The sequence below is a fragment of the Streptomyces sp. A5-4 genome, assembly GCF_051131715.1.
Classification (GTDB): Bacteria; Actinomycetota; Actinomycetes; order Streptomycetales; family Streptomycetaceae; genus Streptomyces.
In genome coordinates this window covers 3,164,836-3,222,506 of the sequence record NZ_CP178591.1, presented here as the reverse complement: position 1 = coordinate 3,222,506, position 57,671 = coordinate 3,164,836, and the positions used below count along the sequence as shown (strand labels likewise).

The window sequence follows — 57,671 nt, the reverse complement described above, 5'->3', positions numbered from 1 at the left end:
CTGGCAGGAGCCCGACGAGGGGTTCACCGCGTCCGGGCGGACCGACCTGCATCGCACCATCGACACCGAGGGCCGTACCGGCGACCGGCGCGACGACTTCGACGAGGTGTACGGCGACTGGGAGGCGCTGCGCGAGGCCGCCGTGCCCGGCATGGTGCCGTCCCGCATCGACGGCGACGTACGGCAGGCGCTGTCCCAGGCCGCCGCCGACCCCACCAAGCTCACCGACGAAGAGGCGCTGGCCCTGCTGCACGCCGACGGGTCCGCGCTCGACGCGCTGTGCCGGATCGCGGACGAGCTGCGCCGGGACGTGGTGGGCGACGACGTGTCGTACATCGTCACGCGCAACATCAACTTCACCAACGTCTGCTACACCGGCTGCCGTTTCTGCGCCTTCGCGCAGCGGCGCACCGACGCCGACGCGTACACGCTCTCGCTCAGCCAGGTCGCCGACCGGGCCGAGCAGGCGTGGGACGTCGGCGCGGTCGAGGTGTGCATGCAGGGCGGCATCCACCCCGACCTGCCCGGCACGGCGTACTTCGACATCGCGCGGGCGGTCAAGGAGCGCGTGCCAGGTATGCATGTGCACGCCTTCTCGCCGATGGAGGTCGTCAACGGCGCGACGCGCACCGGCATGTCCATCCGGGAGTGGCTGTCGGCGGCCCAGGAGGCGGGCCTCGACTCGATCCCGGGCACGGCCGCCGAGATCCTCGACGACGAGGTGCGCTGGATCCTCACCAAGGGCAAGCTGCCCACGGCCACGTGGATCGAGGTCGTGCAGACGGCGCACGAGCTGGGCATCCGCTCCAGCTCCACCATGATGTACGGGCACGTGGACCAACCCAGGCACTGGCTCGGTCACTTCCGCACGCTGGCGCGGATGCAGCAGGAGGCCGAGGCGAAGAACGTGGCGGGGTTCACGGAGTTCGTGACGTTGCCCTTCATCCACACCAACGCACCCGTCTACCTCGCCGGGATCGCTCGGCCGGGCCCGACGGCCCGCGACAACCGGGCCGTCACCGCGATGGCCCGACTGCTGCTGCACCCGCACATCACCAACATCCAGACCAGCTGGGTGAAGCTGGGTGCGGAGGGCGCGGCGGAGATGTTGCGCTCCGGGGCCAACGACCTCGGCGGCACGCTGATGGAGGAGACCATCTCCCGGATGGCGGGCTCCAGCTACGGCTCGTACCGCTCGGTGCAGGACCTGGTCGCGATCGCGGACCTGGCCGGGCGCCCGTCCCGGGCCCGGACCACGCTGTACGGCGAGGTGCCCGAGGAGCGCCGGCGGTCCGCCGCCGCGTCCGACGGTCACCTTCCGGAGCTGCTGCCCGTCCTGGAGTGAGGACGGCTGCGGGGTCGGAGTGAAGCGGCATGAGGAACGCTAAACATTGCCGGAAACCGGCAATGTTTCCGACCGGTCTGCGTGAGACGATCCTTCTTGTTCAATGATTGCTCCAGAGATCGGCGAACACGGGGGAGTGTGAGCGGATGACGGTTTTTCTCGGTCTCGGCATTGCGGGGATCGCGCTGCTTGCCTTCGCGCTGATCTTCGACGGCATCTTCGAGGGGCTCTTCGGCGGAGTGCTCGACGGGTTCTTCGACGGCCTGCTGTCGCTCCCGGTGGTCGCCGGCTTCGTGTCGATGTTCGGCTTCGGCAGCGCGATCGTGCTGGGCAGTACGGGCCTGGGGACCGGGGTGGCCGCCGGGGTCGGCGCGGCGGCGGGCATCGCCACGGCCTGGCTCGCCTGGCGGTTCAGCCGGGCCCTGATGCGTGACCAGACCGATGCGACGCCGCGCGGCGACGACCTGATCGGAACCCCCGGGTCAGTCGTGACGGCCATTCCCGCCGACGGGTACGGCGAGGTACTGCTGCGGCTCGGCGGCCATCTGGTGAAACTGTCGGCGAAGAGCGCGGAGCCAGTGGCGCGGGGCGCGGAGATCTGGGTGGAGGCGGCCCTGACGAGTACCTCGGTGGCCGTCCGGCCGGTCGAGCGCTGACTCCGTACCTGCCCCTGCCGGCCCACCCTCCCGACCCACCCTCCCGACCCACCCTCCCGACCCACCCTTCCTGATCAATTCGACTGACCAATAAGACCAATTCGAACTGCCGTCCCCCGGGAAGGCAGGGGGGACATGTTCATGAGCCCAGTTGTCATCGCTGTTGCGGGAGTCGTCGTTCTCCTGGCCCTGCTGGCCCTCGCCGTAGTGACGCGCTACAAGGTCGCGGGCCCCAGCCAGGCCTTCATCATCACCGGCCGGCGCGGCAAGAAGTCCGTCGACCCGGTCACCGGCAAGACCTCGACCGACCAGAGCGGCCAGAAGGTCGTCGTCGGCGGCGGCGTCTTCGTCGTGCCGTTCGTCCAGCAGAAGTTCACCCTCGACCTGTCCAGCCGGCACATCCCGATCGCCGTCCGCGGCGCCGTCACGCTGCGCGGGGTGAAGGCCAACCTCGAAGGCGTCGCGATCGTCAAGGTCGGCGGCAGCGAGGACTCGATCCGGGCGGCGGCCCAGCGATTCCTCCAGCAGCAGGGCAGCATCGTCAGCTTCACCCAGGAAGTGCTGTCGGGCGCCCTGCGCGCCATCGTCGGCCGGATGTCGGTCGAGGACATCATCCGCGACCGGGCCGCGTTCGCCGGGCAGGTCGCCGAGGAGGCCGAGGCCAGCCTCTCCGGGCAGGGCCTGGTGCTCGACGCGTTCCAGATCCACGACATCACCACCGAGGGCTCCTACCTGGAGGACCTGGGCCGGCCCGAGGCCGCCCGCGCCAAGCAGGAGGCCGACATCGCCGAGGCGATCGCCAAGCGCGCCTCGGAGCAGGCCCGGCTGAAGGCGGCCGAGGAGATCGCCATCGCCGAGCGGACGTACTACCTCAAGCAGGCCGAGATCCGCGTCGAGACCGAGGCCGCGGCCGCCCAGGCCAACGCGGCGGGCCCGCTCGCCGAGGCCGCGCGCCAGCAGGAGGTCCTCGCCGAGCAGGAGAAGGTCGCCGAGCGCCAGGCGGCGCTGACCGACCGCGAGCTGGACACGAAGGTCCGCAAGCCGGCCGACGCGGCCCGCTACCAGGCGGAGCAGGAGGCGGAGGCCCGACGCGTCTCGCAGGTCAAGGCGGCCGAGGCCGACGCCGAGCGGTCCCGGCTGACCGGTGAGGGCGAGAAGCTGCACCGCTCCGCGCTCGCCGCGGCCGTACGGATCGAGGGTGACGCCAACGCGGCGGCCATCGCGGCGAAGGGCTCGGCGGAGGCCGAGGCGATGCGGAAGAAGGCCGACGCGTTCGCCCAGTACGGCGACGCCGCCGTCCTCCAGATGCTCGTCGAGGTGCTGCCGCAGGTCGTCGCCAAGGCGGCCGAGCCGCTGAGCGCCATCGACAAGCTGACCGTGATCTCCACGGACGGCGCGAGCCAGCTGTCCCGTACGGTCGCGGACAACGTCGCGCAGGGCATCGAACTGCTCAACTCCACCACGGGAGTCGACCTCGCCGAGATGCTCAAGGGCATCACGCAGCGCGGCACGCTCCCCAAGGCCGCGGCGCCCGCCACGGATTCGGCGTCCGACAGCCGGAAGATCCCGATCAACGACTGAGCGCGGTGGGCGAAAGGGCCCGGGGGAATACGCCCCCGGGCCCTTTCGCCGGTGTCAGACTGCTCGTCATGACTCAAGCGCGACCGTCGATGCAGGAGCTGATACGCCGTCGCAGGCGCGCCGGGTTCGTCGGACGCCGCGACGAACTCGCCTCGTACCGCGCCAACTTCGGCACCACGCCGGACGACGAACGGCACCGGTTCATTTTCCACGTCCACGGCAACGCGGGCGTCGGCAAGACCTCACTGGTGCGCGAACTGGAGCACACCGCGCGCGAGCGCGAGGCGCTGACGGCGTACGTCGACGAGAACGTGAACAGTGTGCCCGAGGCGATGGCCGCCATCAGCGCCCAGTTCGCGCAGCAGGGAAGCGTGTTCAAGACCCTGGACCGGCTCCTCGCGACATACCGCCAGCGCCGCCACGAGGCGGAGTCCGCGTCGATGGCGGTGCCCGACCCGCAGCAGGACGCAGGGGCCTGTGCCGGGAACCCGCCCCCGTCGGCGGGCAGCCTGGCCGTCGCGCAGGCGGGGCTGGTCGGTCTCGGCATGGTGCCGGGCATCGGCGCTTTCACCGGGGCCGTCGATCCGGCCCAAGTGGCGCAGGGCACCGACCGGTTGCGGGCGGCGCTCAGTGCGCGCTTCGGTAAACAGGAGGACGTCGCGCTGGTCCTCGACCCGCTCCAGGTCCTCACCCCCGTGCTGGTGGCGGAGGTGGAGCGGGCCGCCGCCGACGCGCCGTGGATCGCCCTCTTCTTCGACACGTACGAGCGGACCGGCCCCTTCCTCGACACCTGGCTCCGCGATCTGCTCACCACGGAGCGGTACGGCGCCCTGCCCGCCCACACGGTCGTCACCCTGGCCGGGCAGCCACGCCTGGACCCGCGCTGCTGGGCGGATTACATCGACTTCGTGGAGGACCTCCCGCTGGAGCCCTTCACGGAGTCCGAGGCCCGCCAACTCCTGTCCGCGAAAGGGGTGGTGGAGGAGGCCGTGGTCCAGGACGTGCTGCGCCTCTCGGGGCGGCTGCCGGTGCTCGTCTCGACCCTCGCGGAGAACCCGGGCGAGGTGAACGCCCCCAGCGCGACCGCCGTGGACCGGTTCCTGAAGTGGGAGCAGGACCCGGTGCGTCGGGCCGCGGCGCTGGCGTGCGCGCTGCCCCGGCGGCTGAACGAGGACATCTTCGCCGAGGCCGTGGAGGAGGAGGCGGCCGGGCTGTTCGGCTGGCTGGGGTCGCTGCCGTTCGTGACCGACCGCGGGGGCGGCGCGCAGTACCACGACGTGGTGCGCGCCCCGATGCTCAGACTCCAGCGCACCAGTTCACCGCAGCGCTGGACCGCACGGCACACCCGGCTCGCGGAGGCGTTCGCACGGTGGCGTGCGGCGGCGGCGCAGGGCGTGGAGCCCGACGAGCTGTGGGAGCACGAGGGCTGGCGCGAGCTGCGCCTCCAGGAGGTCTACCACCTGCTGTGCGCCCAGCCGCAGTCCGCGTTGCCCGGTGTCCTGCGGGACGGCGTGGATGCCTGCGACGAGGGCCAGGCGGTGGCCCGCCGGTGGGCGCGCACGGTCGCGGAGGCGGGCGAGGACGCGGACGCCCAGATACTGCGGAAGTGGGGCCAGGACTGCCTGGACGCCCTGTCCGACGAACAGGGCGGCTCGATCAGGGTGCTGGGCCTGCTGCTCGACCGCGCGGGATTCGACAGCGAGAGGTCGGCGAGGGCGCTGGTGGTCCGGGGCCACGACCACTGGCGGGCCAAGCAGTTCCCGGCGTCGATGGCGGACTACGACCGGGCCGTCACCCTCGATCCGGCCAACGCGCGGGCCTACTTCGGGCGTGGGCTCACCCACCGGGCGGCCGAGGACTACGGCCGGGCGCTGGCCGACCTCGACCGGGCCGACGCGCTGGAGCCGGATACCTCATGGATCATCGAGCAGCGTGGGGAGACCCTCCGGCACGCCGAGCGGTTCGAGGAGGCCGTCGTGGAATTCGACCGGGCGGTCGAGCTGGACCCGGCCAACTCCCGGGCCCTCGCCAGCCGAGGCCAGTGCCATCACCAGCGCGGCCGGTACGCGCGGGCGCTGGCCGACTTCGACCGGGCGATAGAGCTGGACCCGGAGTACGTGTGGGCACTGGTGAGGCGTGCGCATGTGCGGCGTGAGCACGGGGACGTCGCCGGGGCGCTCGCCGACCTGGAACTGGCGACCGCCGTAAGCCCGGAGGACGCCTGGGTGTGCGGCGAGCGCGCCGTGGTGCACGAGCTGGCGGGCCACACCGACGAGGCGCTGGCGGCGTACGGCCGCGCGATCGAGCTGGACCCCGAATACGACTGGGCCTACGCCGGCAGGGGCCTGATCCTGCACGGGCAGGGCCGGTCGGCGGAGGCGCTCGCGGACCTGGACCGGGCGATCGAGCTGGACGCCGACTACGTCTGGGCGCTGATCCGCAGGTCCGAGGTCCGGCGCGCCCTCGGGGACGAGGAGGGCGGGCGCGCCGACATGGACCGATCCATGCGGGTCGAGCCGCCGAACGGCTGGGTGTACGCGCTGCGCGGCGAAGAGCTGAGGCTCACCGGCCGGAACGAGGAGGCCCTCGTCGACTTCGACCGGGCCGTCGCGCTCAAGGCCGACTACGGGTGGGCGGTCGGCAGCCGAGGGCAGGCGCTGTACGCCCTCGGCCGCTACCCGGAGGCGCTGGCCGACCTCGACCGGGCCGCCGAACTGCTGCCGTCCGACGCGTGGGTCCTCGCCTTCCGGGGCGCGCTGCACCTGGTCGAGGGGCGCCAGGACCTGGCGGTACGGGACCTGGACCGGGCGATCGCCCTCGACCCCGAGTACGGCTGGGCCCTGGAACGGCGGGCGCGGGCAGCGCTGACCACCGGACGCCCCGAAGCCGCGCTCGGCTACCTGGAGCGGTGCCTGGAGCTGGAGTGCGACGCCCTCGGGACGCACACCCGCCGCGCGGAGGCGTACCTGTACCTCCGCCGGCCCGCTGAGGCGCTGGAGGCGCTCGCCGCCGCGGAGCGTGCCGGGCCGCTCCGGATACTCGGCCTGCACCTGTTGGCCGAGGCCCACCGGGCAGCCGGCCACTTCGCCGCCGCCGCCGGGGTGGCGGAGCGTCTGCGCGCCGAGGACCCGGGGACCGCGGCGTTCCACGACGCCGTGCTGGCCTCCCGCATCGAGGGCCTGGAGCGCGCCCGGGACGCATGGCGGGCCGCGGAACGCCTCTACCCGTACGAGGTCCCGGGCACCCCGACCCGCGCCGAGACCGGTGAGCTCGCCATGGTGGCCTGCGCGCTGGGCGAGTGGCGGCGGGCGGCCGAGCTCCTGGACGCGTTCCTGGCGGGGTGTCCGCCCTGGGACGAGCTGGCGGACACCGAGGGCGATCTGGCCGAGCTGCTGCTGTGCCCCGGCGCAGACACCGCCCGTCTGGAGCCGATGCGTGGTCGTCTCGCCGCCGCCATGGAGGCCCGTGCGGCCGGCTAGTCCACACGGCGGTCCGCCGTCGTACGTCCGCTGGACACTGCGCAAAGCGGACTCGGAGTGCGACTGTTCACATACCGTTCTCGCCCCCTGAACAGCGCGTTCCGGGTCGATTACAGTGCTGCGCCAGACGTCGTACGCGAAGGGCAGAAGCGGTGAGCGCAGCAGTCACAGCCGTGTGGGGCCGCACGGAGCAGCAGGACTTCCGCAGCAGGGTCCGCGGCTGTCTGCTCGGCGGCGCCGTCGGTGACGCGCTCGGTGCGGGCGTGGCCGCGCTCTCCCTCGACGAGATCAGGGCGGTCCACGGCTCCGACGCCGTCACCGGCCTCGTGCCCGCGTACGGCAGACGCGGCGCGGTCACCGCGGGCACCCAGCTGACCCTGTTCACCGTGGACGGGCTCATACGGGCGCAGGTGCGCCGCGATACCGGTGCCTGGCACCCGCCCACCGACGTGCACCGCGCGCACCTGCGCTGGGCGGCCACCCAGAGCGACTGGGGCCCCGACGAGCGGCGCAAGGACAACGGGTGGCTCGCGTGCGAGGAGTGGCTGTACGTACGCCGTGACCCCTCCCGCGAGTGCCTCACCGGCCTCGCCGACGACGTCATGGGGACGCTGGAGAAGCCCAAGAACCCGACCGCCCGTGATTCGGGCGCCCTCACCCGCTCGGCGCCGTTCGGGCTCCTGGTGGGCTGGGAGCCGCAGCTGGTCTTCCAGCTCGCCGTCGAATGCGCGGCGCAGACCCACGGCCACCCCACGGCCTATCTCTCGGCCGGGGCACTGGCCGTCATCGTGCACGGCCTGGCGCGCGGCGAGTCCCTCGACGCGTCCGTGCAGCGCTCGCTCGCCCAGCTGGCCGCGCGCCCCGGCCACCAGCCCGTCACCGACGCCCTCAAGCACGCGCTGGGCGCCGTACGCCAGGGCCTGCCCGCGCCGGCCCGCGTCGAGTCGCTGGGGGACGGCCGGACGGCCGAGGACGTCCTGGCGGTCGCCGTGTACTGCGCGCTCGTCGGCGAGGACATCCGCCACGGCCTGCGCCTGGCCGTCAACCACGGCGGCGCCTCCGCGGAGACCGGCGCGCTGTGCGGCAGCCTGCTCGGGGCGCTGCACGGGGAGACGGCGCTGCCGCCCGCCTGGCTCGCGGAGATCGAGGGGCGCGGTACGGCGCTGGAACTCGCCGACGACTTCGCGATGGAGATGACCCAGGGCCCGGCGCTGCACGGCCCGGCGATCGCGAACCCGGGCTGGCTGACGCGGTACCCGCGGGGCTGACCCGGGTCGGCCGACGCGCTGTCCGCGGGGCTGCAGAGCCCGATCGCCGGGCCCGCTCAAGGATCGGGCGGGCCCGGCGGTCGTGGCCGTGCGTTCTTCGGCGTGGGCCGGGTGTCAGTCCTTGGCGCCCTCGCGCCCCAGCACCTTCGCGTCACCCGCCCCCGCCGGTGCGGGCACCGTGGCGGCGGCGCCGGCCGAGTCCGGGCCGTCTCCGTCACCATCGGTGTTGATCATGAGGAGTACCGCGTCGCGCTCCGGGGGCCACACCAGCCACAGGGCCGCGGAGAGGCGGGCCGAGCGGGTGGCTTCGCGTGCGTTCTTCGTGGCCATGTAGCGCTGGGCCTGGTTCCACATGCCGCCGGAGTACTCGAACGTCTTGATGAACAGATACGCCAGCAGGAACATCATGGTGAAATCGCCGGTCAGCGGGTCGTTGTGGTTCTCCGGGAGCTTGTCCCAGACGGTCCACAGCGAGCTGAAGCCGCCCAGTTCGCCCATCACGGCGATCAGCGTCGCGCTACCGGCGAAGAGCTGGATGATGAACTGCCCCAGCTCGGTGAGGGCATCCGCCCACAGCCCGCCGACCGTGCAGTAGACGCCGGTGATCAGGATGCCCTGGTTGAGCGACATGCCGGTGAAGACGGACAGCAGGGTGGCGATGGCGGCCCATGTGGCGCCGACGTCGACGATCTTCAGCAGGACGCCGGACCAGGCGAGTGCCTGCTGTGTCTGGATGTTGTAGCGGTTTTTCAGGTACTCCAGCGGCGAGGAGACGTGCAGCCGCGAGCGGAGCCGGTTGAGCCGGGGTGCGAAGAGATTTCCGCCGATCATGATGCCGATGCCGATGCCGATCGGCGCCTTCGGCGGTCACGAATGTGAACGCAGGTCAGAAAGAGGAACGTCTTTACTCTTCCTTGACCCGCCTGGACATTGTCGTGAACGTGACGACGGCCACACGATGGGCGGGCGCTTCGTCAGACGCCGAGCACGCAGAAAGGCCGCACGGGATGCGGGTCCCGTGCGGCCGAGAAGAGGAGAGAGAGCTGCCTTGACCACTTCACATGTCAGCGCATGAGTTCACCGGCGTTGACGAGCAGCGACTGACCGGTGATGGAACGGGCGCGGTCGCAGGCCAGGAAGATCGCGGCCTGCGCCACATCCCCGTCCGTGGCAAGCTCGGGCAGCGCCATGCGTTCGGTCAGCCGGCCGAGTACCTCCGGCTCCGGCACCCCCTCGGTGTGCGCGGCGAACTGGACGTACGCCTGCACCGGCGGGCCCCACATCCAGCCGGGCAGCACCGTGTTCACCCGGATCCGGTGCGGCCCGAGCTCGCGGGCCATCGAGTACATCGCCGAGGTGAGCGCGCCCTTCGACGCCGCGTACGCCGCCTGCTCCACCTGGGACGGTGCGGAGATCGCGGACTGCGTCCCGATGATGACGACCGACCCGCCGTGCGCCTTGAGGCCGGGCAGGCAGGCGCGGGTCATGCGCAGGGTGCCGAGCAGGTTGACGTCGATGACCTGCTGCCAGGTCGCGAAGTCCGCGTCCTGGAGGCCGCCGAAGTAGCCGTCCCAGGCGGCGACATGGACCACCGCGTCGATGCCGCCGAACCTCTCGTGGGCGAGCGCGGCAAGCGCCTCGCACTGCGCCTCGTCGGTGATGTCCGTCGAGCGCCAGGCGGTGTGGCCGCCGTCCGGGTCGATCTCGGCGGCGGACTTGGCGAGGCTCGCCTCGGTGCGGGCCCCGAGCACGGCGTTGCCCCCGTCCCGGACGACAGCGGCGGCGACCTGATGGCCGAGCCCGGCGCCGACCCCCGACACGATGACGGTCTTCCCCTGAAGCAACATGCTCGCCTCCGGCCCCTGGCAGTTTGTCTGGCGGGCCGTCAGGGTAGGTGCGTCCGTCGCCGGAAGGAAGGGAAGGGGAGCCGCGATGAGTGAGCAGACCCGCAGTGAGGTGTACGCCGAACTGGCCTCGGTCGGCCCGTACGGCGTCCACCCCGGCCATGCGCTGATCACCATGGTCGAGCCGCATCCGGGCCACGAGCACGCGTACAACCGCTGGTACGAGGACGACCACTTCATCGCGGGTGCGATGGCCATGCCCTGGATGTACGCGGGCCGCCGCTGGGTCGCCACCCGCGACCTCCAACTCCTCCGCCACCCGGCGGAGTCGGCGGTGGCCGACCCGGTGACCGCCGGGTGCTACCTCTCCACGTACTGGATCACCGAGGGCCGCTACGACGAGCACATGAAGTGGACCGTCGGCATCAACAAGCGGCTGAACAGGGACGGGCGGGTCCACCAGGACCGTACGCACATCTTCACGGCCTTCCAGGACCGCGAGGTCACGGTCTACCGCGACGGAGCCGACGGCCCCCGCGACTTCCACGCCCTCGACCACCCCTACCGGGGCCTGGTCCTTGAGGTCATCGACACGGAGAGCCCCGAACAGCGGGCGGAGCTGCTCGACTGGCTGCGCTCGAAGCACCTGCCGGAGCGGCTGGCGGGCTCACCGACGGCACTGGTGACGGTCTTCCGCCCGACGCCGCTGCCGGGCGACCGGATGACGTACGTGAAGCAGGTCGAGGGCGTCGACACCCGGCTGACCCTGCTCTGGTTCCTGGAGGCGGACCCGCGCGAGGAATGGGAGGAGCGCTTCGGCGGCCTCGGCGACGAGGTGGCGGCGGCGGGGCTCGGGCGGGTGGAACTGGTGGCGCCGTTCATTCCGACCCTGGTGGGGACGGACCGGTACGTCGACCAGTTGCGCTGATGCGCCGGCTGCATCCGGGTAATTCGGTGCGGTCGGCAGGTGGCCAGGACCACCTGACAGCGACCTCCCCCGCACTTAGTGTGGTCGTTCGGCCCGGCTGTCGACGGGTACCGACTGAGTGGGGGATGTAGATGGAAGCGCAGCTGATCGACCTTGCGCGCGCTGCGGGTGCCGCAGTGGTCACGCTCATGGCCACGGACGCATGGGAGAGGACACGGGACGGGGTTGTCGCGCTGTGGCGCAGGGCAAGTCCAGCACGCGCAGACGGAGTTCGGATCGAACTTGACGCGGCTCGGGACGATCTGCTCGCCTCCGGCGAGGACGGCGCCGACGATTTGACCGAACAGGAGCTTTGCGCGGAGTGGACCGGTCGCGTGCGACGACTCCTCGGTGAACGTCCCGAAGTCGCCGCGGAGCTGCGTGCACTCCTCGCGGATCTGGATACCGAGGTTCGGGACAACGCCCCCCACAGTGTGCAGATGCGTGCAGAGGCATCCGGCAGCGGTCGTGTCTACCAAGCGGGTCGAGACCAGAAGATCAACGAGCGGTGAGTGGGTACGAACGCGACGCGGAGCATCAGGTGCATGGCCGTGCCTCGGGGCATGGCCGCGTGTATCAGGCCACCGGTGACCAGTACCTGACGGAGCACCATCATCACTACCCGGCGGAAGAGCCCTCTTCCCTCTTCGGGCCGTCCATGCAGCGAACGGTGGTACGGGCCTCACGCAACCAGCGTTACGACTGGCCGGCGCCGGACTCCGTCCGTACCGCACTGGTCGGTCGAACGCCCCTGGTCCTACGGGACCGGGAGGGCCTCACCCGGAGGCTGCTGTGTGCTGCACAGGACGAACGGGGCGGAATCCATGTGCTCCACGGACTCGGCGGCTGCGGCAAGACGGCCGTTGCTCAAGCGGTGTTCAACTCGGCCACGCGCCAGAGCGGTCGTATCGGGCTGTGGGTCAACGCGTCCGAACGAGCCACGCTGAGGTCGGGAATGCTGGCGGTCGCCGCCGACCGGGGCGCGGAGGCGGGCGAGCTGGCAGCTGCCTACGACGGTCATCGTGCCTCGGCCGACCTTGTCTGGCACCACCTGCACTACTCGTCCCAGCCTTGGGTTCTAGTTCTGGACAATGCGGATGATCCCGAGGCCCTTGGGGAAGGCGCGTGGCTCAGGGCGAGTCCCCAAGGCACGGTCATCGTTACCACGAGACACGCCAGTTCGCAGGTATGGAGTGGAGCTGAGCTCCACAGGGTGGGAGTACTTCCTGTGGAGGACGCCGCGCTGCTGCTGCGTGACCTCGCACCACGGGCCGGTACGGCCAACGAGGCGGCGAAAGTAGCCAGCAGGCTTGACTGTCTGCCTCTTGCGTTGACCTTGGCCGGATCATTCCTGTCCAGTCAACTACTGGAGAGTTGGACCATGAACGACTATCGACGGCGCTTGGACGACGACCCCATTGAATTGCTCGACCGGGGCGCGGTTCCGGGCAGTTCGGAGAGGAATGCCCGGCAACTCGTCGGCCGAACCTGGGGAATTTCGCTCGATGCTCTCGACAGAGAGGGCATCCCTGAGTGCGTGACGTTGCTGCGCCTGATCTCCTGCTGGAGTTCGGACCCGCTGCCGCTCTCCTTGCTGCTTCCCGCGGAGGTCGAAACATCGGGATTGGGCGCGGCCGATCCGCCCTTGCCGGGGCAGAGAGTGGAGGCCGCTCTTCGGGGGTTGCTGGAGCATTCGATGGTTTCGATCGTCGAATCCGAGGAGAGCGGCGAGGTGGTTCGCTGCGTCAAGGCGCACGGAGTAGTGCTGGACAGCGTGGCAGCCGCAGTCCCGGCCGCTCAGCGGCCGCTTCTTCTTGACGCGGCCGTACTGTTGATCGGTCGTGAAGTCCCGGCCGACAGCCGCGGAGAGCAGGCGGCGGGTCGCATTCGGCGGCTCGTACCGCATGTGGCCAACATGCTTCGCCGCGTGGAGGACCCAGCCCCTGCCCCTGGCGTCATCGATGTCGCGACCCGGGTATCGCGAATGGTTTTTGACAGCGGCGACTATCAGGCATCCCTGTCACTCGCTCAGGCAGCCGCGGAAGCGGCGGAGCGCATTCTGGGCGCACTGCACCCTGCGACCCTGCGAGCCGGCCATCGTTCGGCGAAGGCACTGTTCAGGCTGGGTCGTTTCGAAGAGTCTGAGGCCTTGCACCGAGAAGTTCTCAATCGTCGGGAGAGCGTGCTGGGTTCGGAGGACCCGGAGACGTTGGAGAGTTTTCTGGACATTCATGAGCCACTGGCTCAGCTGGGCAGGCTCGATGAGTGCCTGGCGTCTCTTCGGCGAACAGAGCAGCTGCACAGCCGAGTTCTGGGGCGCGCCCACCCGGACACCCTGCATGTCCAGGCGCTGCTCATAGAGTATGTGGCTGAGGTCAACGACATTGAGGAATTCGACAGAATCGCGTCGGCCACTGTCGCCACCTGCGAGGAGATGCTTGGCGCCGAGTCATTGGCCACTGTGACTGCTCGTCACAATATGGCGTACGGCCTCTACCGATTCGAACGATGGGAGCAGGCCGAGGTATTGGCTCGGCAGGTGCTGTCGGACCGTGAGCGTCTGCAGGGCTCGGATCACGCGTTGACTCTGTCCGCGACAGTCTTGTTGAGCTGGGTCCTTGCCGAGCGCGGTGCGCTGGCGGAAGCCATCTCCCTTGGGCGACTTGTGGTTGTGGGACAGGAGCGGGTACTGGGAACCGAGCACCCGTATCTGCTCGCGAATCGCACGAGGCTGGCAGGTTTTCTGGCGACTGCCGGGGAGCGGGCCGAGGCGCGAGCTTTGGCAGAACAGAATCTGCCGCTGTGCGAGCGCGTGCTGGGGGCGGACGACTCCGTAACGGTGGAGACCCGCAGCCTGCTGGTTGGCCGGTAGAGCGGCGTCCAGCCCCCTCGGCCAGGACGGCGGGCCGGTCGAGAGGGAGTGCTTCAGGCTGCGGTTCAGACTGGTAGGTCGGTAGATGCCTCTCCGGTCAGGCGCGCCGCTGTGTGGATCGGCCGACATCCAGGATGAACGCCGACCACGTCCCCTCCGTGAAGCCGAGGGTTCCGCAGTCGGGGGCCTTCGAGTCGCGGACGGCAACGGCGCCTCGGCTCGCTGTCTTGATCTCCACGCAATCCCCATTGACGGCGGAGTAGGACGACTTGGTCCATTCCGTCAGCTCGTCATGCCGAATTCGCATAGTGACTCCGATGGTTGTGCCAGTTGTAGCGCCTGGTTCGCGCCCAGCCGCTGAGGGTCAGCGGCTCTACGGGCGACGCTACGCCGCAACATCACTGGAGGTAGGCGACGTTCACCCGTCCGGATGGCATATCCCCTTGAGATCTTCTCCGCGGAGGGGTCGCAGGTGTAGGGTGCGCGACCCAACGAATTCGTTCTATCGCGAGGTGGTATTTCCCGCGACCTTGAGAATGAACTCGCGAGATTGCTCGGCACTGAGCGCCTTGGCGCGCAGGTGCTCGTACATCACGCTGTAGCTCTGCACGTCGGCTGTCTTCTCGAGGTACAGGTCGCTGGTAACACCCTCCAGGTAGACAACGCTGGCATCCATGGTCTCCTGGAACTCAAGGATGGCGAACTTTCCGTACATGCCGGGATGTGCCCCGACGTCGTACGGCAGGACTTGCAGAGTGACGTGCGGCTGTTCGCTCAACTCGGCGAGGTGGTTGAGCTGATCAGCCATGACCTGGTGGTTCCCGACAACGCGTCGCAGCAGTGCCTCGTCGATCACTGCCCAGAACCGGAGGGGATTCGCCGGGTCGGTGAGGCGGTCCTGGCGCTTGAGGCGGATCTGAATGCGTTTGTCGATCTCGTTCTGTGTGGCCTCGGGCCACATCCCTTCGATTACCGCTTGCGCGTACTCCCGCGTCTGCAGCAGGCCGGGAACAATCAACGATTCGTACACGCGCAGTGAGGCCGCGTCCGTCTCCAGGCCGATGTAGACGCTGTACGGGATGTCGCCGAAGGCGTGCCACCAGCCCTGCTGGCGGGAGTCCTTGGCCATTTGCATCAGCGAGTCGACGATCCGGTGGTCCTCGACGTCGTACACACCGCAGAGATCGCGTACGTCGCGCTGGCTGATGGAACGCCGGCCGTTCTCCAGGCGGCTGATCTTCGACTGGGACACGAGCAGGCGCTCGGCCACTTCCTCGGCCGTCATGCCCTTGAGTTCGCGCAGCCGGCGCAACTCCTGGCCCAATCGACGTCGCCTGACAGTGGGGTTGACGTTGGCCGCCACGGAAACTGCACCTCCGGCTGAGTGCGCTTGTGCGTTTGTCCTGCTTGCACGCTCTAATGCTCAGCAGACTGCCACCATTGTTCCTGGCCGCGCTGGAAAATGGCCACACGCGGTGCCTACGCGAACGCGCGGGGTGGCGGCCAGGCCCTCGTCCAGACGGGCCGGTCCACTACCCCGCGCGTTTAGGTGCGGCTCCCGAACCGGGTCATGGGGACGTCGGTGCGGCGGTGGTTCATGGGTGTTGTGTGGTGGGTGTCGGGTGTTGGTTTCGCTGTCCTCAGTGGGCTGCGACGTGCGCCATGCCACCGTGGCGTGACTGTGCGTGCGGTTGCATCGGTACGGCCGGTTGTGGCCGGCCGCCCGTTGCCGGAGCACGGCGCGGCTGTGCGGCCACACCGTTCTGGACGTCCATCACGGCGTGCGCCACGAGACCGCCCATCGGGTCGTGCCTGATCAGGTCCCGGAGACGGGAGCGCGATGAACGCCCCTCGTTGCCGGGATACAGGTGCTTGCCGAGTCCGACCGCGTGGGCCAGCGCGGCAAGCGCCGCGGTCCGCGGGTCCGGCGGTACGCCGGTGCGGATCGCACTGTCCAGCCGAGACCTGATCTCCCGGCTGATCGCTGACTGCGTCGCCTGGTAGCGAGTCGTCGGCAGCACTCCGCACATCTGTCCCGCCACGGCATGCACCATGCCGCACCGCTCCAGATGCGAGAGGTAAGTCTGGCGAAGCCCCAGTCGGGGTCCGCCGATCCAGTGGACAGCCCGAACCGGGCTGCCACGCCTGCGCAGCAGCTCCAGTGCGGAGTCCAAGGTCGGATCTCCTGTCGGCCGTGCCATCACCACGGCGATACGATCCCCATCTGGGGCTATCCGTCCTGCCAGGGCCAGCTCTACTAGCTGGGCCCCGGCGAGGCCGAGGTCGAGCGACTGCGGCTGCGCTGTGGTACCCGTGGTCGGGTCCAGAGCGAGCAGCAAAAGCTCTTCCGGAAGTGATCTGCGGCTCTTGCCCATCCATGCCTCCCCGCGTGGATGATTGACAGGGTGACCCCTCTCACATTCATCTGTCGAGGGCGCGTGGGTGCTTTGTGATGGAACCAGAAGGTATGTCGTTCTCGTCTAGCGAGGCGGCCGGGGGTTCAGACAGGACACTGGTACATGGTTCGGACAGTGTCCGTATGCGCGGGCGCGTAATGAGGAGGCATCGGTGGCGGGCGAGTCCCCCGACAAGTCGGAGCAGCGGAAGTCGTCGGGGGAGACGGCTGGAAGCGAGCGCGACCCGAGGCTTGCAGTTTTCCGGGAACCGGCCCCTCGGCCGAAGCCGGAAGACCGCGTTGATCAGCCGACGGCGATTTTCAAGATGCCATCGATTCCCGAGGAGCCCGAGAGCTCCCCTGGCGGCGACGCACGGCTGCGAGCCGCGGTGGCGGCCTGGGTCGCCACCGCGGACGAGCCGGCCGGGCCGGACGAGCGGGTGGGTGACGTGGACGGTGACGGTGACGGTGCGGAGGCGGGTGCGGAGGCCGAGGGCGGCTCCGCGGGCGGTCGCGGGGATGCCGGTGGCGATGAGCCGCCGGCCGCCGACGCGGCCGTCGAGCCCGACGACGAGCCGGCCGATGCCGACCCGGCCCAGGTCGCGGACGTCGACTCCGGCCCGGTCGTGAGCTCGGACGTCGACGCCGACTCCGGAACCGACTTGGCCTCCGAAGCGGACTCCGACGCGGACTCGGAGGTCGCGTCGGAGGCAGTGCCGGATGCGGATGCCGGTGCCGGTGCCGACGCGGATGCGGACGGAGCACCGAAGACGGACGGCGACGGGACGGCTGGTCCTGGCGCGGGTCCGGACGCCGAACAGGCCGGTAACGACGTTGCCGATGGCCCCGATGGCCCCGATGGCCCCGAGGGTGCCGCCGGCGCCGCCGAGGGCGACCCCGGGAGCAGCCCGGCGGCTGCCGATGCCGACGGGCCGAAGGCCGCCGCTGTGACGGCCGCCGGGACGGCTGTTGAGCCCAACGGGTCCGGTGGGTCCGGTGAGTCGGCCGGTGCCGACTCGGCCCCGGTCGCCGAGGGCGAGGGCGGCCGGGCTGCGGCCGACGCCGACGCGCCGTCCGACGCGCCGTCCGGCTCGGGTGCCGACGCGACTCCGGATCCCGAAGCCGAAGCCGACGAAGCGCCGAAGGCCGGTTCGGACTCCGGTGCCGGATCCGAGCGCCCCGAGCCGGGCGTGGATCAGCACACCGCCGTGTTCCGGGCCGTGCGGCCGGGCAGGACGGTGGATCAGCCGACCACCTCGCTGACCGTCAGGCCCGCCGCGCCCGTGGAGCCGCCGGAGTCCGCCGTCGAGCGCACCAGCACCTTCGTACCGCTGAGGCCCGATGGCGTACGACCGGCTCCGGTGAGGAAGCCCGAGCAGAAGCCGGCGGGGTCCGCCCCGGCGGCCCCCTCGGCTCGGCCCGCGCCTCCGGCGGCTCCGCCCGCGCGACCCGCCTCCGTGCCCGTCGCAGCCGCGCCCGCCGCGTCCCAGGCGATCCCGGAGGCCGAGCGGACCCGGCAGCAGCCGATGCCGCCCAGGCCGCCGCTCGACATGCTCGCCGAGCTCACGAACAAGCCCGCGCCGCCGGAGACGCCGACGCGGACCGCTGTGCGGCGGGTCAAGATCTGGACGCCGCTGCTGCTGCTCGTCGTGGTTCTCTTTGCGGTCGCACAGTTCCTGCGACCGCTGCCCGCACCCGCGCTCGCACTGACCGCGGACCCGTCGTACACCTTCAAGGGCGGCTCGCTCGACATGCCGTGGCCCGAGACCGGCCAGTCGGCCGTCGAGGTGCAGGGCGTCGGGAGCATTGGTACGCACGGGGCGCAGGAATCCTCCCCGATCGCCAGTGTCGCCAAGGTCATGACGGCGTACGTGATCCTCAAGGAGCACCCGCTCAAGGGCAGGGAAGTCGGCCCGAAGATCACGGTGGACGCGCTCGCCGAGGAGCAGTCGAAGTCCCCCGACGAGTCCACCGCTTCGATCAAGGAAGGCCAGGAGTTCACCGAGAAGCAGATGCTTCAGTTGCTCATGATCCCTTCCGGGAACAACGCGGCGCGGCTGCTGGCCCGCTGGGACGCCAAGTCGGAGGACGCGTTCGTCAAGAAGATGAACGACGCCGCCAAGGACCTCGGCATGAAGAACTCGACGTACACCGACCCGAGCGGCTTCGAGAAGACGACGGTGAGCACCGCGACCGACCAGCTGAAGCTGGCCAAGGCGGTCATGCAGTACGACGTGTTCCGCGGCATCGTCGATCTGCCCGAGGTCGAGATCCCCGGCATCGACGGCAAGATCTACAACAACAACAACATCCTGCTGAATCCGGGCGTGAGCGGCATCAAGACCGGCTCCACGACCCCGGCGGGCGGCAATCTCGTCTGGGCCGCCGACACGATCATCGACGGCAAGAAGCGCCGGATCGTCGGCGCGGTCATGGGCCAGCAGACCGAGGGCACCCTCGACGCCAAGCTCCAACTGGCGCTCACCAACAGCCTGAAGCTGATCCAGGCCGCCCAGCGGGACGTCACCTCGGCCACGGTCGTGAAGAAGGGCGACGTCGTCGGGTACATCGACGACGGGCTCGGCGGCCGGACGCCGGTCGTCGCGACCAAGGACCTGAAGGCGGTCGGCTGGCCGGGGCTCAAGGTGGAACTGGCCATCTCCGACGGCGGGAAGACGCCGCCGCACGCCGCGAAGGCGGGCACAGAGGTCGGACAGCTGACCGTCGGCACCGGACCCGGCCAGGTCAAGGCGCCGGTCGCGCTCCAGAACGACCTCGTGGAGCCGGCCTTCGGCGACAAGCTGACCCGGATCGGCTGACCCGCCATGGCGACCGCGGGCCCTCGGAGCACACCGCCCCGGGGGTCCGCGCTCGTACGCTCGCCCCTTACTGTGGAGCGCCCCGCCGCACTCCATGACACGTGCGGAACCCGCGCCGCGCAGACAGCGGAAGCCGCCCCTCCCAGGAGTCCGTCATAGGTACCACGGTGAACGTCTCCGAGGCCGTCGTCGCCGAACGTCGTGTGTGGACGTCCAGGACCGTGGCGGTGATGGCGCCGCTGACGCTGACGCTCGCCCTCGGACTCTGGGGCATCAGCAGGCAGGGCAGCGTCTGGCGGGACGAGGTCGTCACGTACGACATGGCGCACCGCACGCTGCCCGAGCTGTGGCACACCCTGCAGAACTTCGACGCCGTGCACGGCCTGTACTACCTGTTCATGCACGGTCTGTTCGCCGTGTTCGGCGGGGACACGACCACCCTGCGGCTGCCGTCCGTGCTGGCGACGGCCGCCGCCGCCGCGGGGATCGGGCTGCTCGGGCACCGGTTCGCCGGGCCGCGGGCCGGCCTGTTCGCCGGGCTCGTCTTCCCGATGATCCCGGCGGTGCAGCAGTACGCGCAGGAGGGGCGCTCCTACGCGCTGGTGTGCGCGATGGTCACCTGGGCCACCTATCTCCTGGTGAACGCCGCTTCGCACCCCACCCGGCGGCGCTGGATCGCCTACACGCTGGTGGCGCTCACGGCGTGCCTGCTGCACGAGTTCGCGGTACTGATGTTGACGGCGCACGGCGCGACGATGCTGCTCTCGGACGTGCCGCGCGAGGTGAAGCGGTCCTGGAGCGTGGCGGCGGCCTGCGTCGTCGCCGGGCTGGCCCCGCTCGCAGTCTTCAGCATGGGGCAGACGGAGCAGGTCCGTTGGATCATGTGGCCAGACCCCGTACAGCTGGTCAGTTTCGTGATCCTCGCCGCCGTCGGACTGCGCTGCGCGCGGGCCCCGGTGCGCGTCGGCGGCCCGATCCGGCTGCGGACGATCGCGGTGCCGCTGCTGATCCTGCCGACGGTCGCCCTGCTCCTGGCGTCCCAGCTCAAGCCGATGTACGTCGACCGGTACGTCCTGTATTACGTCATCGGGTTCGCGCTGCTCGTCGGGGCGGCGCTGGACCGGGCGTTCCGCCGCCCGCCCGAGGGGCACGCCCGGCTGCTGCGGCGCCGGATCTGGCTGCGTGCGCTGACCGTGGTGGCCGTCCTGGTGGCGGTGCTGCCGGTGGGGATGCACCTGCGGAGCCCGGAGAGCCGCGCGGACGACGCGACGGCGGTGACGCTGGCGGTGCGGGAGGCCGCGAAGCCCGGCGACGGACTGCTCTTCACGCCGGCCCGGCGGCGGGTGTGGACGCTGGCGGACCCGGCGAAGTTCCGGGCGTTCCCCGATCTGGCGCTGGCGAAGGTGGTGGACGCGTCGGACTCGCTGTACGGCGAGGAGATCTCCGCGCCCCGGATCCGGGCCCGGATGCTGGCCACCGAGCGCATCGTCGTGCTCGGTGACCCGGACGGGGATCCGGTGGACGAGACCCCGCAGGAGGTCGTCAAGCGGACGACGTTGCGGGACCACTTCGAGCAGTGCGGCAGCCGGGACGTCACCGGGGCGCGCGTCATGATTTACGCGCGGCCGGGGCACTGCTGAGGGGTGCGGGCGCGCGGCGGTGCGGGTGCGTGCGGCGCGTGGGTGCGGGCGCCCTGCGGGTGCGGGACAGCCCCGCGCCGGTTCACAGCGCCGCGCATACCGACGGGACATGGGGCGCCGCCCGTTCGTGCCGGCGTTCCCGCTCCAGCTCCAGCTGCTCCAGCAGGCCGCCAAGCGGCGACGCCCGGTCCCTCGGATCGTCCAGGTAGTCCAAGTACTCCAGCACCGCCCGGTGGAACGCACCCACCAGATTCGGCGGCATCGCGTCCGACGCGTCCACGCACAGTTGTGTCGCCCCGCGCAGCGTCCGGCCGACCGCCTGGTTGCCCCACTCTTCGAGGTAGGTCCCGGCGGAGGCGGGGAAGAACGGCCGGTTGCGCTCGCCGGTCTTGTCCGGCCAGGCCGTACGGGCGTCCTTCCCGGTGAGGAAGGTGAGCAGTTCCCGCGCCCCCGCGCTGTCGCGGAACATCGCGGCCATGTCCCCGGCCACCTCGTACGCGCCTCTGTCGTTGGCGAGTTCCGCGACGGCGTCTGCGGTGGGGGTGAAGCGGACCTCCGGGCCGTACAGGCGGCGGATGAAGCTGCCCTGGTGCTCGCGCGCGCAGCCGCCGGCGGCCGGTGGCTTCAGCAGGCCCTTGCGGTCGTTGGCCTCGAAGTAGTTGGACAGCGCGGCATCGGCCTGGCCACTACCGCCCGCGGTGATGATCCGGCCCCAGGTCTCCCAGGCGCGGCGTACGGCCGGGGCCTGCCAGGACAGGGCGCCCGTCGCCCAGACCTCGTACACATGGGGGCCCGACTGCTGGAGCAGGATGTCCTCGATCCAGTCACTGCCGGGCCAGCCCGAGGTCCCGCCGGAGCCCATGCCCAGACACCAGGGCCCCTTTCCCGCGGGGCGCTTCGGGTAGTGCCACACGATGCTCTTGAGGTCGACCTTGACCGGGGTCCAGTAGGTGTCCGTGCGGCCGTCGATGCGGAGCCCGGGAGACCAGGGTGCGGCGGAGCGCTCCCGTAACTCCCTTGGCAGGGGCACCAGTTCGCCGTCGTACGCGTACTCGGTGAGCTCGCCGAGGCTCGGCAGGATGGCGATGTCGGGCGGCGAGCCGGCCTGCACCTGGGCGAAGAGGGTCTCGCGGCGCGAGGTGGTGCCCTGGTAGTCGACGCTGATGTGGTACTCCGAGCGGAACAGGTCGAGCACCTTCTCGAAGCTTTCCTCCTCGTCGCCCGACCAGGGGCCGAGGATGTGGATCGTCGGTGCGGTCTCCTTCGTGCAGGCGGCCGACGACAGGCCGAGACCGGCCAGCAGCGACCCGGCGAGGGCGAGGCGCACCCAGCGCCCGGGACCGTTCATCGGCGGCCACCTCCCGGCTTGCGCGGATACGTGTACTCGGCGAGATGGGACCGGAGTGTCCACAGGACGACCCCCGCCATCAGGACGCCCGCGAGCGGGACGAACAGGGTGACCCGCGCCCACTCCCCGGCGTTGCCCCGGGCCAAGGTCTCGTGCATGTCGCTCTCCACCTCGTCGATCGTGTCCTGGGCCGTCGGACGCCCGGCGGGCTCCAGCCGGGCGGCGATGTCCCGGACCTCGGCCTGACAGTCGTGTGCCTGCCAGGTGCCGTAGGCGAGCACCGGCAGCGCGGCCAGCAGCAGCGTCACCGCCGCCAGCGGGATGCTCAGCCGCAGCCGGAAGCGCCGCCGCAGGAAGAACTGGATGCCCACCAGCCGTACGCCGAGCAGCAGACAACTCAGCGCGGCGACCGGCCAGGTCAGCCGTGGCGCGATCCCCCACTCCTGCTGCCGGTCCAGCGCGGCGCCCTGCTTGCTCTGGAGGTCGGCGAGCCGCCTCAGCACGCCGGACGGCTTCTCGTACATCATCGTCGTCGCGTAACCGAGGTTCGCGCGGCTCAACTTCGGTCTGTCGTACTGCTTCCACGCCCCGTCGATGCGCTTGACGTAGCCGTCGACGAGCCCGGACACGATGCGCAGCGACTGCCGGTCCTCGCGGTTCAGGGCGTTGGTCCGGTCCGCCCGGTCCAGGCTCTGGCGGGCCTCGGTGAGCAGGCTCGTGTACTCCTCGCCGAAGCTCAGGATGTCGGGTCGGTCCGGGTGCTGCGTCAGGTTCGCGAGGTGTTGGGCGGCCGTCGCGTGCGCCAGCCGCAGGGCGGTGTGCGCCCTGGCCAGTTCGACGACGGCAGGCCCGGTGCGGTCGCTGATCGCCGCGGTGTCGCGGTGCACCTCGTGGTAGGCGCTGAACAGCGCGGAGACGGCCAGCGCGGTCAGGGCCAGCAGCCACACCAGCTGGCGGCGCAGATAGCCGGCGGTACTGGCGCTGTCGACGCCGGTGGCCGAGCGCCAGAACCGCAGGAGCGACCGCCCAAGAGCCCGGCGGGTCGATTGCCGGATCAACTGGGCTCCCGCGGGGACTTGTCCGGCGGCAGGAGCGTGCTGTGGGCGCGCAGCACCATGGCCGAGTTGATGTCCAGGGGCCTGATGTCGGGGCGGATCTCCACCTCGCCGCGCTCCGCGTCGATGATCCGTACGACATCGGCGAGGCGTTGCAGCATGGGCTGGTTGCCCATGGCGTGGGCGCGGCGCACGGCCTCGCCCCAGGCGCGGCGCGCGCGTGCCGGGTCACCGGCGCGGTGGGCGGCGCGGCCCTCTTCGAGGCCGCGGACGAGGGCGTCGTGATGGGCGTAGTGCAGCACCTTGGGGTTGTACTGGCTGTAGAGGTCGTGCCGGCGCGTCCACCGGACCAGGAGCGGTCGCGCGGACGGCAGTTGGAGCCCGTCACCGGGGTCCGGGTCGCGCACCACCTTGACGTCGGCCAACCACAGGGCCCGGTCGACGGGCTCCTCGGGCGTACGGGAGGCCGCGACGCACAGGAGGTACTCGCGGGTCTCGGCGCGCCACGGCGGCGTACGGAACTCCCAACACCGCTCGCCCGCCGCCGTACCGCCCGCGAGGAGGTCGCGGCGCGTGGGGTGGACCTGCTGGACGGTCAGCGGGGCGCTGCCCGCGCGGTGGGTGATGCGCAGCCGCAGGCCGGTGACGCGGCGGGCCGCCGACTCGGCGGTGACGGCGAGGAATTCGCCTGGCAGGGCGTCGAGATCGCGTACCGCGTCGGCCTTGCCGTCCAGGCTCTCGGAGACCAGCTGGAGCTCGTCGGGGTCCCAGTCCTCGCCCATGCCACGGGTGTCGCACGTGAACAGCCCCGCGCAGGCGGCGAGTTCGGCTTCGAGCGTCTGGTGCCTCTCGTGCTCGTTGCGGCCGTCGCTGAGCATCAGGGTGTGCCGGACCGCGGTCTCGGGCCCGTTGCCGAACAGCTCGCGGGCCAGGGCGAGCCAGCTGCCGATGGCCGTGCCGCCGCCGGGCACCAGCCGGCCGACCGCGTCCCTGGCCTGCTGCCGGGTGGCGGCGGAGGCGAGCGCGAGCGTGGCGGGCCCGGCGGACTCCGGCGGGTACAGCAACTCCGCGGTATGGCGCCCGGCGACAATCGCGAAGTGGGTCCCGTCGGGCAGCGCGTCGACGGCCGCCGCCACCGCGTCCTGGGCGGCCCAGAGCTTGTCGCGCGGATAGCCCATCGACGCCGAGCAGTCGAGGAGGAACACCTCGGCCCTGGCCGGGGGTACGGACACCTGGGCAGCCAAGTGGGCGGTGGCAACGCCCCCTTGAGCTCTTCCTTGCGCGTGCGCCGTCCGGACCTTCGCCGGTCCCACGGTCACCGTCACCACCGCGCACACGCGGGTGCCGCCCTCGGCGCCGCGGTCCGCCGACACGTCGGGCTGCTGGCTCACTTCGAGGGAGACAGCGCCCGGCGGATCTTCTGTGTCGTCCTGAGCCATGTGTGCTCCTTGTGCGTCCACCGCAGGGGGCGGATCTCATTGGCCAGATCGAGGAGTGCCCCGTGCGTCCTCGCGTCGTCGGCCTGCTCGGAGAGGGACCGGTACGACTCCTCCAGGCGTCTGCGCAACCGGTCCTCGGTGAGTTCCCGGTCCTGTATCCGCTCTCTCAGCTCGGCGAGCCGCTGCTCCTGTCTCCGGCCGTCGTCGCCCCCGCCGCCCGGTTCGCAGAGCCAGTCGAGGACGACCTCCCGGATGTGTGTCTCCAGGCGCAGCACGGCGTGCCGGTCGGTCAGCCCTTCCTCCTCGTGCAGCCGCAGGACCTGGGCGAGCGCGGTGGTGATGGACTCCAGCGGCGGTGGGGTGTTCTCCGGTCCGCGTAGGCCCGCCATGATGCGGACGATCGCGGTCCGCGCGGCGGTGCGATGCCGTGAGTCCTTCGGTACGTGGTTGAGGATGGTCAGGGCCTTGTCCCGTTCGTCGCGGGCCAGGTGTATGCGGGCGAGGCCGAACGCGGCGCTGCCCATCGAGTGGTTGCGCAGCCACACCGCCTCGTAGAAGCGCATCGCGCGGTCCGTGTCGCCCAGTTGCTCGTGGCAGTAGCCGAGGGCGAGCTTGGGGCCGTACTCACCGGGCAGCGCGCTGTAGACCGCGTCGAACTCCGTGCGGGCATCGGTGACCCGGCCCGCGGCGAGGTGCAGCAGGCCGCCGTGCCAGTTGAGCCGCCAGTCGTGACGGGCCATGGGGCCGAGCAGGGTGCGGGCGCGTTCGAGCTCGGTGCGGGCCGCTTCGCGGTGGCCCGTTCCGGGTGCGGCTTCCGCGGGGGGCCCCGGCCGGCGCCGGGACTGCTGGGGGTCCCGCGTGGCGCGGCGGGCGAGGTCGAGGTGCAAACGGCAGCGCAGCAGGTGCAGTTCGGTGGATGGCGTCCAGTCGGCGAGCAGCTGCAGCAGGCCCGGAGCGTCGTGCGCGGTCCGCGCCAGGGAGTGCGCGTGCGGATCGTCCGGATCCGTCCTGGGCACCGGCAGGCCCACCGCGACCTCGTCGGGCGGCGGCGCCGCCGCGGTCAGCGCGAGGCGGTGTGTGCCGTACGTCCAGGACTCCAGAGCGGGGGCCTCGCCGAGCGTGCCGTCGAGCGCGGCCGGTCCCGGCTCGAACAGCCGGGACGGCTCGAAGGTCTCCTTGCCGAGCCGCAGCGAGCGCAACTCACGGATCACACCGCGCAGTTGCACCGACATCTCCTCGGCCGTCGCGAACCTGGCCCTGGGGTCGTCCGCCGTGGCCCGCCGCAACACCCGCTCCAGGGACTCCGCGCCGAGTCCGGGCGCGGGGTGGTGGGCGGCGTCGGCCAGCTCCCGCAGGGTCATGCCGACGCTGTAGAGGTCGGACTGGGGGTGTGCCCGGCCGTCCGGGGGGACCTCCGGGCCCTTGTAGAAGTCGGTGTACGGGCCGGGCGCGCCGAACTCCCGCACCCCACCGACATCGATGATTTTGATGCCGTCCCCGCAGTGGATGACGTTGTCCGGCTTCATGTCGCCGTAGATCTTGTGCTCGTGCGCATGGAGATAGCCGAGCGCGTCCAGTATCCGGATCCCGTAACTCAGCACGAACTCGTGCACCCGGGTGCCGCAGAAGGGTGCCTCGTCGCGTGCGATGCGCTCCGCGATGCGGTGCAGCGCCATCCCGCCGGCGAACTCCATCACGATGTAGTCGGTGCCCGAGGGGCGGTGGGTCGCGTAGTTGATGACGCGGATGATGTCCTTGTGGTTGAGGTCCGTGAGATGGCGCCGCTCGTGCAGCGCGACCTCACGGGCCAGTTGGCTGTGCGGATTGCGCAAACCCTTGAGCGCCACCGGGCGGTTGTACAGCTGGGCGTCCTCGGCGAGATAGACCCAGCCCAAGCCGCCGTGGGCGATGGGCCCGATCACCTGGTACTGGTCGGCGAGCACGTCGTCGGCGGACAGCTGGGGCCGCAGCGTGTACGGCGTACCGCAGCTGCACTGGCCCTCGGTGGCCACCACCCCGATCAGCTCCCCGCAGTCCGGGTTGCCGCAGCGCATGACGTGCGAGGAGGGCAGCTCGTCGACCGGCTCGACGAGCAGAGCCGGCTCGGGGACCTCGACGAGGGGCAGGTCCATCAGCCCGTCCTCGGCGCCGGATACCACGAACTGCGCCGCCCCCCAGGTGACTTCGGCGGAAGGCTCCGATGCGGCGCCCGCTCCCGCGTCCTCGTCGACGGGCAGGCCGGTGCGGTCGCAGAAGCCGGTCTCGGTGACCCGGCCGGTGCAGCCGGGGTGCGGACATGGCCTCACCGCCGCGCCTCCTCGGGCCCGCCGGGCAGCTCTTCAAGTGCCGTACGGGCGGCCCGTACGAACCGGTCGACCGCCCGCTCGGCCTCCGCCGGCTCGCAGGGGCCGCCGGTCAGCAGCCGCTGCGCCTCGCGCTGTTCCTGCGCCACCGCCTCGGAGATGCGATGGGCGGCGAGCCGGGCCCCGTACGCGTCGAGGAGTCCGCGCAGTTCCTGGTGGCGGGCGAGCTGCCGGGCGAGCGTGCGGTGGCCGGTCTCCGCCTCCAGCAGGGCGGCCTCCACCGTCCTTTCGACGTAACTCAGCTTGACGAGGAAGCTCGTGGCGCCGCGCTCGGGATCCGCGGCCAGCCGGACGGCCTTGAGCTCCAGGTCCGGTGCGTAGCGCGATACCGAAGGCAGGGGGCGCACACAGGACCGCGCGCGCCTGCGCAAGTCCCTGGCGTGCTCCTCGGTGCGGGCGAGCAGGCCGATGCGCAGGCCGATCCGCTCCAGCCGGCGCTCGGGGTGGTCGGGATCGAGGAGGAGCTCGCGGGTGCGGTCCAGGGCGGGGGAGTCGTGCCGGCGGAAGACCAGCAGCAGCCGCCCGCCGTGCCGGGCCAGCGTGTGCAGCAACTCGACGGTCTCCACCGGCCGCACGGCCTCGTCCACGCCCTCGATGACGGTGGTCAGCGGCAGGGCGTCGGCCGCTATGCGCTCCGGCACGGGCTGCGGCCCCGGCCCGTCCAGGCCCATGCCCTCCGCGATCTCGTCGGCGACCTGCGCCGGGGTCTTGCCGCGGACGTCGACGGCCAGGTCGAGGCTGCCGGCGCGCGGCACCCCGCCGTCGCCGTTGGGGGCGGGCCCGGCGACCGAGGTGCGGGGGGAGCGCTCGCGGTCGGCGAGGGTGAGGGTGGTGTGCAGGGCGAGTGCCGCGTCCTTGTCGGCCTCCCGTACGAACGCGATCTCGACGTCGGCCATGGTCTCGTCGCCCGCCAGCCAGCGGGTCAGCCAGCGCGCGAAGCCGCGGTCGGGGCCGGGGGTGGCGGGGTCGGCGGTGAGCGTGGCCGGGACGACCTGGCGGCCGGTCGCATGGCGGTCGCGGACCAGGGGGAGGTGCTTGATGACGGTGGCGGTCGGGATCATGTATCCGTGCCGGTAGTGGGCGCCGTCCCGCTCGGAGTCGAGCTTGCTGACGACGATGCCGATGACCCGGCCGGTGCGGTTGTCGACGACCCCAGCGCCGCTGAAGCGCCGCATCAGGGTGTCCGCCTCGACGATCGGGTCGATCTGCACCCATTCGTCCCCGGGTCCGCCGTTGCCCTTGATGAGCGCCTCCGACCACTTGCCGCCGGTGATGCGCGAGGGGTAACCGGCGAAGTGCACCCGGCGGTTCCAGATGGCCGGCAGCCGGTGGAGGGTGGTGGCGCTTGCGGCGTCCGGCGGTGGTCCGGCCAGCCGCAGCAGGGCGAGATCGCCGCTGTGGTCGTCGGCGCGGGGCACCCAGTGGTGCGGCTCGACGACGGCCCGCAGCCCGGTCCCGGCGGCGCCGCCGGTGCCCGGGAACTCCACGGTCACGGACGGCAGATGCTCATCGGTGCCGGGGATCCGGATGACATGCGCGCAGGTCAGCACCAGCCCGTCACCGAGCAGCACTCCGGCCCCCAGCACCTGCTTGGCGCAGGCGGCGCTGCGTAATCGAACACGCCAAGTTTCTTGATCTGTACGGAAGTTGGCCTCCGCGTGCGACTCCCCCATGCTGTACCAGCATAGTCGCGGTGGGTGACAATGGGGCCTCGGCGTCAGCGGGGGGATGTGGGCACGGTGAACACGAACGGCACTGCGGACACGGGGAACGACACGGTGGCCGGAGCGGGCCTGGCGGATGTGATCAGCCAGGTGCGTGCGGAGCTGGAGGAGGCCCAACGCCGCGGCAGCGCGAGCGGAATGCGCTTCCGGGTGCAGAAGGTGCACCTGGAATTCGCCGTGCAGGTACGCCGCGAGGGCAGCGGCAAGGGCGGCCTGCGCATCGGCGTGGTCACCGCGGAGCTGGGTGCCACGGCCTCCAAGGACACCACCCACCGCATCCAGGTCGAATTGGAACCCCGAGGACCGGGCGGCGAGGGCCCGCTCGACATGGGCGGGCCGGGGAGGGGCGAGGAGGACTGAGGCCTGGTCCGGGCCAAGATCAATCGTGTGTTCCCTGTCTCGGAGTGGCCGCCTCGTGCATAGTTGGCCCACTTGGCTACTGGCCGACCGGTCAGGATGTTGATCGTTGAAGTACGGCGCGAGAAGGTCCTCATGGTGTGCGAACGGTGCGGCGGTGGTCGCAGAGGTGTGTTGCCCGGCATGGTCTGCCCGGAGTGCGGGGCGGGTGCGGACGGGGGGCGGGCCGCGGACGGGCGCTGGGTCGCCCGGGAGACGATGTTCGGCCGGTTCTCCACCCTCACCCGGGCGCGAAAGGTGTGGGTGGCCACGGGGCTCGGGGTCGCACTGGCCGTCCTGGTCGTGTCGGCGACGCTGCTGACGGACTCCGACTCCGACGGCGGCGGTACGGACGGCCCCGTGGGCAACGCGGACGACGCGCCCGGCGGGGCGCCGACCCGGATCGGCCCGACCGGGCAGGAGTCCGCCGATCCGGCCGGGACCCCGACCCCCACCTCCCGGCCCCCGAAGGCACCCGCCAAGCCGCCGCCGCCCGCGCGCGGCCCGTCGTTCACGGCGTGGGCGGGGCCCGGCTGTCCCGGCGGGAGCTACCGCGAGTTCGGACGTTTCGAGAACGGCATCGCGGCCTGGTACACCGTCAAGTCCGGTGGTTCGACGGCGGGTTCATGCGAAGGGAGTTTCAGTGCCGTCCCCATGTCCGGCGCTCCCGACAAGGACCGGGGCAGCAGCGCCGTCTGGTCCTGGGATGTCGGCAAGGGGTTCGACAAGTGCGGGCTCGCGGTGTTCGTCCCCAAGAGTGACCGTGACAACGATGTCGCGGGCAACCCCACGTTCTACCGGGTGCTCGCCGACCCCAACGAGGAGAAGTCGTCGTACGAGGCGTTCGCCGTGCGCCAGACGGTGCATCGCGGCGCCCTGGTGCCGGTCGGGAGTTACGCGGTCAAGGGCGGCCGGATCGCGATCCAGCTGATCGACCGGGGGCGGGACTGGGGCGACGCGGCGCTGGTGGGGGCGCATCACGCGGCGGCGCAGATGAAGTTGACGTGCCGGCAGTGAGCGCGGGGCCCGAGCGCTCGCCGTCTTCCTGAGCCCGAGCCCGTAGGCCCCGCTTCCCACGCCCCGCACGATCCCGTAGAAGAAGGAAGCCGGGGGGCGTGGGAGACGGTCCGTGCGGGGCCTCGATCCGGTGGTGCCCGCCGGCCACCGCGACCTGATGCGGTGCGGCCCACCGGCGGTGCCGGTCCGGTACGGGGTTACGTCGTCGGCTGCGCCGGGGCCGGACCTGTCGCCACCGGAGCGAGGTAGCCCCGGTCGAGCAGCCACTTCACATTGAGCGCCTGGCCCTGCCCCGGGTCGAGGAACGCCGGGTCCAGCTTGATCTGCTGCCCACGGCCGGGCTGCTCGAACCAGGGCGCGATGCCGCCCTGCCACACGGTGAACGACTTGGCGACCTGATACACGCGATAGTTGCAAGGGACGGCTGGGTCAAAGGTGTTGAGACTCTGCGGAGGCAGCGCCCGCTTCGCGTAGGCGTCACCGGCCGGGGCCAGGTACGAGCCGTACTCGGACCCGAAGCGGTCGAGCTTCTGCCCGCGCGCGAGCCGCTGCGGGTGCTTGTCCACTTCCCCGTTGACGTCACCGAAGCCGTCGTTGGGCGGGTACTTCCAGCCGCCCGATTCGGCCGGGCCTTCCCAGTACTTCTTCAGGAAGTCCTGCGACGACAGCTTCCCGGTCCGGTGGTACCGATTGAGGAGCGGCCCCACGGGCTTCTGCCACTTCTTCGGCAACCGCTCGGGCCCCAGCCGCGCGTCCCCCTGGAACTTCCCGGTGCAGACCTCGGGCTGGTCTGCCGCCGAGGCGGCCCGAAGGGCCCCCCGCTCGTCGGCAGCCTGGGCAGGCGCGGCGGTGGCGGCCTGCGTGCCGGGACCTGCCACGATCACGGCAACGGCGCCAAGTGCGGCAAGAGCACTGCTGATACGGCCCACTCGGGGTCTCCTCACGTGTCAACGACGTACGGACTGGCGTACTGACTGACGTACTGACTTCACGGAAGGTATCCGGTTGGTGGCAGAAAGTGAATGACCCCTGGGCGGCACGGCCGTTCGGCGACCACGAACACCGCCTGGAACCATAAAAATTGGCCGTTGCGAAAGTCGGGGCTATTGCTGTGACTCGCCCAGGGCGGTGCGCAGCCAGTCGATCGGGCCCTGCGACAGCAACTCGTCAGCCAACCGGTTCGCGGTCTCGGTGACGAGGCGCCCACGACTGTCGTCAATCCACCGCTGAACGTTCTCGTAGCCCTGCGCCTTGTACTCGATGCCCTGAAGCAGGCACTCCAGCTTGTCCGCGTCGCGGGCACAGATCGCCACGGGCGACTCTTTGGCCTCGGACGCTCTGCTCCGCACCCGGCAGGCGATCCAGGCCGCCGGGTGCAGGCCGCGTCCGGAGATGTGGGGCGGCCCCACCGACACCGGCATCCCGGTCGCGGCATCGTGCCAGCACTCGGGCGACCAGGGCGGCCCCATCGTCATCATCCCCAAGCCCAAGGGCTGACCGAGCCCCTACGCTGCGATCGGAATCAGGAGGGAGACCGCATGGCCCAGCAGTGAATTGACCCGAGGTACGCGTGGCTCATCGGGCAGTGGAGGGTGGCGCGGGCGCCGGACACTCGCGATCCTCAGCCCCCGCCGACACGGGCGTTCATCGTCCCCGCGCCCAAGGCTTGACCTCAACGGCGCCCTTCGCCACCCCAGGGCGCCGCGCAGGGCGACTGCGGCAAAGAAGCGGCGCCTCGAACGGGTGACGCGAACGCCTTGATCATCCGGGGGAGTGGCGGCTGTGTGGCACTTGAACGAGGAAGGGCCCCCTCGTTCGAATGAACGAGGGGGCCCTTCCTCGTGCTGACCTGCTGACTGACGTGTGCCCCCGGCAGGATTCGAACCTGCGGCACCCGCTTTAGGAGAGCGGTGCTCTATCCCCTGAGCTACGGAGGCGGGGAAGTGACCGACCGCTGGTGTCGCGGCCGGGGGTAAGCCTACCGGGTTGAGTGGTGGGTTGTGGAACAGGTTACGGAGGTGCCTCGGTTGCGCTGCCGACGGTCGCTGTCGACCCGGCCGCCGTCGACCCGGTGCGTGGTGGCCGTCGGGTCGGGGGAGGGCGTCGATGGCTTCCATCGCCGCGTCGAGCAGCAGCGAGCGGGTGCTCGCGGCGCCGGTGCCGAAGGCCGTGGCGAGGAGGTAGCCGACTGCCGCGTCCTCGGGGCGGGGGGCCGCGCCGTCCTCCGGGCGCCGGATCGCGGCCGACTGGCTGTTGCCGGCCCAGATGAACAGGGCCACCTGCCGGCCGTCGCGCCGCAGCACGCTGCGGTGCCTGCCGGTCGGCTCGAAGGTGTAGGTCAGGCCGGCGAGGTCCACGGCGGCCCGGAACGAGGACCGCTTCAACCGTCCCGTGCCCAGCGCGAGCGTGGCCGGGTCGCCGCCGATCGTCAGCGTCAGCCGGTCGGCGTCCCGGGTCCCGATGGGGGCCTGTCGGTGGAGGTCGAACCGGCAGGTCGGACCGGCAGGTCGGACCGGCAGGTCGGACCGGCAGGTCGGAGAGACCGCGCGGCTCGTCCCTGGGCGCGGCGCCCTTCGTACGCCGGTACACCGATGAGGCCTCGTACGCCTCGCGCCTCGTACGCCTCGCGACACCAGCGGCTCGCGCGTGGTGGGCACGCGCGCGTCGGGGGCGTGGCGGCTTGGGCCGATGTTGACGGCGTCCCGGTGCGGGCATAGCGTCCAAGGGTCTGAGCAAGCGCTTAGGAAGGGCTGGCCCGCCGTGCCGCACAATGATCCGTCGCGCGCCGACGAAGCCGCGCTGACCGCCCCCGGGGCGCCGTTCGCCGTTGTACGGGCGGAGGACGGGAGCCCGCTCTACGCGGGAGGTCCACGGACGCTGCGGGAATTCGTCGAGGCGACCTGGGCCTTCGGCGACCGGACGTTCCTTGTGGGGGACGCCAGGACCTATACGTATGGGGAGTTCTTCGCCGCCGCCTCCGCGCTCGCCCGGCGGTTCGTCGAGGTGTACGGGCTGAAGCCGGGCGACCGGGCCGTGGTCGCGATGCGCAATCACCCCGAGTGGCAGATCGCGTTCTGGGCGGCCCAGCTGGCCGGGCTCGTGGCCGTGCCGCTGAACGCCTGGTGGACCGAGGCGGAGTTCACGTACGCCCTCGACGACTGCGCGCCGGGCGTGCTGCTCGTCGACGGGGAGCGCCTCGCGCGCGTGCGGGGGTGGACGGGCGCCCATCCTTCGGCGCGGTGCGTCGTCTTCCATCATGAGGACGCCGCCGAGCCGGTCGTGGGGGAGCGGACCGAGCTGTACGCCGACCTGCCCGAGGCCGACCCCAGGGACGCGCCGCCGGACGTCGAGGTGCGGGCCGAGGACGACGCCACCATCATCTATACGTCGGGGACGACCGGGCGGCCCAAGGGCGCCGTCGCCACCCACCTCGCGCAGGCCGGCGCCGCCATGAATCCGCTGTACCACGCCTCGCTGTCCGCGCTCGGGCGCGGACAGATCCCCGGGCAGGGGCCCACGCCCGTGTCGCTCATGACGTTCCCGTTCTTCCACGTCGCCGCTTTCACCGGGCTGTACGCGGCGATGGCGGCCGGCGGCACGCTCGTGCTGATGCGCAAGTGGGACGCGGACAAGGCGCTCGGGCTCATCCGGCAGCACGGCGTGACGCACTACGCGGGTGTGCCCTCCACCGCCTTGCAGTTGCTGGACGCGGCGGTGGCCGCCGGGGACGGCCTCGGCTCGCTCGGCATGCTCAACACCGGCGGGGCCGCCGCCCCGCCCGACCTGGTGGCGCGGCTGACCGCGCTCCACGGCGAGCGCATCGAGCCGCGCAACGGTTACGGGCTGACCGAGACCAGCGGTGGCGTCCTGGCGAACTTCGGGGCGCGGTACCGCGCCGACCCGGGCAGTGTCGGTCGGCCCACCCCGGCCACCGAGGTATGGATCGTGGGGCCGGGCGGCGAGGTGCTCGACGAGGGCGAGGTGGGCGAGCTCTGGTTGCGCGGGCAGTCGCTCGCCCGCGGGTACTGGCAGGACGCGGCGGCCACCGCGGAGGCGTTCACGGAGGGCGGCTGGTTCAGGACCGGGGACCTCGCGACCGCCCGCGACGGGTACGTCAGCGTCGTCGACCGCATCAAGGACATGGTCATCCGCGGCGGCGAGAACGTGTATTGCGTCGAGGTGGAGGCCGTCCTGCACGACCACCCCGATGTGCTGGACGCGGCCGTGCTCGGCGTGCCGCATCCGGTGCTGGGCGAGGAGGTCGCCGCCGTGGTGCAGCTGCGGCCCGGCGCCGCGGCCGGCCCCGACGAGCTGCGCGCCCACGTCCGCGGCAGCCTCGCCTCCTTCAAGGTGCCCGCCCATGTCCTCGTACGGGACGGGGCGTTGCCCCGCAACGCGACCGGGAAGATCCTGAAGCGCGAGCTGCGCGGAAGCGTCCGGGAACAGCTCCTCGGCAAGGAGTAGTGCCCGGCAGCACCCGTCGTGCTCAGTGGTGGGTGCTCGGAGGGGCCCTCAGGGGCGGGTGACGCGGACCCGGTAGTTGCCGCCCGCGTCCTCGCCGGTCACCGAGATCCGCAGTCCGTACTGCCGGTCCTTGAAGGTCTCGCCCACCCCGAACGGCGCGTCCGACAGCTCCGCGTGCACGTTGGGCCGCCGCGTGCAGCCGCCGCTGTCGCGTTCGCTGTCGGCGACCGTCACGGGCCCGTGGCCGGTGTCGACGTCCGCGTCGACCCGGTAGATCAGCACGCCCGGCTTGCACACGGCCTCGTCGTTGCCCGCCCGGGTGCGTACCTCCACGGCGTAACCGGTCTTCTCCGTGAGCGGCACGAACGCCAGCTTGGTGCCGGTGCCGGGCGCCCCGAGCGGGGCCAGGTCGTGCTCACTGCTGCCGGGCCGGGTCGCGCAGCTGATCTGCGCGTTGTCCAGCCAGCCCAGCTTCCACTTGTGCCAGCCCAGGAGGTCGTTGTTGGCGCCCCAGTCCTCGGACATGATGTCCCAGTGCCCGACCGAGCCGCCGCCGTCCACGGTGTAGAGGTCCGGCAGCCCGAAGACATGGCCGTTCTCGTGCGGCAGCACCCGAAAGCCGGTCTCGCCGTACGATCCCGAGCCGTCGTCCTGGCGGCTGTAGACGAACGACGTGTTGGCGAGCGGTACCCCGTCGGCGCGTGGGGCGTCGTCGTTCCCGGAGAAGGTCACGGACAGCACGGTGTCCAGGGCGGAAGGACCCGCGTTCGGCGTGATGAGGATGTTGATCAGGTCGTACGCCGTGAAGTCCACCCGGGAGTCGGCGGTGGCGGCGATGTCCTCGACGAGACCCCGGTAGCCCGGTTCGTACGGTGAGCCGCGGTCGATCCCGTACGCGGCGAACGGCTTCGGCATCCGCAGCCACTCGGTGAACGGTGTCGCGGGCCGGTAGCGCAGCCGGCCGTAGGAGCTCGTGCTGAACCACTGCGAGGTCTGCGGGAAGAACTCTGCGAACCGGTCGAGCGCACGGCCCTCGCCGGGCGCGTCCGGGAAGTCGATCATGAGGGTGAGGGCGCGGACGTCACCCGTGGAGCGCGAGTAGCCGGACGGGGTCGGTATGCCCTCGGACATCTGCACGCCCATCGCGCCCGTCAGCCGGCAAGGGCTGATCGCCGACGCGTCCTCCTCGGCCTGGGCCGCCGTGCGCTGCGCGGTGGCGCTCGGGCCCGCCGATGCCCGGGTGGGGTCGGCGAGCGGGGAGCCCGCCGAGGTGACGACCGCGAGGGAGAGGCAGGTGAAGGCGGCGACGCCGACCGCTCGGCGGGAGGTGCGTATCCGTGGGCGGGTCTCCCGCATAGAACGCCTCGCATTCGCCGTCCGCGGCAGTCTCCGGTGCCTGACTGCTCTCGTCCGCTCACCCTGTGTCGGGGCCCGCGCGGGCGCTCGCTGGGTGGGCCGATCGTGGGAACAATCGGTGATCCAGGTCACATCGGGTTGAGGAAATAACCGGGGACCCCTTCCCCGTTTGCATCTGTGTCCGCCGAAGTGGGGAAGTCCTCCCCGCTTAGGCGGGCCGAGCCCGGAGCCGGACACCCGGCCGACGCAGGGCCTACGTACGAGAGGGAGTGCCGTGGTGACCACCACCGAGACCGCGCAGCGACGAGTCCCGCGCCCGCGGGCCGACGCGCTGCGCAACCGGGAGCGGATCATCGCGGCGGCGCGCGAGATGTTCGTCGAGTTCGGCCCCGAGGTGCCGCTCGACGAGATCGCCCGCCGCGCGGGCATCGGCAACGCGACGCTCTACCGGCACTTCCCGGACCGCGCCGGGCTGATTCACGAGGTCGTGCTGTCCGTCATGTCCCGCACCGTGGATCAGGCGCTGACGGCGTCCGCCGAGGTGGCCGACCCCTTCGAAGCCCTGCGTCGCTTCGTGCACGCGGCCGCCGACGAGCGGATCGGGGCGCTCTGCCCGATGCTCACCGACGGCTTCGACGCGGCCCACTCGGACCTGCTGGCCCAGCGCGAGCGCCTCGAAGAGGTCGTCAACGGCCTCATGGGACGCGCGCGACAGGCGGGACGGCTGCGCGCCGATGTGGCCGTCGGCGACCTGATGGTCGCCCTGTCCCAGCTCACCCGACCACTGCCGGGCAGCGCGTGCCTGAACTTCGATCAGTTCGTGCACCGGCATCTGCAACTGTTCCTGGACGGCCTGGAGGCGCCGGCGCGCTCAGTCCTTCCTGGCTCTCCCGCGACCTTGGGGGACCTGCGCCGGGAGTCGTAACTCCCGCCCCTGCACCTGAAGTTACGTACCTTTTTCGCCTCTTCACACCCTTAGGTGGATACCTCCATGCCAAAAACATCCGAATCAAGAGCAGTCGGCACCCCGTTGCCCGACCCCCGGCGCTGGAAAGCCCTGATCTTCATCGCCCTCGCCCAGCTCATGGTGGTGCTCGACGCGACCATCGTGAACATCGCCCTGCCGTCCGCCCAGCAGGACCTGGGAATCTCGGACGCCAACCGGCAGTGGGTCATCACCGCCTACGCCCTGGCCTTCGGCGGTCTGCTGCTCTTCGGTGGCCGCATAGCCGACCTGTGGGGACGCAAGCGCACCTTTGTCGTCGGACTCATCGGCTTCGCCGCGGCCTCCGCGCTCGGTGGCGCCGCGGCCAACGAGGCCATGATGCTGGGCTCGCGCGCCCTGCAGGGTGCCTTCGGCGCACTGCTCGCGCCGGCCGCGCTCTCGCTGCTCGCGGTGACGTTCACCGACGTACGTGAGCGCGCCAAGGCGTTCGGCATTTACGGTGCGATCGCCGGTGGCGGTGGCGCGGTCGGCCTGATCCTGGGCGGCTTCCTCACCGAGTACCTGAACTGGCGCTGGACCTTCTTCGTCAACATCCCCTTCGCCGTCGTGGCCGCGATCGGCGCGTACTTCGTGATCCGTGAGCCGGCCGGCGGCCGCAACCGCTCGCCGCTCGACATCCCGGGTGTGGTGCTCTCCACGCTGGGTCTGGTCTCGCTGGTGTACGGCTTCACCCGCGCCGAGTCGGACGGCTGGGCGTCGGGCGTGACGATCGGCCTGTTCGTGGCCTCCGCCGTGCTGCTGGCCTCCTTCGTGCTCGTCGAGTCGAAGGTCAAGTCGCCGCTGCTGCCGCTGCGCGTCCTGCTGGAGCGCAACCGCGGCGGGGTGTACCTCTCGCTGGGTCTCGCCGTCATCGCGATGTTCGGTCTGTTCCTCTTCCTGACGTACTACCTCCAGATCGTGAAGGGCTTCTCGCCGGTCAAGACCGGCTTCGCCTTCCTGCCGATGATGGCGGGCATGATCACGGGCTCGACCCAGATCGGCGCCCGGCTGATGACGCGGGTCGCACCGCGCTGGCTGATGGGTCCGGGCTTCCTGGTCGCGGCGGTCGGCATGCTGCTGCTGACGCAGCTGGAGATCGGCTCCTCGTACGCCGGACTGATCCTCCCGGGTCAGCTGCTGCTCGGCCTCGGTATGGGTACGGCGTTCATGCCGGCCATGTCCATGGCGACGCACGGCATCGAGCCGCGGGACGCGGGCGTGGCCTCGGCCATGGTCAACACCTCGCAGCAGGTGGGCGGCGCGATCGGTACGGCGCTGCTGAACACGATCGCCGCCAGCGCCACCACCGCGTACCTCGTGGACAACGCGGCCGGCGCCACCAACGCGCAGCTGCTCCAGGCGCAGGCCATGGTGCACGGCTACGCGAGCGCCATCTGGTGGGCGGTCGGCATCCTGGTGGTCTCCGCGACGATCGCGTTCACGCTGATCACCACGGGCCGTCCGAATACGACCGTCGTCGCTTCGAGCGACGGCGAGAGTGTCGAGGACGAGCTGAAGATCCCCGTCATCGCGCACTGACGTATCGCGCGCTCACATATCGCGCGCCGACGCCGAAGGCACCACCCACCGGGCCTGCCCTGGTTCCGCTTCTTCAGCGGAGCCAGGGCAGGTCCGCGTTCGCGTCCGAGGGCTGCAGGCCCTCCGCGACGACGCGCATGATCTCGCCGAGCTGGCCCACCTGCTCGGGCGTCAACCGGTCGAACATCGCCTGGCGGACGGTGCGGACATGGCTCGGCGCGGTCCGCTCCAGTACGGCGTAGCCCCCGTCGGTGAGTACGGCGTTCTGTCCGCGGCGGTCGGACGGGCAGTCCTCGCGGCGCACCCAGCCGTTGCGCTCCAGCCGGGCGACGGCGTGCGAGAGCCGGGACCGGGTGATTTTCGCGATCCGGGCCAGCTCGGTCATCCGCAGCCGCCGCCCGGGTGCCTCGCCGAGCTGCACGAGCAGGCCGTAGTAGACGTGCGGCATCCCGGCGTCGCGCTGCAACTGGCGGTCGAGATGGTCCTCCAGGAGTGTCGTGGCCTGGCGGTACGCGCGCCACGTGCGCTGTTCCTCGTCGCTGAGCCATCGGGGTGCCGTCGTCATGAGGACCACTCTACGACCTCATCCTTGAAACTTAAACTAGCTGGGGCTAGGCTTGACAGTGACTGGAGCTTGAACTTTAAAGCACATAGTGCCCAAGAAAGGATGAGGCCCGTGGAGCGCATGCCCGCCCTCTATCTGAGCCACGGAGCCCCGCCGCTGGCCGACGACCCGCTCTGGCCGGCGGAGCTGGCCGCCTGGTCCGCCACGCTGCCGAGGCCCCGGGCGATCCTGATGGTCTCCGCGCACTGGGAGGAGGCCCCGCTCGCGCTCGGCGCGACCGAGAGCGCGCCGCTGGTGTACGACTTCTGGGGCTTCTCCGAGCACTACTACCAGGTGCGGTACGCCGCCCCGGGCGCCCCCCTGCTCGCCGAGTCCGTGCGCAAGCTGCTGCGCGGCGCGGGGACGCCGGTGCAGGACATCGCGGACCGGGGTCTCGACCACGGGGCGTACGTCCCGCTGGTGGAGATGTTCCCGGCGGCCGACATCCCCGTCCTCCAGATCTCCATGCCCACGCTCGACCCGCGGAAGCTGATGGACATCGGGCGCAAGCTCGCGCCGCTGCGGGACGAGGGCGTACTGATCGTCGGCAGCGGCTTCTTCACCCACAACCTGGCGGCCCTGCGGCACCCGGGGCCGGGCGTCCCGGGCTGGTCGGCGGAGTTCGACGCATGGGGGCGGGAGGCGCTGGCGGCGGCGGACGTGGACGCGCTCCTGGACTTCGAGCACAAGGCCCCGTCCGGACGGCTCGCCCACCCGCGCACGGAGCACTTCGCGCCGCTGTTCGTGACGCTGGGGGCGGGGGAGGGGGAGCTGGGCACGCAGCGCGAGGTGATCGACGGCTTCTGGATGGGCCTGTCGAAGCGCTCGGTCCAGGTGGGATGACGGGGCCCGGTATCCGGCCGGACCGGACATCCCGAGCAACCTGAAGGCGGTGTGGGCCGTCTTCAGGGGTGGGAGCGCCACCACGGGCGGCGCTGCTCGGGCGGGAGAACGGACGCGTCACATGTGATGGCCGTCTCACGCGCGTAGTGGTCGCAGTGGTCGGTGAGGACGCTGAGGTCGGCCTCCGTGCCCGCCCTGACCTGCGCTTCGAGTGTTCCTGCGCCATCCGGCCCGCCTCGGCGGCCAACAGGGTACTGCAAGATCACGAAAATGAAGGCACGGCATGGGAATTCTGTCCGGATTCCAGTCGTTGTTTCCATCGGAGGCAGGGCACACGAAAGGTGTCCGGCAGCCACACCATCGCGACCTACTCACGCAAGGGAGCAAGCATGGCAACCCGTGCCGTCGCCCGTCGTCAGACCGCCACCAGCGGGTCCGCGGGCGTACGCAGCGTTCGCGCCGCCACCGGGGAGATCGCCGACCGCGACCTGGTCGGCATGTACCTCGACGAAATCGCACGGACGCCTCTGCTCGACGCCGCCAAAGAAGTCGACCTGTCCCAGACCATCGAGGCAGGCGTCTACGCGCAGCGGATCCTCGACAAGACCGTGACATCGGCCCTTGCCACGGCGGGGGAGAGTGAAGCGGGCGGAGCCTCGCGCGAGGAGCTGGAGGCGCTGGTCGCCGACGGCGAGCGCGCCAAGGACCTCTTCATCCGTGCCAACCTCCGCCTGGTCGTGGCGGTCGCCCGCCGGTACCCCCGCAGCGGCCTCCCCCTGCTCGACCTGGTCCAGGAGGGGAACGCCGGCCTGGTGCGCGCGGTCGAGAAGTTCGACTACGCGAAGGGCTTCAAGTTCTCCACGTACGCGACCTGGTGGATCCGTCAGGCGATCACCCGGTCCATAGCGGACCAGTCCCGTACCATCCGGCTCCCCGTCCACCTGGTCGAAGAGCTCGGCCGAATCCGGCGCGTACAGCGCGAGTTCAACCGTGAGCACGGGCGCGACCCGGAGCACACGGAGATCGCCGCCGAGCTGGAGACCAAGCCGCAGCGCGTCAGTGACGTGCTGGACTGGGCGCGGGACCCCGTCTCGCTGAACATGCCGGTGGACGACGCCGGTGAGACACAGTTCGGTGACCTGATCGAGGACGGCTCGGCGGTCTCGCCCGAGCAGTCGGTGCTCTCGCTGCTGCGCAGCGAAGAGCTTGAGGACCTGATAGCCAAGCTCGACGAGCGCACGGCCTCGATCATCCGCATGCGGTACGGCATCGAGGACGGCCGGGAGCGGACGCTGACCGAGGTCGGCAAGCAGCACGGACTCACGCGTGAGCGGATCAGGCAGATCGAGAAGCACGCCCTGCTGGAGCTCAAGCGCATGGCCCACGACACGGGGTTCGAATCGGCGGCGTAACCGCCTGCCGTATCAAGGACCGTGTCTTCCCAGGGCAGGGCCCCGGCGCGCTCCCCCCGGCGCCGGGGCTCCCCGTATCCGTCCCTTCAGTGCTGTCCCGTCGGCTCTTTCCATTCGGCTGCCGAGTTGTCAGGGCCCACCGATGTCTCCGGGTCCACCGGGTCCGCGGTCGGGGTCACCGCGCGGCTGATCCTGCCGCCGAGATCGGCCAGGCAGTCCACCAGGTCCTGCGGCTCGTGCACCTTGAACTCGCAGTCCACCAGCGCCAGTCGAACCGCCAGCCACTCCCGCGAGTCGGTGGCCATGGTCTGCAGTCGGCAGCTGTCCGCGTCGATCGGCTCGGGTGTGCCGAGCGAGGCGGGCAATCGCGCCGCCACGAATTCGGCGGGCGCCTGGAAGGTCGCCACCACCCGGTACCCCGACTGGAACCCGCCCAGCGAATGCCGGATGAACTCGGCGGCGCCCCCGCTCGGCAGCGCGCGCGGCGTGAAGCGCGCCGCCGTGGGGAACGGCTCACTGACCCGGTCCACGCGGAACGTGCGCCACGCCTCCCGGTCCAGGTCGTACGCGACCAGGTACCAGCGCCGTCCGGTGCTCACCAGCCGGTACGGCTCCACCAGGCGCTTGCTCGCCGAGCCGTCCCTCGACCGGTAGGCGAACCGCAGCCGCTCCTGCCCGGTGGCGGCGCCGGCGATCGCGGTGAGCGTATGGGGGTCGATGGTCGCGCCGTCGCCGCTGGTCAGCGGGATCGTCGCGGCCTGGAGGCTGGAGACCTGACGCCGCAGCCTGGACGGCAGCACCTGTTCAAGCTTGGCCAGCGCGCGCACGGAGGCCTCCTCGATGCCCTCGACCGCGTGGCCCGCCCCGGCCCGCAGCCCCACCGCGATGGCGACCGCCTCCTCGTCGTCGAGGAGCAGCGGCGGCATGGCCTTGCCCGCCACGAGCCGGTAGCCGCCGTCCGCGCCCATCGTGGCCTGTACGGGATAGCCGAGGTCGCGCAGCCGGTCGATGTCGCGCCTTACGGTGCGACGGCTCACGTGCAGGCGCTCGGCGATCTCGCTGCCGGGCCAGTCGCGGGGCGTCTGGAGGAGCGAGAGCAGTCGCAGCAGGCGTACCGGAGTGTCCGTCGTCGTCATGGTTCCAGGATGCCGGGTAAGTAGGCCGCCTTTTGTCCTACATCCCGTCTAACTTCTTCTCATGACTTCCACATCTCTGCCGCCCGAGCAGACCGACCGTCGCAGGTGGTTCGCTCTCGCCATCGTGATGACCGCGGCCTTCATGGACCTGGTCGACGTCACCATCGTCAACATCGCGATCCCGAGCATCCAGGAGGGCCTGGACGCGACGTTCAGCTCGATCCAGTGGATCACCGCGGGGTACGCCCTGGCGTTCGCGGCGGGCCTCATCACCGGCGGCAGGCTCGGTGACATCTACGGGCGCAAGCGGCTCTTCCTGATCGGCATCGGCGGCTTCACGCTCGCCTCGGCGCTCTGTGGCTTCGCCGCGAACCCGGAGATGCTCGTCGCCTCCCGCATCCTGCAGGGCGCGACGGCGGCCCTGATGGTGCCGCAGGTCCTGTCGATCGTCCACGCCACCTTCCCTGCCCACGAGCGCGGCAAGGTCTTCGGCCTGTTCGGCGCGATCGTCGGCCTCGGCGCGGTGTCGGGCCCGCTGCTCGGCGCGCTGCTCACCGAGTGGAACCTGTTCGGTCTGGAATGGCGGCCGATCTTCCTCATCAACCTGCCGGTCGGCATCGCCGGTCTGATTCTCGGAAGCCGCTACATCAGCGAGTCCAAGGCCCCCAAGGCGCTGCGCCTCGACCTGGTCGGTGTGGCGCTCGCGACGCTCGGCCTGCTGATGTTGATATACCCCCTGACGCGCGGCGAGGAGCTCAACTGGCCGCTGTGGGGCCACCTCCTGATGGTCGGCAGCCTCGGCGTCTTCGCGATCTTCGTGGTGTACGAGCGGTACAAGGCCCGCAAGGACGGCTCGCCGCTCGTCGAGCTCTCGCTGTTCAAGGTGAAGAGCTTCGCCGCGGGCACCGCCGTGCAGCTGACCTTCGGTGTCGCCCTGGGCATCTTCTTCCTGGTCTGGACGCTGTACATGCAGGTCGGACTCGGCTGGAGCGCGCTGCGGGCGGGCACCACCGGCATCCCGTTCTCCATCGCCGTGTCCGTGGCGGCGGGCATTTCCGTACAGAAGCTCGTTCCGCGCTTCGGCCGCAAGGTGCTCCAGGCGGGCGCGCTGACGATGGCGGCGGGGCTGCTCATCTACATCTGGGAGGCCGACCGGTACGGCACGGCCATCCACTCCTGGCAGATGGTGCTCCCGCTGGTCGTCATGGGCGTCGGCATGGGCCTGATCGTGGCGCCGCTGACCGAGGCCGTGCTGTCGGAGGTGCCGCGCGGTCACTCCGGTTCCGCGTCCGGGCTGATCAACACCATGCAGCAGACGGGCAACGCGCTGGGCCTCGGCCTGGTGTCGGTCGTCTTCTTCGGGGTCATCGACGACGGGCTCGCGCCGAGTGAGATGGGGATGGCCTTCGTCGACGCGTTCCAGAACGCGCTGTGGTGGGCGGTGGGTGTCCTGGTGATCATCTTCGGCCTGATGTTCGCGCTGCCGGCGCACTCGCGGGCAGCGGTCGAGGACGAGATCGAGGACGGGGACGACGCTCCGGCGTCGTCGGCTCCGGCGAAGGAGCCGGCGTTCACCCCCTGACCCACCCCGGTCCGCTCCGGCCCACGACGGCGCCCGTGCCCACCGGCACGGGCGCCGTCGTCGTCGCCGGGCCCGCGCCCGCGAGGACCGAAAGCCCGAATGTGCCCACTTGAAGTCCGAATTTGTTTACGCACTGGGAATCCGGGCGTAACCTGGCGCAGAAACCACAGGTTCGGGCATCGAACGGATACAGACCCACATGTACGCACCGGAGCGCCAGCAGGAAATCCTTCGCCTCGCCCGTGAGGGCGGGCGGGTGGACGTCCTCTCCCTGGCCGAGGCCTTCCAGGTCACCGCCGAGACCGTCCGCCGCGACCTCAAGGCCCTGGACCGGGCCGGACTCGTCCGCCGCGTGCACGGTGGCGCCATCCCTGCAGGGCGCCTCGACTTCGAGCCCGACCTCGCCGAGCGCGAGTCCACCGCGGCCGACGAGAAGGACCGCATCGCGCGGGCCGCCCTGGCCGAGCTGCCGGACGGCGGCAGCATCGTCCTCGACGCCGGATCGACCATCGCCAGGCTCGCCGCCGACATCCCGCTGGAGTGCGGCCTCACCGTCGTCACCCACGCGCTGCCGGTCGCCGCACGCCTGGCCGACCACCCCGGCATCGACCTGCACCTGGTCGGCGGGCGCGTCCGGCACCGCACGCGCGCCGCCGTCGACGCCTGGGCGCTGCGCGCGTACGGCGAGATCCGCGCCGATGTCGCCTTCGTCGCCACCAACGGCTTCTCGCCCGGCGGCGGCCTGACCACCCCCGACCTCGCCGAGGCCGCCGTCAAACGGGCGGTCGTCGCGGCAGCCCGCCGGGTCGTGCTCCTCGCCGACTCCGCCAAGTACGGCCAGGAACACTTCGCCCGCTTCGGCGGCCTCGCCGAGGTCGACCTGCTCATCACCGACACCGGGCTCAGCCCCGAAGACGCCGCCGCCATCGAGGCCGCGGGAACCGAGGTCGTACGCGCATGATCGTCACCGTCACGCCCAACCCCAGCCTGGACCGCACATACGAGGTGCCCGCCCTCGACCGCGGCGAGGTCATCCGCGCCACCACCGACCGGATGGACCCGGGGGGCAAGGGCGTCAACGTCTCGCGCGCCGTCGCCTCGGCCGGACACCGCACCCTCGCCGTCATGCCGCTGGGCGGGGCGCCGGGCGCGCTCGTCGCCGAACTCCTCGGCGCGGACGGCATCGAGGTCGCCCCAGTGCCGGTCGTCGGCCACACCCGGTCCAACATCTCCGTCGTGGAGCCCGACGGCACCCTGACGAAGATCAACGCGCCGGGCCCCGAACTCACCGGCGCCGAGGCCGAATCGCTCCTGGGGACCGTACGGGCCCGATCGGCCGGCGCCGACTGGATCGCCTGCTGCGGCAGCCTGCCGCGCGGCCTCGCCCCCGAGTGGTACGCCGAGTTGGTGGCCCGCGCGCACGGGGCGGGCGCCCGCATCGCGCTCGACACCTCGGGCCCCTCGCTGCTCGCGGCGCTGCGCGAGCGGCCCGAGGTGGTCAAGCCCAACGCCGAGGAGCTGGCCCGGGCGGTCGGCCGCCCGCTGACCACCGTCGGCGACGCGGTCAAGGCCGCGCAGGAGCTGCGGGACGCGGGCGCGCGAACGGTGCTGGCCAGCCTGGGCGCCGACGGACAGCTGCTCGTCGGGGCGTCGGGCACGTACTTCGCCGGCGCGCGCGTCAGCGTCGTCCGCAGCAACGTCGGCGCGGGCGACGCCTCACTCGCCGGGTTCCTGGCGGCGGGCGGCGAAGGACCCGACGCGCTGGCGGCGGCGGTCGCGCACGGCGCGGCGGCGGTGCAACTGCCCGGCAGCGTCATGCCGACGCCCGCCGACCTGGACCCCGCGGCGGTCACCGTGACCACCGAGATCCCGCTGGACCGCGCACTGACGGAACCGGCGTCATGAACCCCCGCCCCCCAGCCCCCGTATCTGCGAAGGAGCCCGCCGCGATGAGCCAGATGATCACCGCGGACCTGGTCGATCTCGACCTGGTCGCCCCCACGAAGGAAGAGGCGGCGCGTTCGCTCGCCGAGCGCATGGTGGCCCTCGGCCGCGTGAGCGACCTCGACGGCTTCCTCGCCGATGTCGCGGCGCGCGAGGCACAGATGCCGACCGGCCTGGACGGCGGCATCGGCATCCCGCACTGCCGCAGCGAGCACGTCACCGAGCCGACCCTGGGCTTCGGCCGCAGCGCGGCGGGCATCGACTTCGGCGCCCCTGACGGCCCGGCTGACCTGGTCTTCCTCATCGCGGCCCCGGCGGGCGCGGACGACGCGCACCTGTCGATCCTCTCCGCTCTGGCCCGCCACCTGATGGACGAGGAGTTCACGCGGGCGCTGCGCGCGGTCACGGACCCGGCGGAGGCGGCGGCCCTGATCCGGGGCGACGAGCCGGTGGTCGCGGAGCCGGCCGTCGCGGGGCCAACCGATGCGGTGCCCGATGCCGCGGGGCCCGGGACGGGCGCCCCGACGGCTGCTGAGCCTGCGGGGGCTGCGGCGGTGGCCGCTGCCGAGCCGGTGGCCGAAGCCGGCGTGCCCGGCGAGGGAGTGGCCGAAGGGCGGCCGTTCCGTATCGTCGCCGTCACCTCCTGCCCCACCGGCATCGCGCACACCTATATGGCGGCCGAGGCCCTCGAACAGGCCGGGAACGGCGACGGGTTGGAGCTGGCCGTCGAGACGCAGGGCTCCGCCGGATTCACCCGGCTCGACCCGGCCGTCATCGCCGCCGCAGACGGCGTGATCTTCGCGCACGACGTGCCCGTCCGGGAGAAGGAACGCTTCGCCGGGAAGCCCACCGTCGATGTCGGCGTCAAGGCGGGCATCAACCGCCCCGCCGAACTGATCGCCGAGGTCCGCGGCAAGGCCGAGCGCGGCGAGCGCACCTCGGCCGCAGGCCGGGGCACCCCGGTCGACGAGGCCGGCGAGCCGGGCGAGGGGTACGGCACCAAGCTGCGCAAGTGGCTGATGTCCGGCGTGAGTTACATGGTGCCGTTCGTCGCCGCGGGTGGGCTGCTCATCGCACTCGGCTTCGCCATCGGCGGCTACACGGTCGACAAGGCGCCGTCCGTCATGGAGCACTTCGTATGGACGGAGTCCATGAGCTGGGCCGCGCTGATGTTCCAGATCGGCGGCCTCGCGTTCGCCTTCCTGGTGCCCGTGCTGGCCGGCTACATCGCGTACGGCATGGCCGACCGGCCGGGTCTGGTGCCCGGCTTCGTCGGCGGCTCGATCGCCGTCGCGATCAAGGCCGGGTTCCTCGGCGGCCTGATCGCCGGTCTCATCGCGGGCGCCGTGGTGCTGGCGATCCAACGGGTCAAGGTGCCCGCGCCGCTTCGCGGCATCATGCCGGTCGTCGTCATCCCGCTGATCTCGACAGTGATCGTCGGCTTCCTGATGTTCCTGGTCATCGGTGAGCCGATCGCCGGGCTGCAGAGCGCCCTCACCGACTGGCTGTCCGGCCTCTCCGGCGCCAACGCGGTCATCCTGGGCGTCATCCTCGGCCTGATGATGTGCTTCGACCTGGGCGGCCCGCTCAACAAGGTCGCGTACGCCTTCGCCGTCGGCGGGCTCGCCAACCCCAACGAGGGCAGCCTGAAGGTGATGGCGGCCGTGATGGCCGCGGGCATGGTCCCGCCGCTCGCGATGGCACTGGCCACGGTCGTCCGCGCCAAGCTCTTCACCAGGACGGAGCGCGAGAACGGCAAGGCGGCCTGGGTGCTCGGCGCGTCGTTCATCACCGAGGGCGCGATCCCGTTCGCGGCGGCCGACCCGCTGCGGGTGATCCCGGCGGCGATGGCGGGCGGCGCGGTCACCGGCGCCCTGTCCATGGCCTTCGAGTGCACCCTGCGGGCCCCGCACGGCGGCATCTTCGTGGTCCCGCTGATCGGCAACCCGTTCCTCTACCTGCTGGCGATCCTGGCCGGTACGGCGGTCTCGGCGGGCCTGGTCATCCTCCTCAAGGGGATGCGCAAAACCGGGGCGCCAGCGCAGGCGGCTGCGCGGGCCGAGGAGACCAAGGTGGCGGTGGCCGCCTGACGCCGACGGACGTCAGGCGGCGAGCAGCCGGTGCCTGACGCCCTTCGACGGACGTCACGTCTGGACTCGTTCGGAGCCGGGCCCGGCGCCGGCGTTGTTGTCGGACCCGGACCCGGGATCGCAGCCGAAGCGGGAGCAGAAGCCGACGCGGGAGTTGGAGTCGGAGCCGTAGCCCCCCGGCGACGGCTCCGACCCCGCCACTCCCTCAGCGCACCCGTGCCCGGAGCTCCATCGCTTCGCGCGCCGCGTGCTCGGTCTCGTACACCTCGCACATGTGGCGGCCGTCGGGGGTCGCCGTGTGCTCGACCTCCCAGATGCTGACCTCGCTGCCGTCGAGCAGCAGGAAGGCGTGCTCGTAGAGCGTGAAGCCGGCGTCCCGGCCCTCCACATTGCACTGGCGGCCGAAGGCCTGGGTGATCTGGTGGGCGAGCGCGCCGCGCAGTACACGCGCGGTGTCCTCGCCCGGCCGGTCGCCGTTCTCCGCGCGGCGGAGCACGCGGCGCGCGTGGTCCGCCGAGTTGTCCGGGGCGTAGATGCGCGGAGCGGCGGGCGGATGGGTGGCCATGAGCGCGGCGAGGATCTCCAGGTCCGCGTCCAGGTCGGCGTCCAGGTCGGTGTCGAAGTCCGCGTCCCGGCCGTCGGCGCCGCCGCCCTGCCCGGCCCCCGCGGTCGTGCGGGACTCGGCTCCGCGCGGATGCGGCAGCCTCGACGCGGCGAGGCGGGCCTCGCCCTGCTCCAGATACAACTCGTGCTGGGTGGCGCCGTCCCTGCCCACGTTGTGCACCAGCTCCCACAGCATCAGCGAGCTGCCGTCGATGAGCAGGAAGGCGTGCTTGAACGTTTCACGGTGCAGGCCCGAGCTGTGGTGCGAGGAGTGCAGGGCCGTGCTGTGCGCCAGCGCCGTACCGAGCCGCTCGACGGTCGGGTCCGGCAGGTCGAACGAGTTCAGTGCACGCCGCAGGAGCCTTTCGAGGAGCTCCTCGGTTGTCTCGTACGGATCGCTCAAGGGGGTCTCCAGGCCGTCGCCGCTTGTTACTTGGTGTGTGCTCAACGTAGCCCCTGGGTCTGACAACGCGACCTGGCTTGGGGAAAACGAGGGGGACGCGGACATCATTCCCGCGACCCTGGAGCAACTCGACCCGCCGGTACGTCAGTAGAGATCCCGGTACGCCGGGTAATCCCCGCCGGGGCCGTCCACGCCCTCGGCCGCCAGCACGGCCTTCGTCACGGCGCGGGTCAACGCGTCCGCACCGGCCGCGAGGACCTCGTTCAGCGCGGCGGCGGCCAGTTGCACCGCGAAAGCCGGATCGGGCGCCTCGTGGAGCACCGGCCGCGCCCCCGTTGACAAGGCGAAGACGGTGTCGCCGTCGGTGAGCAGATGCACCGGGCGCACGGCGCGCGCGAGGCCGTCGTGCGCCGTGCCCGCGAGCTTCTGCGCCTGTGCGCGGGTCAGTTCCACATCGGTGGCGACGACCGCGAGGGTGGTGTTGAGCGGGGGGCGTGCGGAGGCCGCCGAGCGCCGCGCCGATTCCTCGCGCGCCTCGGCCAGCCGACGCTGGGCGGCCGTGTGCACCTCCGCCGCCGGATGGCAGGGCGTCCCGTCCCGCCCGTCGAAGTAGCGCCCGTACGCCACGCCTGTCAGCGGGTCGACCGCGAGGCCGGAGGCGTTGACAACGGCGAGGGCGGCCACGGTGACGCCCGAGCCGAGGAGGATGCTCGCGGTGCCGACCCCGCCCTTCATCCCGCCGATGACCGCGCCCGTGCCCGCCCCCACATTGCCCTCGGCGACGGTCGCACCGTCCTCGGTACGGGCGGCGGCCTCGGCGGCGGCCCGCCCGGTCGTGGCGTCCGGCCTGGCCCGCCAGTCGCCGCCGCGCCCCAGGTCGAAGAGGCAGGCGGCCGGGACGACCGGCACCACCTGCGCCGGGTCGGGCCCGACCTGGAAGCCGCGCCCCTGCTCCTCCAGCCAGGCCATCACCCCGGAGGCGGCGTCCAGCCCGTAGGCGCTGCCGCCCGTCAGCACGACGGCGTCGATGCGCTGCACCAGATTGCGCGGGTCGAGGGCGTCGGTCTCGCGGGTGCCGGGGCCCCCGCCCCGTACGTCGACGGCGGCTACCGCCCCGCCCTCCGGGGCGAGAATTACCGTGGTGCCGCTCAGGGCGCGATCGCCGGCCACGCGCGCGTGGCCGACCCGAAGGCCGGCCACGTCCGTCAAGGAATCTCTTCTTGTGGTCTGTCCCATGCAGTCGTGCGTATCACGGGAGTTGGGCGCCGGGCCCCTGGCGCGACGCGGGATCGCGGGCGGAGAGCGTCACACCCAGCGCCACCGTCAGCGCCGCCACCAGCCCCGCCGCGAGTACCGCCCACTGGCCGGCGAACGTACAGGCGAGCACCGCCAGGGCGGACACGGGCAGGACCAGCTGCTGCGCCGTTCCGCGCTTGGAGTGACGCGAGTGCAGAAGCCACACCGTCAGGAGATAGAGCGCGGCCGGGACTGTGACGGCGGCGGACGCGGCGAGCGTCGAGATGTGTGCCTTGCCGATGGACTGCTCCACCGCCACCTCCAGGCCCGCGCCGATCGCGGCGGCCGAACCGAAGATCAACAGATGGCCGTAACCCCAGGTCAGTGACGCCCGCATGGAGGTGAGTCGGTCCGCGACGGGCGCGGCGAAGTAGATCCACCAGGCGGCGAACACGAGCAGCAGACCGCCCCCGGCGATGGGCAGCAGATGCGCCAGGCCGTCGTGCTCGGTGAAGCCCTCCTGCACCGCGACGGTGGCGGCTGCGACGGACTCGCCGAGCACGATGATGGTGAGCAGCCCGTAGCGCTCGACGATGTGGTGCGGGTGCCAGCTCGTCTTGTACCCGCTCTCCGCGAGGGCGGGTACGGAGAGCTCGGCGAGGGCAACGGCGAGGAAGCACCAGACGCGTACGCCGTCGGGCACGAAGAGGACGCCGATCCACAGCAGTTGGCAGACCGTCACTCCGGCGGCGTACAGCCGGGCGGTCCTGCGTTCGGGGCCGGTGGTGGCGTGCGCGGCCCGCAGCCACTGACTGGTCAGGGCGAGGCGCATCACCACGTAGCCGATGACGCAGACGGTCCAGTTGTTGTCGTCGAACGCCTGCGGGATGCCGGCCGCCATGACCAGCACACCGGCGATCTGCACGAGGGTGACGACGCGGTACAGCGCGTCGTCCGTGTCGTAGGCGGAGGCGAACCAGGTGAAGTTCATCCAGGCCCACCAGATGGCGAAGAACACGAGGGTGTAGCCCAGGAGTCCGGTGGCGACGTGCCCCTCGGCGAGCGCGTGCACCAGCCGGGCACCGGCCTGGGCGACCGCGACGACGAAGCACAGGTCGAAGAAGAGCTCCAGCGGGGTCGCGGCGCGGTGCTCCTCGTCGCGGTTCCGGGAGGCCATCCGGCGTACGGCGCCGGCCGCGGGTGGGGTCGTGGATGTCATGCGTCCCCATAGTGCGGCTCCGGCGGGAGCGCGACAGCCGACCCGCGCGGAAGGGGCACCCACTTTCCTCGCGGGCACCGCCGCACCCGGCCGATCGGGCGGGCGTCGACCGGGTGTCGCGCCCGCCACGACGGCCGCTCCGGGAATCCCCGCCATCCCGAACAGGGCGAACGGCCGCTCCGCAGAGGCCGCAAGACCCCCTCATACAGGGCTTTTACGGTCCGGATCGGCGCCCGTGCGCGCCTAACGTCGAATGCGTACGCAGAGCTGCGTACAGATGTGCCGAGCAGAGCGAGGGAACCGATGAGTTCAGCACTGCAGGAAGCGCCGGTCCGTCCGGCAGAGGGATCCGGCGGTCCGGCGCCCGACCCCGACCAGTACCGGCCGGGGCGGACGATCACCGACTGGGAGCCGGAGAACGAACACTTCTGGCGGACCACGGGCAAGCGAGTGGCGACCCGCAACCTGTGGATCGCGGTGCCGGCCCTGCTGGTCGCCTTCGTGGTGTGGCAGGTGTGGAGCATCACCGCCACCAACCTGGCGGACGTGGGCTTCGCCTTCAGCAAGTCCCAGCTGTTCTGGCTGACCGCCATACCGGGCCTGACGGGCGGCACCGCCCGCATCCTCTACACCTTCCTCGGCCCGCGCATCGGCCAGCGGACCTTCACCGCGCTCTCCACGATCGTGCTGGTCATTCCGCTGATCTGGCTCGGCATCGCGATCCAGGATCCGGCCACCCCGTACAGCGTCATGATCATCATCGCGGCCCTGTGCGGCATCGGCGGCGCGAACTTCTCGTCCTCGCTCGCCAACATCGGCTTCTTCTTCCCCAAGAAGGCCAAGGGCAACGCGACGGGCATCAACGGCGGTCTGGGCAACCTCGGTGTCTCCGTGGTCCAGCTGGTCACCCCGATCGTCATCACCAGCTCGGTGATCGCCATCGGCTCGGCGCAGCACAAGGCGGACGGCTCACCGGTCCATCTGCAGAGCGCCGCGTTCCTGTGGGTGCCCGTGCTCGTGATCCTGGCGGCCGTCGCCTGGTTCGGGCAGAACGACCTGAAGGTCGCCTCCACCCCCTTCAGCAGCCAGAAGGTCATCTTCAGGCGCAAGCACACCTGGCTGATGACCTGGCTGTACGTCGGCACCTTCGGCTCCTTCATCGGGTTCGCCGCGGCCCTGCCGATGCTCATCAAGACCACCTTCACGCCGCTCGACCCGGCCTACTCGGCGGCGACGTACGCCTGGATCGGGCCGGCCGTGGGCGCGCTGGCGCGCTGGGCGGGCGGCTGGATGGGTGACCGGATAGGCGGCGCGCGCTGCACGATCGTCTCCTTCGCGGGCATGGCGGTCTCCATCGTCGGCGTGATCGCCTTCCTGCCGACCGGCGGTGACCGGGGCTCCTTCTGGGGTTTCCTGATCTCCTTCCTGTTCGCCTTCTTCTTCTCCGGACTGGGCAACGGCTCGACGTTCCGCCAGATCCCGGTGATCTTCCGCAGCCGTCATCTGAAGGGCCTGACGGAGGGCACCCCGGAGTACGGCGCGGCGCTCAAGCAGGCCGAGATGGAATCCGGGGCGGTCACCGGCTTCACGGCCGCGATCGCGGCGTACGGCTTCTTCTTCATCCCGGCGCTGTTCGGCTCGATCGAGGTGACGCACGCGATGTGGGGCTTCGTCGGCTTCTACCTCAGCTGCATCGCTGTGACCTGGTGGTACTACGCCCGCAAGGGCGCGGAATCCCCTTCCTGAGCGCTGGGCGGCATTTTTTACGGCCCTTCTTGTGAATGCGTTCACAAGAAGGGACCTTTGGGCCCCTGTCCGGGACCAATGCGGCCACTCGGGCGCCCCGGGAGGGAGTGGAATGAAGACGCAGGGAAAGACGGGCGGGCGAATCGGAAGGTGCGGGTCATGACGACAGCTCCGGCAGACACAGCGGCGGCAGCGGTGACAGCTCCGGCAGACGCGGCGGCGGCAGCGGTGACAGCTCCAGCAGACGCGGTGGATCTGACAGCGACGGGTGACGCGACGGCGGCAGGCATCGCGGACAGCACGGCGGCGGAGGCGACGGCGGCGGACGGTTTCGAAGCCTGGGACGGTTTCGCCGGCGGACTGTGGCGCGACGCCATCAATGTCCGGGACTTCATTCAGCACAACTACACGCCCTACGAGGGCGATGCCTCCTTCCTGGCCGGCCCGACCGAGCGCACCACCGCCGTATGGCGCCGGCTCCTGGAGATGTTCCCGGCGGAGATCGCCAACGGCGTCCACGACGTCGATGTACGGACCCCGTCCCGCATCGACGCCTTCGCGCCCGGCCATGTCGACCCGGACCGCGACCTGATCGTCGGCCTCCAGACCGACGCGGCACTCAAGCGCGCCATCATGCCCAACGGCGGCTGGCGCATGGTCGAGACGGCCCTCGACGCGTACGGCTACCGGGCCGACCCCGAGGTCCGGGACATCTACACCCACCTCCGCAAGACCCACAACGAGGGCGTGTTCGACGCGTACACCCCGGAGATCCGTGCCTGCCGCTCAGCGGGCATCATCACCGGCCTGCCCGACGCCTACGGTCGCGGCCGCATCATCGGCGACTATCGCCGTGTCGCGCTCTACGGCGTCGACCGTCTGATCGCCGGCAAGCAGGCGGACAAGGCCCGGCTGGGCGACGAGTGGCCGACCGAGAGCGTCATCCGCGACCGCGAGGAGATCTCCGAGCAGATCAAGGCGCTGGGCGAGCTCAAGGCGATGGCGCAGTCGTACGGCTACGACATCTCCGGCCCCGCACGGACCGGCCGCGAGGCCGTCCAGTGGCTGTACTTCGGGTACCTCGCCGCGGTCAAGGAGCAGAACGGCGCGGCCATGTCGATCGGCCGCATCGACAACTTCCTCGACATCTACCTTCAGCGCGACATCGAGGCCGGCCGCCTCACCGAGGCGCGAGCCCAGGAGTTCATCGACGACTTCGTCGTCAAGCTCCGCATCGTCCGCTTCCTGCGCACCCCCGAGTACAACGAGCTGTACTCCGGCGACCCGACCTGGGTGACCTGGTCGATGGCGGGCATCGGCGACGACGGCCGCCCGCTCGTCTCCCGTACGACCTTCCGCGCCCTGCAGACCCTCTACAACCTGGGCCCGGCCCCCGAGCCGAACCTCACCGTCTTCTGGTCGCCCCAACTGCCCAGGGGGTTCAAGGACTTCGCCGCCAAGGTCGCCGTCGAAACCAGCGCTATCCAGTTCGAGTCGGACGACCTGATGCGCCCGAAGTACGGCGACGACACCGCCATCGCGTGCTGCGTCTCCGCGATGGCCGTCGGCAAGCAGATGCAGTTCTTCGGCGCCCGTGTCAACGTCGCGAAGGCGCTGCTGTACGCGATCAACGGCGGCCGGGACGAGAAGACCGGCAGGACCGTTGTCGACGGCTTCGAGCCGCTGACCGGCGAATACCTGGACTACGACACGGTCGCGCGGCAGTACGGCGCGATGCTGGACTGGCTGGCCAAGACGTACGTGCACGCGCTGAATGTCATCCACTACATGCACGACAAGTACGCGTACGAGCGCATCGAAATGGCCCTGCACGACCAGCGGATCCTGCGCACGATGGCGTGCGGCATCGCGGGCCTGTCGGTCGCCGCCGACTCGCTCTCCGCCATCAAGCACGCCAAGGTCAGGGTGATCCGCGACGAGACCGGCCTCGCCGTCGACTACGAGACCGAGGGCGACTACCCGGCGTACGGGAACAACGACGACCGGGCGGACACCATCGCCCAGGGCGTCGTCCGGGACTTCATGGCGAAGATCCGCACCTACCCGACGTACCGCGACGCGGTGCACACCCAGTCGGTGCTGACGATCACCTCGAATGTCGTCTACGGCAAGAAGACCGGCAACACCCCGGACGGCCGCCGCGCGGGCGCCCCGTTCGCGCCGGGCGCCAACCCGATGAACGGGCGTGACGAGCACGGCTACATCGCCTCCGCACTGTCGGTCGCGAAGCTGCCGTACGACGACGCCGAGGACGGCATCTCGCTGACCAACACGATCACCCCGGACGCGCTCGGCCGGACGCCCGACGAGCGGATCGGGAACCTGAGCGGTGTGCTGGACGGCTTCGTGGCGAGCGGCGGCTTCCACATGAACGTCAACGTCGTCGACCGGGCGACGCTCCGGCGCGCCATGGAGCACCCGGAGGACTATCCGCAACTGACCGTCCGGGTCTCCGGATACGCGGTCAACTTCGTGCGGCTGACCCCCGAGCAGCAACTCGACGTCATCAACCGCACTTTCCACGGTTCGCTCTGACACGGCCTGTTCTCCCCCTTCGGCCCATCCACCTCGGTCGGCGCCGCCCGAGGCGACCTGGCTGCCCGACCTGACCTGACCTGCACCGACTCGGCCTGCACCGACTCGGCCTGCACCGCCCTGACCTGCACCGCCCTGACCTGCACCGCCCCTGACCTGCACCGCCCCTGACCTGCCCCACCTGAGCTGCACTGACTCGGCCTGCATCGGGCCGGGCCAGGCTGCCCCAATTCGGCCCGCCCGACCTGCGCCGATCCGGCCCGGCCGTCCCAATCCGGCCCTGCCCGGTCCTTCCGGACCGGCCACTTCCCCCCTCCCTAGGGACCCGCCATGACCGCAGCGCTCGGCTCCGCGACCCACGCCACCCCCGCGGGGGCGGCGACCCGCCGCCCCGTCTCCGGGACGGTGCACTCCTGGGACCTGGCGACCGGGGTCGACGGCCCCGGCACCCGCTTCGTCACCTTTCTCTCCGGCTGCCCACTGAGCTGCCTCTACTGCCACAACCCCGACACCATGCGGATGCGCAACGGCAAGCGGGTCTCCGCCGACGAGATCGTGGCGGAGGCCGCCAAATACACGACGTTCATCCGGGCGGCCGGCGGCGGCGCCACCATCAGCGGCGGCGAACCGCTGATCCAGCCGGTGTTCGCCGGTGAACTCCTCAGCCGCTACAAGCGCGATCTCGGCCTGCACACCGCGTTGGACACCTCCGGCTTTCTCGGCGCCCGCGCCACCGACGCGCTGCTGCGCGACGTCGACCTGGTGCTGCTCGACATCAAGTCCTGGGACCGCGCGATCTACCGCCGGGTGACCGGCCGCGAGCTCGAACCCACCCTGGACTTCGCCCGGCGGCTGGCCGCCCTCGACAAGGAGGTCCATCTGCGGTTCGTCCTGGTCCCCGGCCTGACCGACGCCCCCGCCAATGTCGAGGGCGTCGCCGCCTTCGCCGCCTCCCTCGGCAACGTTTCGCGCGTCGACGTGCTGCCCTTCCACAAACTGGGCGAGGCGAAATGGGATGCGCTCGGCAAGGACTTCACGCTGCGCGACACCCCTTCCCCGGACTCGGAGCAGGTGGCCGCGGCCCGCGAGATCTTCGCCGCGCACGGCCTGAAGGCCGTCTGAGCCATCTGGCTGACGCCCTTCCGCACCGGGCTCCGAGAAGGGGCGAAAAGTACATAACGGCACTAATTTTGGCCGAGTGCCCCAGCCACCAGAAGCGCCCCCGGCCCCCGAAGCGCCCGCCGAGCCACCGCCCGTACCGGCCCCGGCCCGCCGGGCGTCACCGGGTTCCGTCACCCAACGCGCGACGCTGGCCGGCATCGTCGTCTCCGTCCTGCTGATCCTGGCCATCGTGCTGGGCAGCCGCATGCTGCGGGACTTCGACTCGGCCCTGCTCCCGTACGCCGTCGCCACCGTCTTCCTCGCCTTCGGTGTCGCCTACCGCTACACCGTCTGGGTCTCGGCCCCCGGTGCCCGCCACCTCTTCAAGCGGGGGTGGGGCAGCTTCTTCTCCGTCGAGAACTTCCGCAGGGCGCCCACCGCCCTGCCCAAGATGATCGCCACCTACCTCGGCTTCCAGAAGTTCCTCGGCGCGCGCTCGCACACCCGCTGGGCCGCGCACCAGCTGATCTTCTGGGGCTGCATCCTCGCCGCGATGATCACCTTCCCGCTGACCTGGGGCTGGTTCACGTTCACCTCGGGCAGCGGCTCGGGCCCCGGCTACGAGATGCGGATCTGGGGCATCA

At 71.1% G+C, this 57,671-nt stretch carries 43 protein-coding genes, 1 tRNA gene and 2 pseudogenes (2 of these 46 only partly in view); 26 read left to right on the top strand and 20 right to left on the bottom strand.

Annotation, left to right across the window (positions count from 1 at the left end):
* The 5 genes from ACLLJJ_RS14765 to ACLLJJ_RS14745 all read left to right on the top strand — a co-directional run.
* On the top strand, positions 1–1,345 hold the 3' portion of the coding sequence (locus ACLLJJ_RS14765; protein WP_434590957.1) for a bifunctional FO biosynthesis protein CofGH. 1,271 nt of this gene lie to the left of the window's left edge; the window shows 1,345 of its 2,616 coding nt (coding positions 1,272–2,616); its start codon lies beyond the left edge, outside the window; it ends in the stop codon at positions 1,343–1,345.
* 146 nt (positions 1,346–1,491) lie between these two features.
* Positions 1,492–2,001: a hypothetical protein gene (locus tag ACLLJJ_RS14760; protein ID WP_434590954.1), complete on the top strand. Its 510-nt coding sequence runs from the start codon at positions 1,492–1,494 to the stop codon at positions 1,999–2,001.
* Positions 2,002–2,142: 141 nt separating this feature from the next.
* Positions 2,143–3,582 carry a flotillin family protein gene (locus tag ACLLJJ_RS14755; RefSeq protein ID WP_434590952.1) on the top strand — a complete coding sequence of 480 codons (1,440 nt, stop codon included), beginning with the start codon at positions 2,143–2,145 and terminating at the stop codon, positions 3,580–3,582.
* Positions 3,583–3,650: 68 nt separating this feature from the next.
* Positions 3,651–7,061 (top strand): tetratricopeptide repeat protein, encoded by a 3,411-nt coding sequence (locus ACLLJJ_RS14750; RefSeq protein ID WP_434590949.1) that lies wholly within the window; start codon positions 3,651–3,653, stop codon positions 7,059–7,061.
* Between the two features lie 152 nt (positions 7,062–7,213).
* Positions 7,214–8,329, top strand: coding sequence for an ADP-ribosylglycohydrolase family protein (locus tag ACLLJJ_RS14745; protein WP_434590946.1), 1,116 nt, complete (start codon positions 7,214–7,216; stop codon positions 8,327–8,329).
* Between the two features lie 258 nt (positions 8,330–8,587).
* Here the strand turns inward: ACLLJJ_RS14745 and ACLLJJ_RS14740 are convergent.
* Both ACLLJJ_RS14740 and ACLLJJ_RS14735 read right to left on the bottom strand, forming a co-directional pair.
* A pseudogene (locus tag ACLLJJ_RS14740) lies at positions 8,588–9,175 on the bottom strand (sodium:solute symporter family transporter); the annotation flags it as partial.
* Between the two features lie 218 nt (positions 9,176–9,393).
* Positions 9,394–10,176, bottom strand: coding sequence for an SDR family oxidoreductase (locus ACLLJJ_RS14735; RefSeq protein ID WP_434590943.1), 783 nt, complete (start codon positions 10,174–10,176; stop codon positions 9,394–9,396).
* An 85-nt stretch (positions 10,177–10,261) separates the two neighbouring features.
* On the opposite strand from ACLLJJ_RS14735, the gene ACLLJJ_RS14730 reads away from it, so the two are divergent.
* From ACLLJJ_RS14730 to ACLLJJ_RS14720, 3 genes are all read left to right on the top strand, one after another.
* Positions 10,262–11,101: a hypothetical protein gene (locus tag ACLLJJ_RS14730; RefSeq protein ID WP_434590940.1), complete on the top strand. Its 840-nt coding sequence runs from the start codon at positions 10,262–10,264 to the stop codon at positions 11,099–11,101.
* 131 nt (positions 11,102–11,232) lie between these two features.
* On the top strand, positions 11,233–11,652 hold the full coding sequence (locus tag ACLLJJ_RS14725) for a hypothetical protein (protein WP_434590938.1): 420 nt from the start codon (positions 11,233–11,235) through the stop codon (positions 11,650–11,652).
* Positions 11,649–14,012, top strand: coding sequence for a tetratricopeptide repeat protein (locus ACLLJJ_RS14720; protein WP_434590935.1), 2,364 nt, complete (start codon positions 11,649–11,651; stop codon positions 14,010–14,012). The genes ACLLJJ_RS14725 and ACLLJJ_RS14720 overlap by 4 nt, the downstream gene beginning before the upstream one ends.
* Positions 14,013–14,109: 97 nt before the next feature.
* Here the strand turns inward: ACLLJJ_RS14720 and ACLLJJ_RS14715 are convergent, their stop codons facing one another.
* The 3 genes from ACLLJJ_RS14715 to ACLLJJ_RS14705 form a co-directional block, all read right to left on the bottom strand.
* Complete coding sequence (locus ACLLJJ_RS14715; RefSeq protein ID WP_434590932.1) at positions 14,110–14,319, bottom strand: DUF397 domain-containing protein; 210 nt, start codon at positions 14,317–14,319, stop codon at positions 14,110–14,112.
* A 195-nt stretch (positions 14,320–14,514) separates the two neighbouring features.
* A complete protein-coding gene (locus ACLLJJ_RS14710) occupies positions 14,515–15,375 on the bottom strand; it encodes a helix-turn-helix domain-containing protein (protein ID WP_434590929.1) in 861 nt (286 codons plus the stop codon).
* Between the two features lie 277 nt (positions 15,376–15,652).
* On the bottom strand, positions 15,653–16,387 hold the full coding sequence (locus ACLLJJ_RS14705; RefSeq protein ID WP_434590926.1) for a GOLPH3/VPS74 family protein: 735 nt from the start codon (positions 16,385–16,387) through the stop codon (positions 15,653–15,655).
* A gap of 346 nt (positions 16,388–16,733) precedes the next feature.
* Between ACLLJJ_RS14705 and ACLLJJ_RS14700 the strand changes: the two genes are divergently transcribed.
* Together ACLLJJ_RS14700 and ACLLJJ_RS14695 are read left to right on the top strand one after the other, a co-directional pair.
* Positions 16,734–19,226, top strand: a complete 2,493-nt coding sequence (locus ACLLJJ_RS14700; RefSeq protein ID WP_434590923.1) for a serine hydrolase — start codon at positions 16,734–16,736, stop codon at positions 19,224–19,226.
* A 167-nt stretch (positions 19,227–19,393) separates the two neighbouring features.
* Positions 19,394–20,866, top strand: coding sequence for a glycosyltransferase family 39 protein (locus tag ACLLJJ_RS14695; RefSeq protein ID WP_434590921.1), 1,473 nt, complete (start codon positions 19,394–19,396; stop codon positions 20,864–20,866).
* Positions 20,867–20,948: 82 nt separating this feature from the next.
* Here ACLLJJ_RS14695 and ACLLJJ_RS14690 read toward each other — a convergent pair whose 3' ends face one another.
* Genes ACLLJJ_RS14690 through ACLLJJ_RS14670 form a run of 5 tightly spaced genes read right to left on the bottom strand, consistent with a single transcriptional unit; the run spans position 20,949 to position 28,744 of the window.
* A complete protein-coding gene (locus ACLLJJ_RS14690; protein WP_434590918.1) occupies positions 20,949–22,214 on the bottom strand; it encodes a hypothetical protein in 1,266 nt (421 codons plus the stop codon).
* On the bottom strand, positions 22,211–23,272 hold the full coding sequence (locus ACLLJJ_RS14685) for a hypothetical protein (RefSeq protein ID WP_434590915.1): 1,062 nt from the start codon (positions 23,270–23,272) through the stop codon (positions 22,211–22,213). The genes ACLLJJ_RS14690 and ACLLJJ_RS14685 overlap by 4 nt, the downstream gene beginning before the upstream one ends.
* On the bottom strand, positions 23,269–24,708 hold the full coding sequence (locus tag ACLLJJ_RS14680; RefSeq protein ID WP_434590912.1) for a VWA domain-containing protein: 1,440 nt from the start codon (positions 24,706–24,708) through the stop codon (positions 23,269–23,271). The genes ACLLJJ_RS14685 and ACLLJJ_RS14680 overlap by 4 nt, the downstream gene beginning before the upstream one ends.
* Positions 24,657–27,014, bottom strand: a complete 2,358-nt coding sequence (locus ACLLJJ_RS14675) for a tetratricopeptide repeat protein (protein ID WP_434590910.1) — start codon at positions 27,012–27,014, stop codon at positions 24,657–24,659. Before ACLLJJ_RS14675 ends, ACLLJJ_RS14680 begins: the two co-directional genes overlap by 52 nt.
* Positions 27,011–28,744 (bottom strand): S1 family peptidase, encoded by a 1,734-nt coding sequence (locus ACLLJJ_RS14670; protein WP_434590907.1) that lies wholly within the window; start codon positions 28,742–28,744, stop codon positions 27,011–27,013. Before ACLLJJ_RS14670 ends, ACLLJJ_RS14675 begins: the two co-directional genes overlap by 4 nt.
* A gap of 66 nt (positions 28,745–28,810) precedes the next feature.
* On the opposite strand from ACLLJJ_RS14670, the gene ACLLJJ_RS14665 reads away from it, so the two are divergent.
* A complete protein-coding gene (locus tag ACLLJJ_RS14665; protein WP_434590904.1) occupies positions 28,811–29,155 on the top strand; it encodes a trypco2 family protein in 345 nt (114 codons plus the stop codon).
* Positions 29,156–29,251: 96 nt separating this feature from the next.
* A complete protein-coding gene (locus ACLLJJ_RS14660) occupies positions 29,252–30,208 on the top strand; it encodes an adhesin (protein WP_434590901.1) in 957 nt (318 codons plus the stop codon).
* A gap of 197 nt (positions 30,209–30,405) precedes the next feature.
* Here the strand turns inward: ACLLJJ_RS14660 and ACLLJJ_RS14655 are convergent, their stop codons facing one another.
* Both ACLLJJ_RS14655 and ACLLJJ_RS14650 read right to left on the bottom strand, forming a co-directional pair.
* Entirely contained in the window at positions 30,406–31,137 is a 732-nt protein-coding gene (locus ACLLJJ_RS14655; RefSeq protein WP_434590898.1) for a TNT domain-containing protein, read from the bottom strand.
* Between the two features lie 174 nt (positions 31,138–31,311).
* A pseudogene (locus ACLLJJ_RS14650) lies at positions 31,312–31,539 on the bottom strand (HD domain-containing protein); the annotation flags it as partial.
* On the opposite strand from ACLLJJ_RS14650, the gene ACLLJJ_RS14645 reads away from it, so the two are divergent.
* Entirely contained in the window at positions 31,532–31,705 is a 174-nt protein-coding gene (locus ACLLJJ_RS14645; protein WP_434600688.1) for a hypothetical protein, read from the top strand. The pseudogene ACLLJJ_RS14650 and the gene ACLLJJ_RS14645 overlap by 8 nt on opposite strands.
* A gap of 367 nt (positions 31,706–32,072) precedes the next feature.
* On the opposite strand, the gene ACLLJJ_RS14640 is transcribed toward ACLLJJ_RS14645, so the two are convergent.
* Positions 32,073–32,145 (bottom strand) — tRNA-Arg (locus tag ACLLJJ_RS14640).
* Positions 32,146–32,968: 823 nt separating this feature from the next.
* Here ACLLJJ_RS14640 and ACLLJJ_RS14635 point away from each other — a divergent pair.
* A complete protein-coding gene (locus ACLLJJ_RS14635) occupies positions 32,969–34,672 on the top strand; it encodes a class I adenylate-forming enzyme family protein (protein ID WP_434590897.1) in 1,704 nt (567 codons plus the stop codon).
* Positions 34,673–34,720: 48 nt separating this feature from the next.
* On the opposite strand, the gene ACLLJJ_RS14630 is transcribed toward ACLLJJ_RS14635, so the two are convergent.
* Entirely contained in the window at positions 34,721–36,028 is a 1,308-nt protein-coding gene (locus ACLLJJ_RS14630; RefSeq protein ID WP_434590894.1) for a M6 family metalloprotease domain-containing protein, read from the bottom strand.
* A gap of 277 nt (positions 36,029–36,305) precedes the next feature.
* On the opposite strand from ACLLJJ_RS14630, the gene ACLLJJ_RS14625 reads away from it, so the two are divergent.
* Entirely contained in the window at positions 36,306–36,953 is a 648-nt protein-coding gene (locus tag ACLLJJ_RS14625; protein ID WP_434590891.1) for a TetR/AcrR family transcriptional regulator, read from the top strand.
* A 66-nt stretch (positions 36,954–37,019) separates the two neighbouring features.
* Entirely contained in the window at positions 37,020–38,552 is a 1,533-nt protein-coding gene (locus ACLLJJ_RS14620) for an MFS transporter (RefSeq protein ID WP_434590888.1), read from the top strand.
* A 73-nt stretch (positions 38,553–38,625) separates the two neighbouring features.
* Here ACLLJJ_RS14620 and ACLLJJ_RS14615 read toward each other — a convergent pair whose 3' ends face one another.
* Positions 38,626–39,117: a MarR family winged helix-turn-helix transcriptional regulator gene (locus ACLLJJ_RS14615; RefSeq protein ID WP_434590885.1), complete on the bottom strand. Its 492-nt coding sequence runs from the start codon at positions 39,115–39,117 to the stop codon at positions 38,626–38,628.
* Between the two features lie 120 nt (positions 39,118–39,237).
* Here ACLLJJ_RS14615 and ACLLJJ_RS14610 point away from each other — a divergent pair, with 120 nt between their 5' ends.
* Positions 39,238–39,999 carry a DODA-type extradiol aromatic ring-opening family dioxygenase gene (locus ACLLJJ_RS14610; protein ID WP_434600420.1) on the top strand — a complete coding sequence of 254 codons (762 nt, stop codon included), beginning with the start codon at positions 39,238–39,240 and terminating at the stop codon, positions 39,997–39,999.
* A gap of 62 nt (positions 40,000–40,061) precedes the next feature.
* On the opposite strand, the gene ACLLJJ_RS14605 is transcribed toward ACLLJJ_RS14610, so the two are convergent.
* On the bottom strand, positions 40,062–40,259 hold the full coding sequence (locus ACLLJJ_RS14605) for a hypothetical protein (protein WP_434590882.1): 198 nt from the start codon (positions 40,257–40,259) through the stop codon (positions 40,062–40,064).
* Positions 40,260–40,388: 129 nt separating this feature from the next.
* Here ACLLJJ_RS14605 and ACLLJJ_RS14600 point away from each other — a divergent pair, with 129 nt between their 5' ends.
* Positions 40,389–41,411, top strand: coding sequence for a sigma-70 family RNA polymerase sigma factor (locus ACLLJJ_RS14600; RefSeq protein ID WP_434590880.1), 1,023 nt, complete (start codon positions 40,389–40,391; stop codon positions 41,409–41,411).
* Between the two features lie 86 nt (positions 41,412–41,497).
* Here the strand turns inward: ACLLJJ_RS14600 and ACLLJJ_RS14595 are convergent, their stop codons facing one another.
* Complete coding sequence (locus ACLLJJ_RS14595; RefSeq protein WP_434590877.1) at positions 41,498–42,547, bottom strand: helix-turn-helix transcriptional regulator; 1,050 nt, start codon at positions 42,545–42,547, stop codon at positions 41,498–41,500.
* 61 nt (positions 42,548–42,608) lie between these two features.
* On the opposite strand from ACLLJJ_RS14595, the gene ACLLJJ_RS14590 reads away from it, so the two are divergent.
* The 4 genes from ACLLJJ_RS14590 (at position 42,609) to ACLLJJ_RS14575 (ending at position 48,163) form a co-directional block, all read left to right on the top strand.
* Positions 42,609–44,129 (top strand): MFS transporter, encoded by a 1,521-nt coding sequence (locus ACLLJJ_RS14590; protein WP_434590874.1) that lies wholly within the window; start codon positions 42,609–42,611, stop codon positions 44,127–44,129.
* Between the two features lie 199 nt (positions 44,130–44,328).
* A complete protein-coding gene (locus tag ACLLJJ_RS14585; RefSeq protein WP_434590871.1) occupies positions 44,329–45,090 on the top strand; it encodes a DeoR/GlpR family DNA-binding transcription regulator in 762 nt (253 codons plus the stop codon).
* Positions 45,087–46,034: a 1-phosphofructokinase gene (gene pfkB / locus ACLLJJ_RS14580; protein WP_434590869.1), complete on the top strand. Its 948-nt coding sequence runs from the start codon at positions 45,087–45,089 to the stop codon at positions 46,032–46,034. The genes ACLLJJ_RS14585 and pfkB overlap by 4 nt, the downstream gene beginning before the upstream one ends.
* A gap of 44 nt (positions 46,035–46,078) precedes the next feature.
* Positions 46,079–48,163 carry a PTS fructose transporter subunit IIABC gene (locus ACLLJJ_RS14575; protein WP_434590866.1) on the top strand — a complete coding sequence of 695 codons (2,085 nt, stop codon included), beginning with the start codon at positions 46,079–46,081 and terminating at the stop codon, positions 48,161–48,163.
* Between the two features lie 205 nt (positions 48,164–48,368).
* Here ACLLJJ_RS14575 and ACLLJJ_RS14570 read toward each other — a convergent pair whose 3' ends face one another.
* The 3 genes from ACLLJJ_RS14570 to ACLLJJ_RS14560 all read right to left on the bottom strand — a co-directional run bounded on the left by ACLLJJ_RS14570 (position 48,369) and on the right by ACLLJJ_RS14560 (position 51,624).
* On the bottom strand, positions 48,369–49,169 hold the full coding sequence (locus ACLLJJ_RS14570; protein ID WP_434590864.1) for a DUF6227 family protein: 801 nt from the start codon (positions 49,167–49,169) through the stop codon (positions 48,369–48,371).
* 144 nt (positions 49,170–49,313) lie between these two features.
* Positions 49,314–50,405, bottom strand: a complete 1,092-nt coding sequence (locus ACLLJJ_RS14565) for a P1 family peptidase (protein WP_434590862.1) — start codon at positions 50,403–50,405, stop codon at positions 49,314–49,316.
* Between the two features lie 13 nt (positions 50,406–50,418).
* Positions 50,419–51,624, bottom strand: a complete 1,206-nt coding sequence (locus tag ACLLJJ_RS14560; protein ID WP_434590861.1) for a low temperature requirement protein A — start codon at positions 51,622–51,624, stop codon at positions 50,419–50,421.
* Positions 51,625–51,927: 303 nt separating this feature from the next.
* On the opposite strand from ACLLJJ_RS14560, the gene ACLLJJ_RS14555 reads away from it, so the two are divergent.
* The 4 genes from ACLLJJ_RS14555 to ACLLJJ_RS14540 form a co-directional block, all read left to right on the top strand.
* Positions 51,928–53,370 (top strand): NarK family nitrate/nitrite MFS transporter, encoded by a 1,443-nt coding sequence (locus tag ACLLJJ_RS14555; RefSeq protein WP_434590859.1) that lies wholly within the window; start codon positions 51,928–51,930, stop codon positions 53,368–53,370.
* A gap of 159 nt (positions 53,371–53,529) precedes the next feature.
* Complete coding sequence (gene pflB, locus ACLLJJ_RS14550) at positions 53,530–55,926, top strand: formate C-acetyltransferase (RefSeq protein ID WP_434590858.1); 2,397 nt, start codon at positions 53,530–53,532, stop codon at positions 55,924–55,926.
* Between the two features lie 330 nt (positions 55,927–56,256).
* Positions 56,257–57,048, top strand: coding sequence for a pyruvate formate-lyase-activating protein (gene pflA, locus ACLLJJ_RS14545; protein WP_434590855.1), 792 nt, complete (start codon positions 56,257–56,259; stop codon positions 57,046–57,048).
* Between the two features lie 76 nt (positions 57,049–57,124).
* A protein-coding gene (locus ACLLJJ_RS14540; RefSeq protein ID WP_434590853.1) for an MFS transporter crosses the window boundary here: on the top strand, positions 57,125–57,671 show its 5' portion. Its footprint extends 563 nt past the window's final position; 547 of the gene's 1,110 nt are visible here — the first part of the coding sequence; its start codon is at positions 57,125–57,127; the stop codon falls past the right edge of the window.

Coding starts and splice junctions, on each gene's coding strand:
- ACLLJJ_RS14620 (WP_434590888.1), top strand. CDS start 37,020: ATGCCAAAAACATCCGAATCAAGAGCAGTCGGCACCCCGTTGCCCGAC.
- ACLLJJ_RS14705 (WP_434590926.1), bottom strand. CDS start 16,387: ATGGGCAAGAGCCGCAGATCACTTCCGGAAGAGCTTTTGCTGCTCGCT.
- pfkB (WP_434590869.1), top strand. CDS start 45,087: ATGATCGTCACCGTCACGCCCAACCCCAGCCTGGACCGCACATACGAG.
- ACLLJJ_RS14700 (WP_434590923.1), top strand. CDS start 16,734: ATGCCATCGATTCCCGAGGAGCCCGAGAGCTCCCCTGGCGGCGACGCA.
- ACLLJJ_RS14600 (WP_434590880.1), top strand. CDS start 40,389: ATGGCAACCCGTGCCGTCGCCCGTCGTCAGACCGCCACCAGCGGGTCC.
- ACLLJJ_RS14610 (WP_434600420.1), top strand. CDS start 39,238: ATGCCCGCCCTCTATCTGAGCCACGGAGCCCCGCCGCTGGCCGACGAC.
- ACLLJJ_RS14760 (WP_434590954.1), top strand. CDS start 1,492: ATGACGGTTTTTCTCGGTCTCGGCATTGCGGGGATCGCGCTGCTTGCC.
- ACLLJJ_RS14755 (WP_434590952.1), top strand. CDS start 2,143: ATGAGCCCAGTTGTCATCGCTGTTGCGGGAGTCGTCGTTCTCCTGGCC.
- ACLLJJ_RS14750 (WP_434590949.1), top strand. CDS start 3,651: ATGACTCAAGCGCGACCGTCGATGCAGGAGCTGATACGCCGTCGCAGG.
- ACLLJJ_RS14615 (WP_434590885.1), bottom strand. CDS start 39,117: ATGACGACGGCACCCCGATGGCTCAGCGACGAGGAACAGCGCACGTGG.
- ACLLJJ_RS14555 (WP_434590859.1), top strand. CDS start 51,928: ATGAGTTCAGCACTGCAGGAAGCGCCGGTCCGTCCGGCAGAGGGATCC.
- ACLLJJ_RS14575 (WP_434590866.1), top strand. CDS start 46,079: ATGAGCCAGATGATCACCGCGGACCTGGTCGATCTCGACCTGGTCGCC.
- ACLLJJ_RS14730 (WP_434590940.1), top strand. CDS start 10,262: ATGAGTGAGCAGACCCGCAGTGAGGTGTACGCCGAACTGGCCTCGGTC.
- ACLLJJ_RS14585 (WP_434590871.1), top strand. CDS start 44,329: ATGTACGCACCGGAGCGCCAGCAGGAAATCCTTCGCCTCGCCCGTGAG.
- ACLLJJ_RS14690 (WP_434590918.1), bottom strand. CDS start 22,214: ATGAACGGTCCCGGGCGCTGGGTGCGCCTCGCCCTCGCCGGGTCGCTG.
- ACLLJJ_RS14725 (WP_434590938.1), top strand. CDS start 11,233: ATGGAAGCGCAGCTGATCGACCTTGCGCGCGCTGCGGGTGCCGCAGTG.
- ACLLJJ_RS14735 (WP_434590943.1), bottom strand. CDS start 10,176: ATGTTGCTTCAGGGGAAGACCGTCATCGTGTCGGGGGTCGGCGCCGGG.
- ACLLJJ_RS14680 (WP_434590912.1), bottom strand. CDS start 24,708: ATGGCTCAGGACGACACAGAAGATCCGCCGGGCGCTGTCTCCCTCGAA.
- pflB (WP_434590858.1), top strand. CDS start 53,530: ATGACGACAGCTCCGGCAGACACAGCGGCGGCAGCGGTGACAGCTCCG.
- ACLLJJ_RS14560 (WP_434590861.1), bottom strand. CDS start 51,624: ATGACATCCACGACCCCACCCGCGGCCGGCGCCGTACGCCGGATGGCC.
- ACLLJJ_RS14590 (WP_434590874.1), top strand. CDS start 42,609: ATGACTTCCACATCTCTGCCGCCCGAGCAGACCGACCGTCGCAGGTGG.
- ACLLJJ_RS14565 (WP_434590862.1), bottom strand. CDS start 50,405: ATGGGACAGACCACAAGAAGAGATTCCTTGACGGACGTGGCCGGCCTT.
- pflA (WP_434590855.1), top strand. CDS start 56,257: ATGACCGCAGCGCTCGGCTCCGCGACCCACGCCACCCCCGCGGGGGCG.
- ACLLJJ_RS14715 (WP_434590932.1), bottom strand. CDS start 14,319: ATGCGAATTCGGCATGACGAGCTGACGGAATGGACCAAGTCGTCCTAC.
- ACLLJJ_RS14670 (WP_434590907.1), bottom strand. CDS start 28,744: ATGGGGGAGTCGCACGCGGAGGCCAACTTCCGTACAGATCAAGAAACT.
- ACLLJJ_RS14630 (WP_434590894.1), bottom strand. CDS start 36,028: ATGCGGGAGACCCGCCCACGGATACGCACCTCCCGCCGAGCGGTCGGC.
- ACLLJJ_RS14595 (WP_434590877.1), bottom strand. CDS start 42,547: ATGACGACGACGGACACTCCGGTACGCCTGCTGCGACTGCTCTCGCTC.
- ACLLJJ_RS14660 (WP_434590901.1), top strand. CDS start 29,252: ATGTTGATCGTTGAAGTACGGCGCGAGAAGGTCCTCATGGTGTGCGAA.